The sequence below is a fragment of the Cupriavidus sp. 2KB_3 genome (genome assembly GCF_052115685.1).
GTDB classification, from domain to species: domain Bacteria; phylum Pseudomonadota; class Gammaproteobacteria; order Burkholderiales; family Burkholderiaceae; genus Cupriavidus; species Cupriavidus campinensis.
The window spans coordinates 1-57,539 of the sequence record NZ_JBFRHD010000016.1 but is presented as its reverse complement, the minus strand read 5'-3'; the positions used below and the strand labels follow the sequence as shown (position 1 = coordinate 57,539).

Annotated in this window: 48 protein-coding genes, 1 pseudogene and 2 riboswitches (1 of these 51 running past the window's edge); of the genes and pseudogenes, 13 read left to right on the top strand and 36 right to left on the bottom strand. The window is 66.0% G+C overall.

The genetic code is table 11. The features are described 5' to 3' along the window. Nucleotides 1–45: the end of an ABC transporter substrate-binding protein gene (locus tag AB4120_RS17860; RefSeq protein ID WP_149137106.1), read on the top strand. It extends 1,122 nt beyond the left edge of the window; only the last 45 of its 1,167 coding nucleotides appear in the window; its start codon lies off the left edge, out of view; its stop codon occupies nt 43–45. Nucleotides 46–63: 18 nt separating this feature from the next. On the opposite strand, the gene AB4120_RS17855 is transcribed toward AB4120_RS17860, so the two are convergent. The 3 genes from AB4120_RS17855 to AB4120_RS17845 form a co-directional block, all read right to left on the bottom strand. Then, nucleotides 64–1,317 (bottom strand): ATP-binding protein, encoded by a 1,254-nt coding sequence (locus AB4120_RS17855; protein ID WP_441642653.1) that lies wholly within the window; start codon nt 1,315–1,317, stop codon nt 64–66. A 3-nt stretch (nt 1,318–1,320) separates the two neighbouring features. Continuing rightward, nucleotides 1,321–2,052: a response regulator gene (locus AB4120_RS17850; RefSeq protein ID WP_441642652.1), complete on the bottom strand. Its 732-nt coding sequence runs from the start codon at nt 2,050–2,052 to the stop codon at nt 1,321–1,323. Nucleotides 2,053–2,437: 385 nt separating this feature from the next. Then, nucleotides 2,438–4,546, bottom strand: coding sequence for a UvrD-helicase domain-containing protein (locus AB4120_RS17845; RefSeq protein WP_441642651.1), 2,109 nt, complete (start codon nt 4,544–4,546; stop codon nt 2,438–2,440). Between the two features lie 253 nt (nt 4,547–4,799). On the opposite strand from AB4120_RS17845, the gene AB4120_RS17840 reads away from it, so the two are divergent. From AB4120_RS17840 to AB4120_RS17800, 9 genes are all read left to right on the top strand, one after another. Beyond that, nucleotides 4,800–5,021, top strand: a complete 222-nt coding sequence (locus tag AB4120_RS17840; protein ID WP_149137103.1) for a glycine zipper 2TM domain-containing protein — start codon at nt 4,800–4,802, stop codon at nt 5,019–5,021. A 143-nt stretch (nt 5,022–5,164) separates the two neighbouring features. Then, nucleotides 5,165–5,252: riboswitch (glycine riboswitch) on the top strand. A gap of 21 nt (nt 5,253–5,273) precedes the next feature. Then, nucleotides 5,274–5,396, top strand: a riboswitch (glycine riboswitch). Nucleotides 5,397–5,488: 92 nt separating this feature from the next. Continuing rightward, complete coding sequence (gene gcvT / locus AB4120_RS17835; protein WP_441642650.1) at nt 5,489–6,616, top strand: glycine cleavage system aminomethyltransferase GcvT; 1,128 nt, start codon at nt 5,489–5,491, stop codon at nt 6,614–6,616. 103 nt (nt 6,617–6,719) lie between these two features. Further along, on the top strand, nt 6,720–7,100 hold the full coding sequence (gcvH, locus tag AB4120_RS17830; protein WP_144203399.1) for a glycine cleavage system protein GcvH: 381 nt from the start codon (nt 6,720–6,722) through the stop codon (nt 7,098–7,100). 101 nt (nt 7,101–7,201) lie between these two features. Next, nucleotides 7,202–10,123 carry an aminomethyl-transferring glycine dehydrogenase gene (gcvP, locus tag AB4120_RS17825; RefSeq protein ID WP_441642649.1) on the top strand — a complete coding sequence of 974 codons (2,922 nt, stop codon included), beginning with the start codon at nt 7,202–7,204 and terminating at the stop codon, nt 10,121–10,123. 90 nt (nt 10,124–10,213) lie between these two features. Continuing rightward, complete coding sequence (locus AB4120_RS17820; protein WP_149137100.1) at nt 10,214–10,759, top strand: DUF421 domain-containing protein; 546 nt, start codon at nt 10,214–10,216, stop codon at nt 10,757–10,759. 95 nt (nt 10,760–10,854) lie between these two features. Further along, on the top strand, nt 10,855–12,231 hold the full coding sequence (locus tag AB4120_RS17815; protein ID WP_149137099.1) for an L-serine ammonia-lyase: 1,377 nt from the start codon (nt 10,855–10,857) through the stop codon (nt 12,229–12,231). A gap of 54 nt (nt 12,232–12,285) precedes the next feature. Beyond that, nucleotides 12,286–13,032 (top strand): MBL fold metallo-hydrolase, encoded by a 747-nt coding sequence (locus tag AB4120_RS17810; RefSeq protein WP_441642648.1) that lies wholly within the window; start codon nt 12,286–12,288, stop codon nt 13,030–13,032. Nucleotides 13,033–13,065: 33 nt separating this feature from the next. Beyond that, nucleotides 13,066–13,536 (top strand): OsmC family protein, encoded by a 471-nt coding sequence (locus AB4120_RS17805; RefSeq protein WP_149137098.1) that lies wholly within the window; start codon nt 13,066–13,068, stop codon nt 13,534–13,536. Nucleotides 13,537–13,661: 125 nt separating this feature from the next. Continuing rightward, on the top strand, nt 13,662–14,138 hold the full coding sequence (locus AB4120_RS17800) for a glycine zipper family protein (RefSeq protein WP_149137097.1): 477 nt from the start codon (nt 13,662–13,664) through the stop codon (nt 14,136–14,138). A 64-nt stretch (nt 14,139–14,202) separates the two neighbouring features. Here AB4120_RS17800 and AB4120_RS17795 read toward each other — a convergent pair whose 3' ends face one another. From AB4120_RS17795 to mnmG, 21 genes are all read right to left on the bottom strand, one after another. Then, nucleotides 14,203–15,318 (bottom strand): YbdK family carboxylate-amine ligase, encoded by a 1,116-nt coding sequence (locus AB4120_RS17795; RefSeq protein WP_149137096.1) that lies wholly within the window; start codon nt 15,316–15,318, stop codon nt 14,203–14,205. Further along, complete coding sequence (locus AB4120_RS17790; protein WP_187645099.1) at nt 15,318–16,541, bottom strand: cation:proton antiporter; 1,224 nt, start codon at nt 16,539–16,541, stop codon at nt 15,318–15,320. The genes AB4120_RS17795 and AB4120_RS17790 overlap by 1 nt, the downstream gene beginning before the upstream one ends. A gap of 194 nt (nt 16,542–16,735) precedes the next feature. Continuing rightward, nucleotides 16,736–18,679: a hypothetical protein gene (locus AB4120_RS17785; protein WP_149137094.1), complete on the bottom strand. Its 1,944-nt coding sequence runs from the start codon at nt 18,677–18,679 to the stop codon at nt 16,736–16,738. Nucleotides 18,680–18,872: 193 nt separating this feature from the next. Continuing rightward, a complete protein-coding gene (locus AB4120_RS17780; protein WP_149137093.1) occupies nt 18,873–20,024 on the bottom strand; it encodes a branched-chain amino acid ABC transporter substrate-binding protein in 1,152 nt (383 codons plus the stop codon). Between the two features lie 184 nt (nt 20,025–20,208). Continuing rightward, complete coding sequence (gene putA / locus AB4120_RS17775; protein ID WP_441642647.1) at nt 20,209–24,177, bottom strand: trifunctional transcriptional regulator/proline dehydrogenase/L-glutamate gamma-semialdehyde dehydrogenase; 3,969 nt, start codon at nt 24,175–24,177, stop codon at nt 20,209–20,211. A gap of 186 nt (nt 24,178–24,363) precedes the next feature. Further along, nucleotides 24,364–26,673, bottom strand: a complete 2,310-nt coding sequence (locus AB4120_RS17770; RefSeq protein ID WP_149137091.1) for a primosomal protein N' — start codon at nt 26,671–26,673, stop codon at nt 24,364–24,366. A 514-nt stretch (nt 26,674–27,187) separates the two neighbouring features. Continuing rightward, the gene (gene hemE, locus AB4120_RS17765; RefSeq protein WP_441642646.1) at nt 27,188–28,276 is read right to left on the bottom strand and encodes a uroporphyrinogen decarboxylase; all 1,089 of its coding nucleotides are present in this window, start codon (nt 28,274–28,276) and stop codon (nt 27,188–27,190) included. A gap of 64 nt (nt 28,277–28,340) precedes the next feature. Continuing rightward, nucleotides 28,341–29,297, bottom strand: coding sequence for an alpha/beta hydrolase (locus AB4120_RS17760; RefSeq protein WP_441642645.1), 957 nt, complete (start codon nt 29,295–29,297; stop codon nt 28,341–28,343). Nucleotides 29,298–30,134: 837 nt separating this feature from the next. Continuing rightward, on the bottom strand, nt 30,135–30,551 hold the full coding sequence (locus AB4120_RS17755; RefSeq protein ID WP_144203370.1) for a F0F1 ATP synthase subunit epsilon: 417 nt from the start codon (nt 30,549–30,551) through the stop codon (nt 30,135–30,137). Nucleotides 30,552–30,660: 109 nt separating this feature from the next. Then, the gene (gene atpD, locus AB4120_RS17750; protein WP_144203368.1) at nt 30,661–32,064 is read right to left on the bottom strand and encodes a F0F1 ATP synthase subunit beta; all 1,404 of its coding nucleotides are present in this window, start codon (nt 32,062–32,064) and stop codon (nt 30,661–30,663) included. Nucleotides 32,065–32,097: 33 nt separating this feature from the next. Continuing rightward, nucleotides 32,098–32,973 carry a F0F1 ATP synthase subunit gamma gene (gene atpG, locus AB4120_RS17745; protein ID WP_149137088.1) on the bottom strand — a complete coding sequence of 292 codons (876 nt, stop codon included), beginning with the start codon at nt 32,971–32,973 and terminating at the stop codon, nt 32,098–32,100. A 74-nt stretch (nt 32,974–33,047) separates the two neighbouring features. Continuing rightward, nucleotides 33,048–34,589 carry a F0F1 ATP synthase subunit alpha gene (atpA, locus tag AB4120_RS17740; RefSeq protein ID WP_144203363.1) on the bottom strand — a complete coding sequence of 514 codons (1,542 nt, stop codon included), beginning with the start codon at nt 34,587–34,589 and terminating at the stop codon, nt 33,048–33,050. 39 nt (nt 34,590–34,628) lie between these two features. Beyond that, nucleotides 34,629–35,171 (bottom strand): F0F1 ATP synthase subunit delta, encoded by a 543-nt coding sequence (locus tag AB4120_RS17735; protein WP_149137087.1) that lies wholly within the window; start codon nt 35,169–35,171, stop codon nt 34,629–34,631. Nucleotides 35,172–35,173: 2 nt separating this feature from the next. Next, nucleotides 35,174–35,644: a F0F1 ATP synthase subunit B gene (locus tag AB4120_RS17730; RefSeq protein ID WP_144203359.1), complete on the bottom strand. Its 471-nt coding sequence runs from the start codon at nt 35,642–35,644 to the stop codon at nt 35,174–35,176. Between the two features lie 105 nt (nt 35,645–35,749). Then, nucleotides 35,750–36,016: a F0F1 ATP synthase subunit C gene (gene atpE, locus AB4120_RS17725; protein WP_092138471.1), complete on the bottom strand. Its 267-nt coding sequence runs from the start codon at nt 36,014–36,016 to the stop codon at nt 35,750–35,752. Nucleotides 36,017–36,079: 63 nt separating this feature from the next. Beyond that, nucleotides 36,080–36,949, bottom strand: a complete 870-nt coding sequence (gene atpB, locus AB4120_RS17720; RefSeq protein ID WP_149137086.1) for a F0F1 ATP synthase subunit A — start codon at nt 36,947–36,949, stop codon at nt 36,080–36,082. Nucleotides 36,950–37,215: 266 nt separating this feature from the next. Continuing rightward, nucleotides 37,216–37,764 (bottom strand): ATP synthase subunit I, encoded by a 549-nt coding sequence (locus AB4120_RS17715; RefSeq protein WP_149137085.1) that lies wholly within the window; start codon nt 37,762–37,764, stop codon nt 37,216–37,218. A gap of 388 nt (nt 37,765–38,152) precedes the next feature. Continuing rightward, nucleotides 38,153–39,055, bottom strand: a complete 903-nt coding sequence (locus tag AB4120_RS17710; RefSeq protein ID WP_092300434.1) for a ParB/RepB/Spo0J family partition protein — start codon at nt 39,053–39,055, stop codon at nt 38,153–38,155. A gap of 32 nt (nt 39,056–39,087) precedes the next feature. After that, nucleotides 39,088–39,861: a ParA family protein gene (locus tag AB4120_RS17705; RefSeq protein WP_144203351.1), complete on the bottom strand. Its 774-nt coding sequence runs from the start codon at nt 39,859–39,861 to the stop codon at nt 39,088–39,090. A 71-nt stretch (nt 39,862–39,932) separates the two neighbouring features. Continuing rightward, on the bottom strand, nt 39,933–40,643 hold the full coding sequence (rsmG, locus tag AB4120_RS17700; RefSeq protein WP_144203349.1) for a 16S rRNA (guanine(527)-N(7))-methyltransferase RsmG: 711 nt from the start codon (nt 40,641–40,643) through the stop codon (nt 39,933–39,935). Next, a complete protein-coding gene (gene mnmG / locus AB4120_RS17695; RefSeq protein WP_441642644.1) occupies nt 40,644–42,599 on the bottom strand; it encodes a tRNA uridine-5-carboxymethylaminomethyl(34) synthesis enzyme MnmG in 1,956 nt (651 codons plus the stop codon). 259 nt (nt 42,600–42,858) lie between these two features. Between mnmG and AB4120_RS17690 the strand changes: the two genes are divergently transcribed. Then, nucleotides 42,859–43,314 (top strand): penicillin-insensitive murein endopeptidase, encoded by a 456-nt coding sequence (locus AB4120_RS17690; protein ID WP_149137082.1) that lies wholly within the window; start codon nt 42,859–42,861, stop codon nt 43,312–43,314. Nucleotides 43,315–43,331: 17 nt separating this feature from the next. Continuing rightward, nucleotides 43,332–43,694, top strand: coding sequence for a hypothetical protein (locus AB4120_RS17685; protein ID WP_441642643.1), 363 nt, complete (start codon nt 43,332–43,334; stop codon nt 43,692–43,694). A gap of 78 nt (nt 43,695–43,772) precedes the next feature. Here the strand turns inward: AB4120_RS17685 and AB4120_RS17680 are convergent, their stop codons facing one another. Both AB4120_RS17680 and AB4120_RS17675 read right to left on the bottom strand, forming a co-directional pair. Beyond that, nucleotides 43,773–44,651, bottom strand: a complete 879-nt coding sequence (locus tag AB4120_RS17680) for an N-formylglutamate amidohydrolase (RefSeq protein ID WP_441642642.1) — start codon at nt 44,649–44,651, stop codon at nt 43,773–43,775. Nucleotides 44,652–44,654: 3 nt separating this feature from the next. Beyond that, nucleotides 44,655–45,656: a tripartite tricarboxylate transporter substrate binding protein BugE gene (locus AB4120_RS17675; RefSeq protein WP_441642641.1), complete on the bottom strand. Its 1,002-nt coding sequence runs from the start codon at nt 45,654–45,656 to the stop codon at nt 44,655–44,657. Nucleotides 45,657–45,796: 140 nt separating this feature from the next. On the opposite strand from AB4120_RS17675, the gene AB4120_RS17670 reads away from it, so the two are divergent. Next, nucleotides 45,797–46,717 (top strand): LysR substrate-binding domain-containing protein, encoded by a 921-nt coding sequence (locus AB4120_RS17670; protein WP_149137078.1) that lies wholly within the window; start codon nt 45,797–45,799, stop codon nt 46,715–46,717. 134 nt (nt 46,718–46,851) lie between these two features. Here the strand turns inward: AB4120_RS17670 and AB4120_RS17665 are convergent, their stop codons facing one another. The 10 genes and pseudogenes from AB4120_RS17665 to AB4120_RS17620 all read right to left on the bottom strand — a co-directional run bounded on the left by AB4120_RS17665 (nt 46,852) and on the right by AB4120_RS17620 (nt 57,537). Beyond that, nucleotides 46,852–47,595: an ABC transporter ATP-binding protein gene (locus tag AB4120_RS17665; RefSeq protein ID WP_149137077.1), complete on the bottom strand. Its 744-nt coding sequence runs from the start codon at nt 47,593–47,595 to the stop codon at nt 46,852–46,854. Nucleotides 47,596–47,604: 9 nt separating this feature from the next. Continuing rightward, nucleotides 47,605–49,464: a branched-chain amino acid ABC transporter ATP-binding protein/permease gene (locus AB4120_RS17660; protein ID WP_441642640.1), complete on the bottom strand. Its 1,860-nt coding sequence runs from the start codon at nt 49,462–49,464 to the stop codon at nt 47,605–47,607. Nucleotides 49,465–49,467: 3 nt separating this feature from the next. Then, nucleotides 49,468–50,520, bottom strand: coding sequence for a branched-chain amino acid ABC transporter permease (locus tag AB4120_RS17655; RefSeq protein WP_441642639.1), 1,053 nt, complete (start codon nt 50,518–50,520; stop codon nt 49,468–49,470). A 195-nt stretch (nt 50,521–50,715) separates the two neighbouring features. Beyond that, on the bottom strand, nt 50,716–51,867 hold the full coding sequence (locus AB4120_RS17650) for an ABC transporter substrate-binding protein (protein WP_441642638.1): 1,152 nt from the start codon (nt 51,865–51,867) through the stop codon (nt 50,716–50,718). Nucleotides 51,868–52,215: 348 nt separating this feature from the next. After that, nucleotides 52,216–52,740: a hypothetical protein gene (locus AB4120_RS17645; RefSeq protein ID WP_441642637.1), complete on the bottom strand. Its 525-nt coding sequence runs from the start codon at nt 52,738–52,740 to the stop codon at nt 52,216–52,218. A 272-nt stretch (nt 52,741–53,012) separates the two neighbouring features. Continuing rightward, nucleotides 53,013–54,047: a branched-chain amino acid ABC transporter permease gene (locus tag AB4120_RS17640; protein WP_392388473.1), complete on the bottom strand. Its 1,035-nt coding sequence runs from the start codon at nt 54,045–54,047 to the stop codon at nt 53,013–53,015. Then, a complete protein-coding gene (locus tag AB4120_RS17635; RefSeq protein ID WP_149137073.1) occupies nt 54,047–54,931 on the bottom strand; it encodes a branched-chain amino acid ABC transporter permease in 885 nt (294 codons plus the stop codon). Before AB4120_RS17635 ends, AB4120_RS17640 begins: the two co-directional genes overlap by 1 nt. A 65-nt stretch (nt 54,932–54,996) precedes the next feature. After that, nucleotides 54,997–56,124 (bottom strand): annotated as a pseudogene (locus AB4120_RS17630) (ABC transporter substrate-binding protein); the annotation flags it as partial. After that, nucleotides 56,112–56,840 (bottom strand): ABC transporter ATP-binding protein, encoded by a 729-nt coding sequence (locus AB4120_RS17625; RefSeq protein WP_441642636.1) that lies wholly within the window; start codon nt 56,838–56,840, stop codon nt 56,112–56,114. The gene AB4120_RS17625 and the pseudogene AB4120_RS17630, both read right to left, overlap by 13 nt. 1 nt (nt 56,841) lies before the next feature. After that, nucleotides 56,842–57,537, bottom strand: a complete 696-nt coding sequence (locus AB4120_RS17620; protein ID WP_441642635.1) for an ABC transporter ATP-binding protein — start codon at nt 57,535–57,537, stop codon at nt 56,842–56,844. Nucleotides 57,538–57,539 lie beyond the last annotated feature (2 nt).

Sequence of the window (57,539 nt, the reverse complement as noted above, 5' to 3'; positions counted from 1 at the left end):
CAACTGGCGCCGATCGGCAAGTCGGGCGTGCCGCAGCGCGCCTGACCCAGGCGCCTATATCTATCAGTCGCGCGGCAGCGTGATGCGCACGCGCAGGCCGCCCTCGACGCGGTTGTCCAGCGTCAGCTCGCCGCCATGGCGATTGACGATATCGGCGGCAATCGACAGCCCCATCCCCACGCCCCCGGTGGCCCGGCTGCGCGACGACTCCACGCGGTAGAACGGCTCCAGCACGCGCGGCAACTCCGCCGGCGGAATGCCGGGGCCGTTGTCGCAGACGTCGATCTGCACGCGCTCGGGGCTGTCCGTCAGCACGATATGCGCGGCGCCGCCGTAGCGGTGCGCGTTCTCGACGAGGTTGACCACGGCGCGGCGCAACTCCGCCGGATAGGCCAGCAGCGGCGCGGCGGTGCCGGAGAGCCGCACGTCCTGGCCGAGTTCCTCGGCATCGTCGACGATGGCCTGGAGCAGCGCCTGCACGTCCACGCGCTGGCGCGGGCCGGTGCCGTCGTCGCGGTCACGCAGGTAATAGAGCGTGGCATCGATCAGCCCGTTCATCTCGGCCAGATCCTGCCGCAGCCGGTAGCGCACGTCGTTGTCCTCGATGCGCTCGATGCGCAGGCTCATGCGCGTGAGCGGCGTGCGCAGGTCGTGGGAGACTGCCGCCAGGAAGCGCGACTGCTGCGCCAGCTGCGTGCGGATGCGTTGCTGCATCAGGTTCAACGCCTTGGTGGCGGCGCGCGCCTCGGCCGGCCCCGTGTCATCGTCGAGCGGCGGTGCGTGCACATCCTGCGCCAGCCGGTTCGCGCCGGTGGCCAGCCGCTGCACCGGCCGGGCCAGCAGCCGCGCGCCCACCCACGACGAAATCACGATGGCGATGAACTGGAAGATCATGCCCGGATGCAGGGGCCAGAGCCCGTGCCACGGCGGGAAGCGGCGTGGCGCGCCGGGCGGCTCGCCGCGCCGGTCGGGATTGCCAGGGCGGAACATGCCGCGCTCCCCCGGCGGGCCGCCCTCGCCCCGATCCTCGTCTTCCTCGAAGCGCGGGCCGCGCTGCGGGGGCTCGGGTCGGCGGAATGGCTGGCCGGCGGCAGCGGCCTCCGAGGCCGCCTCGCGCATGCGCTCCTCCCAGCGGGGCGAGCCGGGGCGCGGGAAGAACCCCTCGATGACGGTCACGCCGAGGACGTGCACCGCCACCATGATCGCGGCCATGACCAGGAACAGCCGCAGGAACATCGAATCGAGGGGACGGCGCCGCACAGCGGTGTCCAGCCGGACGGCGGCGGAGGCGTTCGGCGGCGGGGAGGACGCGGCCATGCGTCAGGAATCCACGTTGACCGTGAAGACGTAGCCTTCGCCCCGCACCGTGCGGATCAGGGCCGAGTCGCGTGGGTCGTCGCGCAGCTTCTGGCGCAGGCGCGAGACCAGCAGGTCGATGCTGCGATCAAACACGTCGAGGTCGCGGCCACGCGCCTGGTTGATCAGCATCTCGCGGTCCAGCACGCGGTTCGGGTGCTCGATGAAGGTCAGCAACAGGCGGAACTCGGCGTTCGAGAGCGGCACGACCGTGTCTTCCTCGTCGAGCAACTGGCGCAACGTGGTGTTGAGGCGCCACGCGCCGAACTTGACCTCGTGCCCTGCGGGGGTGGGTGTCGCTCGACGCACATCCGCCCGACTGCGCCGCAGCACGGTGTGGATGCGCGCCACCAGCTCGCGCATCTCGAACGGCTTGGTCACGTAGTCGTCCGCCCCCACCTCGAGCCCGACCACACGGTCGGCCAGCTCGGCGCGGGCAGTCAGCATGATCACGGGGATGTCCGTGCGCTCGCGGATCTCGCGGCACAGCGTCAGGCCGTTCTCGCCCGGCAGCGAGAGGTCCAGGATCACCAGGTCATAGTGGTGCTGCGCCATGGCAGTGCGCATCGACGCCCCGCCTTCGGCCCCATCGGCCGCCATGCCGAACGTGGCCAGGTATTCGGCCAGCATGGCGCGGATCTGGGGATCGTCATCGACGATCAGCAGGCGGGTAGGCAAGGCGGGAGTGAGGTCCATGGCAAAACGGGAGGGATGGGAAACGCCGGCGGGCGATGCGGACAGCCGATGCGCGAAAACTGGCAGGGGCCCGCGCAACAGCCGGCGTCCAACTGTACCAGTTTGCAATATCGGCGCTGTGGCGGCTTTGTATCGGACTTGATACGTGCGCTGTGGATAACTTCGCCTGATAAAACGACGCCCCCGGCACTGCCGCGCCGGGAGCGTTCAACAGGGAAGAGCCAGGCACGCAAGCGTACCCAGCCGCACCGCTAACCGAAGGGCAGGCGCGGCACGGCGCCAGTCGCCGAGGCGTCTGACGCGTCGCCATATTAGAAAGCGCGGGGCGCGCGGTCTTGTCCGCCTTGTATCGGCGGTGATGCGTGGGCTGGGGCGAGGGTGCGGCTCAACCTGCCACGGGCTTGCCGGGCGCGCCCGGCGTACCCAGCAGCGCCTTGAGATTCGCCAACCGGTCCTTGGGGCTCATGGCCGGGGTCTCGTCGACAGGAGCTGGCGCCTCTTCGAGTTTCATTTCGGTGATGAAGCGCGAGGGTTCGCAGGAGTAGGTGTCCCGGGCGCGCTTGCGCTTCTTGCACCAGCTGATCTGGAGGCTGCGCTGGGCGCGGGTGATGCCCACGTACATCAGCCGGCGCTCTTCCTCGATTTTCTCGTCGCTCATGTCTTCGTCCTCGCGCGCGTGGGGCAGGATGCCCTCCTCCACGCCCACCAGGAACACGTGCGGATATTCGAGGCCCTTGGAGGCGTGGAGCGTGGAGAGCCGCACCGCGTCCGGGTCTTCCTCGCGGCCTTCGAGCATGCTCATCAGCGCCACGGTCTGGGTCAGTTCGAGCAGGTTCTTGCCTTCGTCGCCAAAGCCGTCGGCGTTGTCGAAGCCGGTGGCCTCGCCCTCCCCGGCTTCGGCTTCCGGGCGCGTGCCCTTGCGCTTGAGCCAGTCGAGGAATTCGAGCGTATTGGTCCAGCGCGACTGGGCCTGGCGTTCGTCGAAGGTATCGTACAAGTACGATTCATAGTGGATGCCGGCCATCATGTCGTCGAGCAGCACGGTGGCCGGATCGGTCTTGGCGCGGTCCGCCAGCCGCACCATCGACTCGCAGAACACACGCAGCGGCTCCAGCTGGCGCGGCTGGAGCTTGCCTTCGATGCCGCCCATCATCGCGGCCTCGAACAGCGACACCTTGGCCTGCCCCGCGAACGTGCCGAGGGCCTCCAGCGTGGTGTTGCCCACGCCGCGCCGGGGCGTGGTGATGGCGCGGATAAAGGCGGGGTCGTCGTCCGGGTTGGCAATCAGCCGCAGGTAGGCGCAGATATCCTTGATCTCGGCCTTGTCGAAGAAGCTCTGTCCGCCGGACAGCACGTACGGAATCCGCTCGCGCCGCAGGATCTGCTCGAACAGCCGCGCCTGATGGTTGCCGCGATACAGGATGGCGTAGTCGCGGAACTGCGCGCGGCGCTCGAACTTGTGGGCGGACAGGCGGAACACCACCGACTCGGCCTCGTGCTCCTCGTCGTTCATCGGGTGGATGGCGATCGGGTCGCCCATGCCGTGCTCCGACCACAGCTTCTTGTCGAACAGCTTGGGATTGTTGGCGATGACCGCGTTGGCCGCCTCGAGGATGCGCACCGTGGAGCGGTAGTTCTGCTCGAGCTTGATGACCTTGAGGTCCGGGAAATCGGTCTGCAGGCCGCGCAGGTTGTCCAGCGTGGCGCCGCGCCAGCCGTAGATGGCCTGGTCGTCATCGCCCACGGCCGTGAACGCCGGCGCGCGCAGGTGCGAGCCGCCGGCCAGCAGCTTGAGCAGCGCGTACTGGCAGGCGTTGGTGTCCTGGTATTCGTCGACGAGGAAGTAGCGCAGCCGGTTCTGCCATTTCAGGCGCACGGTCTCGTCACGCGCGAACAGCTCGGCGGGCAGGCGGATCAGGTCGTCGAAATCCACCGCCTGGTAGGCGTGCAGCGTGGCCACATAGTTGCGATAGACCGTGGCGGCCTGGTGCTCGTCGGCATTGGCGGCCTGGGCCAGCGCGGTCTCGGGGTCGACCATGCCGTTCTTCCACAGCGAGATCGTGCCCTGCACGCTGCGGATCAGCTTCTTGTCCGTGGTGGCGAGCTGCTCCTGCACCAGCCCGAAGCAGTCGTCCGAATCCATGATCGAGAACTGCGGCTTCAGGCCGACGTGCTCGGCCTCCATACGCAGGATCTGCACGCCGAGCGAGTGGAAGGTACAGACGGTGAGCTGCTTGAGCGGAATCCGCTTGCCCTCGCGCGTGGTCTTGCCCTCCATCAGCTTGCCGATGCGCTCCTGCATCTCCTTCGCCGCCTTGTTGGTGAAGGTGACGGCGGCGATGTGGCGCGGCTCGAAGCCCTTGTCCTCGATCAGGTGGGCAATCTTCTGCGTGATGACGCGCGTCTTGCCGGACCCGGCGCCCGCGAGGACGAGGCAGGGCCCGTCCAGATAGCGAACGGCTTCGGATTGGGCGGCGTTGAGTCCGTGGGTCATGGGTGGGCGGGTGCCGGATGGCGCACGCCTTTGGGGCGCGCGAAAGGCGTCGATGTTAACACGCAGGGTGGCCCGCGCCGGTGCCGGATGGCCGACATCCGCGGCGCGAGTGCTACCAGTGTTTCATCGCGGTAACACTTCGTAAATGTGACGCCTGAGTAAGCATCCGGGGCATGGAGATTGCCTCCTACGATCATGCGGGACCGGCGGCTGTGCGGTCCTGATGACAAATTCGGCACATTCGGAGGCGATCATGAAAACAATGCGAACCCTGGCGAAAGTCACGCTGATCGGTGTCACCCTTGCGGCCTTTGGCGGCTGCGCGGACATGAGTCCCAAGACACGCAACACGGCCATTGGCGCGGGCGTTGGCGCGCTCGGCGGCGCGGCGTTGACCAACGGCAGCGCGCTCGGCACGGTGGGTGGCGCGGCGGTGGGCGGCGTGGTGGGTAACGTCGTCACGAAGGATCGTTGATCCGGCGCGGCACGCGCCTCCGGGGCGGCGGCGGGTAGTCCTTACCCGCAGGCGGCAGGAATTACCGCCGCGCACTCCCCGGCCCTTAGCAAGGTGGCGTTGGCGCCGCGTTGACAAAGGTCAACCCGTCCCGTACATTCACGCGCATCCAACCGGGAGAGCGCGCAGCCATTGCGCCGCCGAAGGGGTATCACCCGAAAACTCTCAGGCACCACGGACCGGTCGGATCGGCATGCAACATGCACACGATGCATGCCGCACTCTGGAGAGCGACACCCGCCCGTGCCCAGGCATGGCGAGCGTGTCCACCGAAGGGGCGCGCGATGCGGCAAGCCGCATCGTAATCTCTCAGGTATCGAGGACAGAGGGGTCATCCGCCGCGGCGGATTGGTGGCATTGCCATCGATCCCCACGGCGGATGACCCTTTTTTCGTTTTCGCTGCCGTATTCGCTCCAGAGGATTTCCCATGACGCTCCAGGCCACGCCCCTTAACGCCATCCACCGCTCGCTCGGTGCCCGCATGGTCGATTTCGGCGGCTGGGACATGCCGGTCAACTACGGCTCCCAGATCGAGGAACACAACGCGGTGCGCGGCGATGCCGGCATGTTCGATGTCTCGCACATGTGCGTGGTGGACCTGTCCGGCCCCAACACGCGCGCCTTCCTGCGCGGCCTGCTGGCCAACAATGTCGACAAGCTCCAGACCCCGGGCAAGGCCCAGTATACGTGCATGCTCGACGAAAAAGGCGGGGTCATCGACGACCTGATCGTCTATTTCTTCGCCGAAGACCGTTTCCGCCTGGTGGTGAACGCCAGCACGGCGGTGGGCGACATCGAATGGATCACGGCCCGCAACGCGGCCACCGGCAGCGGCGTGACGATCACCCCGCGCCGGGGCGACGTGGCGCCGGCCGGCGTGGGCAAGCTGGCGATCATCGCCGTGCAGGGCCCGAACGCGCGCGCCAAGGTCCACCAGGCCTTCCCCTCGACCCAGCCGGCGGACGCGCTCAAGCCGTTCAACGCCGTGGTGGTGCAGGACCCGATGATGGGCGAGCTGATGGTGGCGCGCACCGGCTATACCGGCGAGGACGGCTTCGAGCTGGTGGTGGAGGCCGAGAACGTGGCCGGCATCTGGGAGAAGCTGCAGTCCGTGGGCGTGCGCCCGGCCGGACTTGGCGCGCGCGACACGCTGCGCCTGGAGGCCGGCATGAACCTGTACGGCCAGGACATGGATATCCACACCTCGCCGCTCGACGCCGGCCTGGCCTGGACCGTGGACCTGCAGAGCGAGCGCGATTTCACCGGCAAATCCGCGCTGCTGGCGGCCGGACAACATAAGACATTTGCCGGGCTGATCCTGCGCGACAAGGGCGGGGTGCTGCGTGCGCACCAGAAGGTGATCACCCCCGCCGGCGACGGCGAGATCACGAGCGGCACCTTCAGCCCGTCCCTCTCCCAATCCATTGCCTTTGCCCGGCTGCCGCAGGGCGTTGTGCCCGGCACCGAGGTCCAGGTCGAGATTCGTGACCGCAAACTGACCGCGACTGTGGTTAAACTGCCGTTTGTGCGCAATGGCAAGGCACTCGTGAGCTGAGGCATCCGCCCGGCTGACACCAACGGTCGCCATCACGCCTGCCCGGCTGGCCCCGGCAGGCGAACCGAAACAAGACAAACACTGCATTCCCGGAGAACCCGTCATGAATTTCCCTGCTGACCTGAAGTACACCGAATCGCACGAGTGGGTGCGCGTTGAAGCCGACGGCACGCTGACGATCGGCATTACCGACCATGCGCAGGACGCGCTGGGCGACATCGTCTTCCTGGAGCTGCCCGAAGTCGGCAAGTCGGTAGGCGCCGGCGACGCGCTGGCCGTGGTGGAGTCCGTGAAGGCCGCTTCCGACATCTACGCCCCGGTGGCCGGCGAAGTCATCGCCGTGAACGAGGCCGCGAGCGCCGCGCCGGAATCCGTCAACGCCAACGCCTTCGACGCGTGGCTGTTCAAACTGAAGCCGGCCAATGGCGACGATGTGAACGGCCTGATGACCGTCGACGCCTACAAGGCCAGCGTCGGCGCCTGACGCGCTGTACCAGCCGTCTCCCGAGCCAGGAGGCGGCGCCCGAGATGCCCGCGCGGCGGCCAGGCTGACCACCTGCCGCCCCGCCCCACGAGACACTTGCCATGAACGCCCCTCTTCCCATGAACGCCGCCCAAGGTAGCCGGCCCACGCTGGCCGAACTGGAGGCGCGCGACGCCTTCGCCGCCCGTCACATCGGCCCGGACACCGCCGAACAGCAACACATGCTCAAGGTGCTCGGCTACGAGACGCGCGCCGCGTTGATCGACGCCGTGGTGCCCGCCGCCATCCGCCGCCGCGACGGCATGCCGCTCGGCGAATTCACCGAGCCGCTGACCGAGGAAGCCGCGCTGGCCAGGCTGCGCGGGCTGGCGAACAAGAACCGCGTGCTCAAGAGCTTCATCGGGCAGGGTTACTACAACACGCTCACGCCGGGCGTCATCCTCCGCAATATTTTCGAAAACCCGGCCTGGTACACGGCCTACACGCCGTACCAGCCCGAGATCTCGCAGGGCCGCCTGGAGGCGATGCTGAACTTCCAGCAGATGGTCACGGACCTGACCGGGCTGGACATCGCCAATGCGTCGATGCTGGACGAAGGCACTGCCGCCGCCGAGGCGATGACGCTGCTCCAGCGCGTGAACAAGCACGCCTCGAACACGTTCTACGTGGCGGACGACGTGCTGCCGCAGACGCTGGAAGTGGTACGCACGCGCGCACTGCCGCTGGGCATCGAGGTCAAGGTCGGCCCCGCCGCCGAGGCCGCCGGCGCCCATGCCTTCGGCGTGCTGCTGCAATACCCGGGCGTGAACGGCGACGTGGCCGACTACCGTGCCATCGCCGATGCCGTGCACGCGGCTGGCGGCCTGGTGGTGGCGGCGGCGGACCTGCTGGCGCTGACGCTGATCGTCGCGCCGGGCGAATGGGGCGCCGACGTGGCCGTGGGCAACTCGCAGCGCTTTGGCGTGCCGCTCGGCTTCGGCGGCCCGCACGCCGGCTACATGGCCGTGAAGGATGAATTCAAGCGCTCGATGCCGGGCCGGCTGGTGGGCGTGACCATCGACGCGCAGGGCAACAAGGCGTACCGGCTGGCGCTGCAGACGCGCGAGCAGCACATCCGCCGCGAGAAGGCCACGTCGAACATCTGTACCGCACAGGTGCTGCTGGCCGTGATGGCGTCGATGTACGCCGTGTACCACGGGCCGCAGGGCCTCCAGCGCATTGCCCAGCGCGTGCACCGCCTGACCGCCACGCTGGCCGCCGGCCTGAAGGCGATGGGCGTGACCCCGGTCAACGCCACGTTCTTCGACACCCTGACGCTGGAAACCGGCTTCAACACCGAGGCCATCCACGCCGCCGCCACCGCGCGCGGCATCAACCTGCGCCATATCGGCGCCACCCGCGTGGGTATCTCGCTGGACGAGACCGCCTCGCGCGAGGATGTGGTCGCGCTGTGGGAGATCTTCGCGCATGGCAAGCCGGTGCCGGCATTCGATGCGACCGAGGCGGCCGTCGGCGACGGCTTCCCGGCCGCGCTGGCCCGCCAGAGCGCCTACCTGACGCATCCGGTCTTCAACACGCACCACGCCGAGCACGAGATGCTGCGCTACCTGCGCTCGCTGGCGGACAAGGACCTCGCGCTGGATCGCACGATGATCCCGCTCGGCTCCTGCACCATGAAGCTCAACGCCACCAGCGAGATGATCCCGGTGACGTGGCCCGAGTTCAGCAAGATCCACCCGTTCGCGCCGCTCGACCAGACCGTGGGCTACCGCGAGATGATCGACCAGCTCGAGGCCATGCTCTGCGCCGCCACCGGCTACGCCGCGGTGAGCCTGCAGCCGAACGCGGGCTCGCAGGGCGAGTACGCCGGCCTGCTGATCATCCAGAAGTACCACGCCAGCCGGGGTGAGGCGCACCGCGACATCTGCCTGATTCCCTCGTCCGCGCACGGCACCAACCCGGCGTCGGCCCAGATGGCCGGCATGAAGGTAGTGGTGGTGGCGTGTGACGCCGACGGCAACGTCGACCTGCAGGATCTGGCGAAGAAGGCCGAGCAGCACAGCCAGAACCTCGCCGCGATCATGATCACCTACCCGTCCACGCACGGCGTGTTCGAGCAGGGCGTGCAGCAGATCTGCGAGATCGTGCACCAGCACGGCGGCCAGGTCTACGTGGATGGCGCCAATATGAACGCGATGGTCGGCACCGCCGCGCCGGGCCAGTTCGGCGGCGATGTCTCGCACCTGAACCTGCACAAGACGTTCTGCATTCCGCACGGCGGTGGCGGCCCCGGCGTGGGTCCCGTGGCCGTGGGCGCGCACCTGGCGGACTTCCTGCCGAACCAGGACAGCGTGGGCTATCGCCGCGACGACAACGGCATCGGCGGCGTCTCGGCCGCGCCGTTCGGCTCGGCCAGCATCCTGCCGATCTCGTGGATGTACGTCGCCATGATGGGCTCGGCCGGCCTGACCGCCGCCACCGAGAACGCCATCCTGGCCGCCAACTACGTGGCGCGCCGGCTCTCGCCGCACTTTCCGGTGCTCTACGCCGGCCAGCGCGGGCTGGTGGCGCACGAGTGCATCCTGGACCTGCGCCCGCTGCAGAAGGCCACTGGCATCAGCAACGAGGACGTGGCCAAGCGCCTGATGGACTACGGCTTCCACGCGCCGACCATGAGCTTCCCGGTGCCGGGCACGCTGATGATCGAGCCGACCGAGAGCGAGGCACTGCACGAGCTGGACCGCTTCATCGACGCCATGATCGCCATCCGTGGCGAGATCGCGCGCGTGGAGGACGGCAGCTTCGACCGCGACGACAACCCGCTGCGCCACGCGCCGCACACGGCGGCCGTCATCACCGCCAACGAGTGGACCCACGCGTACACGCGCGAGGAAGCGGCCTACCCGATTGCCTCGCTGCGCACGCAGAAGTACTGGCCGCCGGTGGGCCGGGCGGACAACGTGTACGGCGACCGCAACCTGTTCTGCGCCTGCGTACCAATGAGCGAGTACGCGCAGGACTAAGGCGCCGTGCCTGGCGGTGTCCGGTCTGCCCGGACGCCGCCGGCGCGCTTTGCATCCCGCAGCACACCATCCCTAGCGGAGGTCTTGTCCATGTGGAATCTCAGCGCCCCCTGGTGGGAATTCGTGCTGCGCGGGCTGATCGTCTACGCCGCGCTGCTATTCCTGATGCGCGTGTCGGGCAAGCGCCAGATCGGCCAGTTGTCGCCGTTGGACCTGGTGCTGCTGCTGATCATCTCGAACGCGGTGCAGAACGCCATGAACGGCGGCGACAACTCCGTGACCGCCGGGCTGATCCTGGCCGCCACGCTGTTCGGCGCCGATGTGCTGGTGGGCTACGGCACCTGGCGCAGCCACCGCCTGGAGACGCTGGTGGAAGGCCGGCCCGAGATCCTCATTCACCAGGGCGAAATCTTCCGTGATGTGATGCGCCGGGAGCGCATCACACCGCGTGAGCTGCAGAAAACGCTGCGCCGCAACGGCTGCGAGCGTGTGGCAGACGTGCATTTCGCTATCCTTGAGACAGACGGCACGGTCAGCGTGATCCAGAAGGAGAAGTCCGAGGAAGGGCAGGCAAAGCCGACCATCGACCCGATGTGGCAGGACCCCGCCCGGCCCGATGCCGATATGTCGCTCTGACCCGACACCCGACTGGCGCCCCGACCGGCTCCCCGACTGCTTTCCCGCCACTGCGCCCCTGCGCCCCCGCGCGCCGCCCCCTACCGGAGTTCCCCGTGGCTGTCAGCGTTTTCGATCTGTTCAAGGTAGGTATCGGGCCGTCCAGCTCGCATACCGTGGGGCCGATGCGTGCGGCCCTGATGTTTGCGCATGGGCTTGAGCGGGACGGCCTGCTGCCCCGCGTGGGCAGCGTGCGCGTGGAGCTGTACGGCTCGCTCGGCGCCACCGGCAAGGGCCACGGCACCGACAAGGGCGTGATCCTGGGGCTGATGGGCGATGCGCCCGACACCGTCGACCCGGAAACCATCGAGGCCCGGCTGGCCACGCTGCGCACCCGGCGCACGCTGGCCCTGCTCGGCACGCACGAAGTGCCGTTCGTGGAGCGCGAGCACATCGTGTTCTACCGGCGCGAGGCCATGGCCGAGCATCCCAACGGCATGAAATTCCACGCCTTCGACGCGGATGGCACGCCGCTGCGCGAGGCACGTTATCTGTCCGTGGGCGGCGGCTTCGTGGTCACGGCCGGCGCGCCGAACACCCAGATCCTGGCAGCCGAGCGGCAGTTGCCGCACCCGTTCCGGAGCGGCCGGGCGATGCTGGAGATGGCGCACGCGAGCGGCAAGTCCATCGCCCGGCTCATGATGGAGAACGAACTGACCTGGCGGCCCGAGCAGGAAGTGACCGATGGCCTGCTTCATATCTGGGACGTGATGCAGCAATCCGTGGCGCGCGGCTGTCGCACCGACGGCGAACTGCCGGGGCCGTTCAAGGTGCGGCGGCGTGCGCCCGAGTTGTACCGGGGGCTGACGCTGCACGCCGAGCGGGCGCTCTCCGATCCGCTCTCCGTGATGGACTGGGTCAACCTCTACGCCATCGCCGTCAATGAGGAAAACGCCGCCGGCGGGCGTGTGGTCACGGCGCCGACCAACGGCGCGGCCGGCATCATCCCGTCGGTGCTGCACTACTACGACCGCTTCATCCCCGGCGCCAACCGCGCCGGCGTGGTCGATTTCCTGCTCACCGCGGGCGCCATCGGCCTGCTCTACAAACTCAACGCCTCGATCTCGGGCGCCGAAGTCGGCTGCCAGGGCGAAGTCGGCGTGGCCTGCTCGATGGCCGCCGGCGCGCTGGCGGCGGTGCTCGGCGGCACGCCGGAGCAGGTCGAGAACGCGGCCGAGATCGGCATGGAGCACAACCTCGGCCTGACCTGCGACCCGGTCGGCGGCCTGGTCCAGATCCCCTGCATCGAACGCAACGCCATGGCGTCCGTCAAGGCGGTCAACGCCGCCCGCATGGCCCTGCGCGGCGACGGCACGCACTATGTCTCGCTGGATTCGGTCATCAAGACCATGCGCGAAACCGGCGCCGACATGAAGACCAAATACAAGGAGACGGCGCGCGGCGGGCTGGCGGTGAATATCGTGGAGTGTTGAGCATGCGCCGGCGTATCATGGCGACACCCCCGGTTTGCCAAGAAGAAAACGGCCATGCAGACCTTCCATCAGCTGTTCGACGAGACTTCGTCCACCTTCACCTACCTGCTGATCGACGCCGAGACGCGTGAGGCGCTGTTGATCGATCCGGTGGACCGGCAGTACGCGCGTGACCTGGCGCTGCTGGGTGAGACCGGCGTGCGGCTGGTGTGGATTGTCGAGACCCACGCGCACGCCGACCACATCACCTCCGCCGGGCCACTGGCCCAGCAGACGGGTGCCAACACCGCCGCGCCGTCCGGCTGCGACATCAAGCCCGCGCTGAAACAGCTGATCGACGGTGACACCGTCACCTTCGGCAAGCAGGTGCTGCGTGCGATCCATACCCCCGGGCACACCGCCGGCAGCATGAGCTACCTCTGGGAGGAAGCCACGCCATCCGGCATGGTGCGCCGCATCTTCACCGGCGACGCGCTGCTGATCGACGGCTGCGGCCGCACCGATTTCCAGTCCGGCGACGCCGGCACGCTGTTCGACAGCCTCACCGAGAAGCTCTTCCGCCTGCCCGACGACACGCTGGTCTACCCCGCCCACGACTACAAGGGCCGCACCCAGTCGACCATCGGCCATGAGCGCGCGCACAACAGCCGCGTGGCGGGACGCACGCGCGACGAGTTCATCGTCATGATGCGCAACCTCAACCTGCCCCGCCCCAAGTTGATCGATATCGCCGTGCCGGCGAACCAGCGCCTGGGGCTCGTGACCGGCCGCGATGGGGAAAGCGTGCCCCACGGCATCTGATTTTTCGTTCTTCTACTACCCGGAGTAACAAGCATGGCCGAACACAGTGCCGAGATCACGTGGGAGCGCGGCGACCAGGATTTCGTGGGCAACCGCTACAGCCGCAAGCATGTGCTGCGCTTCGACGGCGGCGCCGAGGTGCCGGGCTCGTCGTCGCCGCACGTGGTGCCGCTGCCGATGTCCGATGCCAGTGCGGTAGACCCCGAGGAAATGCTGATCGCGTCGATTTCGGCCTGCCACATGCTGTGGTTCCTGGCGCTGGCCGCCAAGCAGCGCTTTGTGGTCGATCGCTATGTGGACAAGGCGGTGGGCGAGATGGCCAAGACCGCCGAAGGCCGCATGGCGGTGACCGTGGTGACGCTGCGTCCCGATGTCACATTCTCGGGCGAGCGCCTGCCGACCCGCGCGGACATCGATCACCTGCACCACGCCGCGCACGACGCCTGCTTCATCGCAAATTCGGTGAAATCCGAGATTCGATGTGAGCCGGTGTATCCGCAATGAAGTCCGCCCCTTGATCTTGCAAACGCCTAATACGCGGCACGAAGGAATTCATTTGACTTCGCACCCTGCGCTGCAATACTGAGACCGCACAAGCGGGCACTTGGCCCCGCCGGAGGAGGTACATCATGCATCACAGCAAGCGATGGGGGATGGTGCTCGGCGCCGCAATCGCAGTGGTTGCGGCCGGCGTGCAGGCGCAGTCGAAACCGGTGGCCTATCCGGCCAAGGGCCAGTCCGCGCAGCAGCAGTCCAAGGACGACGGGGAGTGCTATAGCTGGGCCAAACAACAGACCGGGATAGATCCCGCGGTGGTAGCCCAGGCACCGCCGCAACAGCAGGCCCAGGGCGGCCAGCGCGTGCAAGGCGCGGCGCGCGGGGCAGCCGGTGGCGCCGTGGTGGGCGCGATTGCGGGCGATGCCGGCAAGGGTGCGGCGGCCGGTGCCGCGGTCGGGACCATGGCGGGCGGCTCGCGGAATCGCCAGGAACGCCGCAACGTGCAGGCGGCGAACGAACAGAACGCTGCGAGCCAGCAACAGGCGATGGGCAGCTACTGGCAGGCGTGGAAGGCTTGCATGGGTGGCAAGGGGTACACGGTGCAATAAGCGGTTCAGTAAGCAGTTCAGTAAGCGGTGCAGTAACCCCGCCGCCCTGCCATCGGCTTCAGGCTTAGGCTTCCCAACGCTCGCAGGTACGCCGCACGGTTTCGCGCAGGCTGTGCGCATCGGCATCGACGGTGCGCACCCAGTGCGCATCGTTGTCGCGGCTCGAGGCCAGCGCGCGGATATTCTCGAGCGCCTGCAGCGAGCCGAGCGCCTCCGCGTGCGGCACCAGCGCGTCGCAAATCGACAAAATATGATCCGAGATCGGCATCCGCGTCAGTTCGTTCGGATGCACGTACTCGCCCTCCAGCCCGAAGCGGCACGCCTGGAAGCGGTTGAAGGTGTACACCAGGTAATCGTCTTCCTGCGGCATGAACGGCCGTGACAGCAGCAGGTAGCGCGCCAGCGCCTGGATGTACGCCGCGATGTCGCAGGCACGCTCCACGGTCAGCGGGGTGTCCATCACGCGCACCTCGATCGTGCCGAACTCCGGCTTGGGACGGATATCCCAATAGAAGTCCTTCATGCTCTCGATCACGCCCGTGTTGCGCATCTTGTTGAAGTACGCCGTGAAGGCGTCCCACGTCAGCACGTGCGGCGCGCGGCCGCTCATCGGGAACGCCGCCACCGAGTTCAGCCGCGCCGAGGCAAAGCCGGTATCCACCCCCTGCACGTACGGCGACGACGCGGCCAGCGCAATGAAGTGCGGCACGTAGCGGCCGATGGCGTGGAGCAGGAACAGCGACTCGTCCGCGCTCGGGCAGCCGATGTGGACGTGCTGGCCGAACACCGTGAACTGCTTGGCGAGGTAGCCGTACAGCTCGGAAATGTACTGGTAGCGCGGCGAATCGGAGATGGTCCGGTCCGACCATTGCTGGAACGGATGGGTGCCGCCGCCGCAGATGCCCAGGTTCAGCGAGCGGGAGGCACGCGTCATCAGGTCGCGCATGACCGTCAGTTCCTCCAGCGCCTGCGCATAGTCGCGGCAGATGCCGGTACTGATCTCGATCATCGACGGACTGATCTCGGGCTTGATGTCGCCCGCGTGCTGGGCGCCCTTGAGCGCACGCAGCAGGTCCGGCGCAAACGGCGCCAGGTCATAGTCATGACGGTTCACGAGCTGGAGTTCCAGCTCCACGCCAAACGTCAGCGCCTCGGAATGCTTGAACGGTTCGAGCGACATCAGCGCCCTCCTCCATTGTCACGCGCCTCGCCGGCATAGCGCAGCGCCCAGGACGCGATGACCGGCCCCAGCAACTGTTCGATGGCCAGCGCGCACAGGATGATCGATGCCAGCGGCCCGCCGGTGCTCGGGTACAGGCGCGCCACGTCGTTCATCAGCAGGTAGGCCAGCCCCGACATCGGCGCCAGCGCCAGCCCCAGCGCCATGCACTGGCGCAGGCTCAAGCCCGAGAACGATCCGAGCGACACCACGCCGGCCAGCTTCGCCACATGGCGCATCACGACCAGGGCCACCGCCAGCGTGCCACCGACCACCCAGTCATGCGCCGTCAGCGGCAGGCCCAGCGACACCACCATCACGATGATGAGCAGGCTCCCGGCGCTGCCGAAGTGCGCCGGCCACACGTGCGGCTGGCGGTCCTGGTGCTTGAAGACCACGCCGGCCAGCATCAACGTCAGCGGCATGGACAATTTTAGGACGCGCGTCAGCGCCAGCGTGAACAACACCAGCCCCACCAGCACCAGGAAGCTGTAGTGATCGTCCGCAGACATGCGCGCGTACAGCGCGTGCCCGAGCTTGCCGACCACCCACGCCAGCAGGCACGAGCCCACCAGCAGGTAGAGCGGATGCAGCAGCGCCGCGCCGATATTGCCGTATTCGGAATGGAGCCAGCCCGTGGCTACCTGGACGATGGCCGCCGCGTAGATGCTGTTCAGCGCCGCCATGGCCATCAGCCGTTCCGTGACCTGCCCCTCGGCGCGCAGTTCGTTCTTGAGCTGGAGCACGATGGTGGGCGAGGTACTGACCGCGATGCCGCCAGCCAGGATCGCCACGCCCGGCGACGCCCCGAGCCACTGGAGCACCGTGGCGACCAGCCCCCAGGTCAGCAGGCTCTCGGCCGCGCTGGTAAACAATAGCCAGCGGTTGGCGCGCAGCCATGACAGCGACAGCCGGTGGCCGAGTTCGAACAGGGCCAGGGCCAGCGCCATGTCGATCAGCACCCGCGTCTGCAGGATCATGTTGTCGTCGACGATGCTGCGGCCGAGCATGCCGGCGAACAGCCCCACCACCGCGTAGCCGACGATGCGCGGCAGGCCCAGCCAGCGGCGGCAGACCTCTCCGGCCAGGCCCGCGCCAACCAGCGCGAGGCCCACCCAGAACAGGCCGCCCGGCGCCAGCGGCAGGGTCGGGAAAAGTTGGCTCAATCCGTTCATGGCCGACATGGTAACGGAAGCACTTGGGTTGCAGTGTCGGGCTTTGTCCGACCCCCCATGGAAGATGCCGTTAACTCACGGCAACTTCCAAGAAAAAACGCCATCGTCGGCGATGGCGTTTTGTAGGACTTTCAAGAATCAGAATCGGGGACGGTTTTCCGGGACGTTTTCAGCGCCCGGAGCTCCCTCGCACCGCCCCGAAGTTACACACCCCACACCTTCCACTTCGGGCGGGTGGCCTTCAGACTGGCCTCCGCCTTGGCGTACAGCGGGCGGGTGCGGCCCTTGTCCGCGCCGAGGTTACGGGCGCGTTCGAACCAGCCCAGCGCCGTCTCGCGCTGGCCCATGCCCAGCGCCGCCAGCACCGCGTGCAGCCAGGTTTCGGCGTCCCAGTCGGCGCGGGCGGCGAAGGCCAGCTGGAAGTCGGTCAGCGCTTCCGGAAACTGCTCCATCTCCGTCAGCAGCCGGGCCCGCTGGGCGCGCGGCGCGGCCTGGTCGGCCGGATCGCCCTCGGTCAGCGACACCGCCCGCTCGAACAGCGGCAGCGCGCGGGCCGGCTCGGCCAGTTCGTGCCAGATCTGGCCGAAGCGGTTGAACAGCCACGCGTCCTCCACCAGCAGCGAGCGGCGTTGCAGGGCTTCGAGCTCACCCAGGGCGTCGATCTTGTCGTGCTCGTCCATCGCCGCCATGCCCGCCTGCAGCAACGCCGCATAGTGGGCACGGGCGTGCGCCATGGCGTGTGCGCCGGCGGTGCGGGCCTCCACCGGCAGCGCGTCCAGCCGCGCATCCATATGGGTGATGGCGGCGCGTGCGGACTCGGTGGCATCGCGCCCGCCCAGCGCGCGCCAGGCGGCTACCAGCCGGCTGAACGCCCACGTCACATCGGCCGGATTGCGCTCCACCGGATAGCGGTTCAGCACCTCGCCGGCCAGTTCCACCACCTGCTTGTGCTGGCCCGCCGACGCATGGGCATCGAGCAGGTCGATCCAATGGTCGATGAAATCGCTCGCGGCCATGCCCTTGTGATGCAGCGCCACTTTTTCCTCGACATGGGCGGCATCGGCCGGCAGCAGGCGCGCCGTGAGCCGGCACAGCAGCGAGTACAGGTGCGGGTCGGCGTTGCCGCCGTGGCCGTCGGCATCGCCCTCGCCTGTGGAAAAGTAGGCTTCGAAGCGCTCCAGCCCCTTGCGGCAGGTAGCCTCCAGCATCGGCTTCAGGGCCGACTCGGACGCCGGCACCTCGTCGATGAACGCGCCCAGCGCCGTGGCGGCGTGAAAGTAGGCGGCGCCGTCGTCGGCATCGGCAGTCATGGCGAAACCTTGCCAGGCCGGCGGCGTACCCGGCGCTGCGTCGGCAGACTGATGGCGCCAGGTCAGGTCGCGCACCTGCGCCTGCGGGTCGGGCCGCTGACGCAGGTAGGTGGCCAGGTCGTCCAGCGCGCCGGCGCGGTCGCTGCCCAGTCGCAGCGGCGCGCGCAGCCGGCGCGCCTCGGGGTGATCGGGGTGCTCGGCCAGGACGCGCTCGGCCTCCATGCCCGCCATGGCATCGCCGGCTTCCGGCGTCAGGTCGAGCAATTCGGGGGAATCGAGGGCGATGCGGGCCAGGCAGATGCGCATCAGCGGCTCGCCAAGCTGGCTGGCGGCGTCGGCACGGTCCACGTAGTCCTGCACCAGCGGCAGGATATCGGCGGCGCCGAGATCCGGCGCGCGATACAGCAGGTCATGCCAATAGCGGCCCGCGCGGGCGAAATCGTTGAGCCGGAAGGCGACGAAGCCGGCGTAGAAATGGGCGGCCCACTCGCCCGACGCCAGCCCGTTGCGGCGCGCGGCCTCGTGGAGCCACGGCAACGCCTCGGCGTCCTGCCCCTGGCGCATCAGCAGCGTGCCGTAAAGATGGGCGAGCGCACCGCGCGACGCCCAGCGGTGCACCGGCGCCAGCGGCAGCTCGGGCAGACGGGCCATGGCGGCCTCCAGCGCGGCCAGCGCGCCAGGCACATCGCCCTGATCCGCATGCAGTTGCGCCTGCAGCGCGGCGTAGTCGACCACTTCGGGGTGGGCCTCGCAAAGCTGGTCGGCGATCTGTAGCGCCTCGGCGTGGCGCCCGGCATTGGCTAGCGCAATCGCGTGCTCATAACTGACTTCCTGCACGGACGGCTCCTATGGAAAAAGTATGCAAAAGCGCGATTATGCGCCAACGCCGGGAAAGACCATGGGAAGAACAGCGGGGGAAACCCATCCGCATTGGCATAAAAAACGCCACCCCGGGGGGTGGCGTGAGTCCCGCGGGCGCGCCGGCCGGAGGAAAGCCAGCCGGCGGCCCTGTGTCTTGCGCAGTCAGGGCTTACTTGCCGCCCACCGTTTCCAGCACGGTCCACTTGCCGTCCACGACCTTGTAAACGGTAATGCCGCCGTCCTTCAGGTCACCGCGGGCGTCATAGGCCAGCGTCTTGGTGGTCACGCCCTGCATGTTGGTCGCGGCCAGTACCGGCAGGTAACGCGCCGGGTCAGCCGAGCCGGCCTTGATCATCGCCGTCATCATGGCGGTGGCGCCGTCATAGGCGTACGGCGAGTAGGTCTGCACCTTGCCGCCGAAGCGCTTTTCGTACTTCTTCTCGTACGCGGCGCCGCCCGGCATCTGGTCCAGCGGCAGGCCGGCCAGCGACACCACCGTGCCATCGGCCGCCGAGCCGGCCAGCTTCAGGAAGTTGTCGGTCTTCGACATTTCGCCCGACACCAGCGGCGCCTTCAGGCCCAGTTCCTTGACCTGCTTGGCCATCGGGGCCGATTGGGTCTCGGCGCCGCCGTAGAAGATCACGTCCGGGTTGCTGCGCTTCAGGTTGGTCAGCACGGCCTTGAAGTCCACCGCCTTGTCGTTGGTGAACTCGCGGCGCACGATCTTGCCGCCGGCGGCCTTGGCGGCCTTCTCGAACTCGTCAGCCAGACCCTGGCCGTAGGCGGTGCGGTCATCGACGATGGCGATGTTCTTGGCACCCAGCTTCTTCACCACGAAGGCGCCGATCACCGAACCCTGCTGGGTATCGGACGTCATCATGCGGAACGTGGTCTTGAAGCCCTGGCGCGTGTACTCGGGGGCCGTGGCCATGGCGATCTGGGGAATGCCGGCGCGGTTGTAGACCATCGACGCCGGGATGCTGGTGCCCGAATTGAAGTGGCCGAGCATGCCCTGGATGCCCGAGTCCACCAGCTTCTGGGCCACCACGGAACCCGTCTTCGGATCTGCCTGGTCATCTTCCGAGACCAGCACGAACTTGACATCCTTGCCGCCGATCTTCGGCTTGGTGGCGTTCATGTCCTCGATGGCGAGGACCACGCCGTTCTGCATGTCCTTGCCGTACTGCGCCTGGCCGCCGGTCATCGGGGCGGCGAAGCCCAGCTTGATTTCCTGCGCCTGCGCGAAGGCAGCCTGCGCGGCGGTCAGGCCTGCAACGGCCATGGCAACGGTCATGGCCGTTTTTTGGAATGTCGAGCTCATCAGTTCTCCTTGGGTCCCATAGGGTGCTTAGGGTGCCGTGTTGTGGCTGCGCGGCCGGCCTCCGGCGCGCATCGCGGACCGGCGTTGGCAGCACCGCTCCGTTCCTCGGTTGCGCGGCGGGGTCGGGATCACCGGCCCCCACCGCACGCATCGACAACCGATCAACTAAGGACTTGCTTAATACTTAGCCGATCGTCATCAGACTTGCATTGCCGCCCGCTGCCGCCGTGTTGACGGACAGCGAACGCTCGATCAACAAACGCTCCAGCGCGACATTCGGTTCACCGTGAGCCAACCCCTGCACGCCGACGATGGGACCGGGCCGCTGGGCCACCTGTTCGCAGACGGTACGCAGCTGGTCGGAATCGCCGTGGTGCAGCACCGCGTCGAAAGCGGCGTCCGCGGCCTGCGCATCTTGCCAGTTGGCGGCCAGGCGGACGCGCGATTGTACTGCCTGGGGCAGGCGCGACAGCAAGCCCTTGTTTGCAGTGGTGTCTGGCCACAACGCCTGGGCGCCCACGGCCAGTACGGCGGCCAGTTGGGTGAGCAGGTCCGCCTCGTGCTGGGCCAGGCACAGCACCCGCTCGCGCGGCAGCAGCGAGTAGGTGTTGCGCTCGCCGGTGGGGCCGGGCAGCGTCACGGCCAGCCCGGACGGGCTCGCCTCGGCAAAGCGGTCGCAGGCGGCGGCCAGTTCGGGCTGCTGGCCCTGCGCCCACGCCTTCAGCGCGGCCAGGCCGGACGAAACCGGCGCAACCTGCGCCCCGCCGTTGGTATCGGCGCTACGCACGGTGCGGGCCACGGCGTCCTGCGGGCACACCGACAGCAGGCGGTGCAGGTAGAGCGGGCCGCCCGCCTTGGGGCCGGTGCCGGACAGGCCCTCGCCACCAAACGGCTGCACGCCGACCACTGCACCAACAATGTTGCGATTCACATACAGGTTACCCACATGGGCACGATCCACGATGCGGGCGATGGTTTCGTCGATCCGCGTATGGATGCCCAGCGTCAGGCCATAGCCGGTGCCGTTGATCTGGTCGATCATCGTGTCGAGCGCGGCACGCGGGTAGCGCACCACGTGCAGCACCGGGCCGAAGACCTCGCGTTGCAACTCATCAAGGCTCTCCAGCTCGATCAGCGTGGGCGGCACGAAGGTGCCGTGGCGGCAGGCGGCAGACTGCGCGGCACCCGGATCGGCCTGATGCACGCGGCGGCCCTTGGCGCGCATCGCCTCGATATGGCGGACGATGCCGGTACGCGCTTCGTCGTCGATCACGGGGCCGACGTCGGTCGAGAGGCGGTCCGGGTTGGCCAGCGTCAGCTCGCCCATGGCGCCCTTGAGCATTTCCAGGATGCGGTCGGCCACGTCTTCCTGCAGGCACAGCACGCGCAGCGCGGAGCAGCGCTGGCCGGCCGAGTCGAAGGCGGAGGACACCACGTCCGCCACCACCTGCTCGGCCAGCGCGGACGAATCCACGATCATCGCGTTCTGGCCGCCGGTTTCGGCGATCAGCGGGATCGGACGGCCGGCGGCGTCCAGACGGCCAGCCACGTTGCGTTGCAGCAGGCGCGCCACCTCGGTGGAGCCGGTGAACATCACGCCCTTGACGCGGGCATCGCCCACCAGCATGGCGCCGACGGTCTCGCCGCGGCCCGGCAGCAGTTGCACGGCACCAGCCGGCACGCCGGCCTCGCGCAGCAGGCGCACGGCCTGGGCGGCGATCAGCGGGGTCTGCTCGGCCGGCTTGGCCAGCACCGGGTTGCCAGCGGCCAGCGCGGCAGCCACCTGGCCGGCGAAGATCGCCAGCGGGAAGTTCCACGGGCTGATGCAGACCACCGGGCCCAGCGGGCGATGGGTATCGTTCGAGAAGCCCTCCCGCACCTGCACCGCGTAGTAGCGCAGGAAGTCCACGGCCTCGCGCACTTCGGCAATCGCGTTCGAGAAGGTCTTGCCGGCCTCGCGCATGATGGTGCCCATCAGCGACTGCATCTGGGCTTCCATCAGGTCTGCGGCGCGCTCCAGGGCGGCGGCGCGCACCTCGGGCGGCGTGGCCTGCCAGATCGGCGCCACGTTGACGGCGGCGGCCAGCGCGGCCTCGATCTCGTCCGGCGTGGCTTCGCTGACGTGGCCCACCACGTCGCGGTGGTCGGCCGGGTTCAGCACCGGGGCGAACACGGCGTCGGCGCGGGGTACATCGCCGCCCAGCAGCGGCTCGGCGCGCACGGTCTCGCTGGTGCCGGCCAGCAGTGCCGACGACAGCGACGCCAGCCGGTGCTCGTTCGACAGATCGATACCGATCGAATTGGCGCGCGACTTGCCATACAGCGCACGCGGATGCGGGATGCGCGGGTGCGGCAGGCCGAGCGTGCCTTCGGTCTTGTGCATCTGCTCGACCACGGCCACCGGGTCGCCCACCAGCTCGTCGAGGGCGATGGTGTCGTCGGCAATCCGGTTCACGAACGACGTATTTGCGCCATTTTCGAGCAGACGGCGGACCAGATAGGCCAGCAGCGTTTCATGCGTGCCCACCGGCGCGTAGATCCGGCAAGGCCGGTTGAACTTGCCCTCGGCAAGGGGGCCCACCACCTGGTCGTACAGCGGCTCGCCCATGCCGTGCAGGCACTGGAACTCGTACTGGCCGGGGTAGTAGTTCTGGCCGGCGATCTGGTAGATCGCCGAAAGCGTGTGCGCGTTGTGCGTGGCGAACTGGGGATAAATCGCATCGGGCACGGACAGCAGCTTGCGCGCGCAGGCGATGTACGACACATCGGTGTACACCTTGCGCGTGTAGACCGGATAGCCCTCCAGGCCATCCACCTGCCCGCGCTTGATCTCGCTATCCCAATAGGCGCCCTTGACCAGGCGGATCATCAGGCGGTGCCGGCTGCGGCGCGCGAGGTCGATCACATAGTCGATCACGAACGGGCAGCGCTTCTGGTAACCCTGCACCACGAAGCCGATGCCGTTCCAGCCGGCGAGGTCGGGTTCGAAGCAGAGGCGTTCGAGGAGGTCGAGCGAGATTTCGAGGCGGTCGGCCTCTTCCGCATCGATATTGATGCCGATGTCGTACTGGCGCGCCAGCATCGTCAGGGACTTCAGGCGGCCGTAGAGCTCCGAGATCACGCGCTCGTGCTGGGCGCGGCTGTAGCGCGGATGCAGCGCGGACAGCTTGATCGAGATGCCCGGGCCCTCGTAGATGCCCCGGCCGCGCGAAGCCTGGCCGATGGCGTGGATTGCCTGCTCGTAGGAGGCCAGGTAGCGCTGGGCGTCGGCCTCGGTCATGGCGGCTTCGCCGAGCATGTCGTACGAGTAGCGGAAGCCTTCGGCCTCGTATTTCCGGGCGTTGGCGAGCGCCTCGGAGATGGTCTCGCCGGTGACGAACTGCTCGCCCATCAGGCGCATGGCCATGTCCACGCCCTTGCGGATCAGCGGCTCGCCGCCCTTGCCGATGATGCGCGTCAGCGCCTTCGACAGCCCGGACTCGGTATGCGTGGCCACCAGCTTGCCGGTCAGCAGCAGGCCCCAGGTGGCGGCGTTGACGAACAGCGACGGGCTCTGGCCCAGGTGCGACTGCCAGTTGGCGCCGCTGATCTTGTCGCGGATCAGTGCGTCGCGCGTGGCCTTGTCGGGAATGCGCAGCAGCGCTTCGGCCAGACACATCAGCGCCACGCCTTCCTGCGACGACAGCGAAAACTCCTGGATCAGGCCCTGCACCAGCCCTTCGCGGCCGGTGCCGACCTTCTGCTCGCGCAGGCGCTGGGCCAGCGTCTTGGCCATCTTGATCGCGGCATCGGCCTGTTGCTGCGGCAGGCGGGCCTGCTCCAGCAGCACGGGTACGCAATCGGTTTCCGGGCGACGATAGGCCGAAGTAATCGCAGCGCGCAGCACGGACTGCGGCTGGATGCTCTGGGCGAATTCGAGGAAGGGCTGTGGGGCGGCATCGCCCGGTTGCACCTCGGTATCACCGCCGTCGGCGTCCGCGCCGGCGCTGAACCCGCCTTCGTGCGGCAGATGGCCGCACTCGACCTGCTCCAGATACGTGAAGATCGCCTGCTTGATCAGCCAGTGCGGGGTGCGGTCGATCGATTGGGCAACGCGTTTGAGGCGGTCGCGCGAGGCGTCGTCCAGCTTGACGCCGAGGGTGGTGGTGGCCATGCGAGCAGTTCTCCGAAAAGCGGGGGGAAGCGGCCACGCGGTCCGCGCGCGGTGCGCACGCGAGCCCCGGCCGCTTCAGGGCTGCCGCGATATTACTCTCGGAAAAACTGTAGGTGCAACCTAGTGCAACCCCTTAGCCTGCCAAGCGATGCGCCGGTTGCACCACTACAACGCTTCGCATCCTGTTCAGATCCGCAGCGGGTCGATCTCCAACTGCCAGCGCACCCCCTTCACGGCGCTGCCGACCTCGCCAAATGTTTGTACCCACTCGCTCACAAACCGTTGCAGCACCGGGCGTGCGCTCGCTTCTACCAGCATCTGCGCACGCTCCTTGTTGAAGATACGCACCATCGACATCGGCACCGGGTCGTGGAGTTGCACCTCCGGCGCCAGGGCGCAGGCATCGGCCCGCTCACGCGCGGCCTGGAGGAAGGCCAGCGCTCGTTCGAGCTGGCCATGCTCGGCCGTGACCAGCACTTGATAGGCGAACGGCGGCAGGCTGGCCTGACGGCGCTCGCGCAACTGGCTGGCGGCAAATCCATCATAGTCATGCCGGACCAGCGCCTGCAACGCCGGGGCGTCCGGGTAGCGGGTCTGGATGAGAACTTCGCCCGGCAACCCGGCGCGCCCCGCGCGGCCGGACACCTGCATCAGCGACGCGAACAGGTGCTCGGCGGCGCGGAAGTCGTGGCTGAACATCGCGGCGTCCGGGTGGACGATGCCGACCAGCGTCACGCGCTGGAAGTCATGGCCCTTGGCTACCATCTGCGTGCCCACCAGGATGTCGACCTCGCCCGCGTGGACTTCATCGAACATGGCCTGCGCGGTGCCCTTGCGGCGCGTGGAGTCGGCGTCGATCCGGGCGATGCGGGCGTCCGGAAAACGCGTGGCGAGGGCCTCCTCGATGCGCTGCGTCCCGCGCCCAAGTGGCGCGATATCGACATTTCCGCAGTCGGGGCAGTGATGCGGCACCGGCGATTCCAGGCCGCAGTGATGGCAACGCAGCCGGCGCTCCGGCCGATGCAGCACCAGGTACGCCGAGCAGCGCGGGCATCCGGAGAGCCAGCCGCAGCTGTCGCAGGCCAGCACCGGCGCATAGCCACGCCGGTTCAGGAACAGCAGGCTTTGCTGGCCGCGCTCCAGCCGTTGCTGGATGGCGTCCAGCAACGGCACGGAGAGCCCTTCGAACAGATGGCGCTGGCGCTGCCGCTCGTGATTCAGGTCGATCAGCCGCACAGTGGGCAGCGCGGCGTCCGCCTGGGCGCGCTCGCGCAGCACGATCTTGCGGTAGGCGCCCTGCTCCGCGCGGTGCCAGGTCTCCATGGAGGGCGTGGCGGAGCCCAGCACGATGCCGATCTTCAACTGGTTGGCGCGCCAGACGGCCAGGTCGCGCGCCGAGTAGCGCAGCCCTTCCTGCTGCTTGTATGACGTATCGTGCTCTTCATCGACGACGATCAGCCGCAAGTGCGGCATCGACGCCAGCACGGCCATCCGCGTACCCAGCACGATGCGCGCCTCACCGCGATGGGCGGCGAGCCATTGCAGACTGCGCTCCTGATCGGCCAGCCCGCTGTGGAGCACGGCCAGCGGCTCATGCGGGAAGCGGGCGGCAATGCGGGCCTGGAGCTGCGGCGTGAGATTGATCTCAGGCACGAGCATCAGGATCTGCGCGGCGGGGTCGGCGGCCAGCAGGCTCGCCATGGCGTGCAGGTAGACCTCGGTCTTGCCGCTGCCGGTGACGCCATGCAGCAGGAACGGCGCGAAGCCTTCGGCGCCGGCGATGGCGTCCACGGCCTGCCGCTGTTCGTCGTGGAGGGGCGGCGCGACAGAGGGTGACTGGTCCGGCGCAATATCGAGCAGCCTGCGGGCAGCAATCGACGATTCGATCCAGCCGGCCGCCTCCCATTCGGCCAGCCGGGCGGGAGCGGCGGTGCAGAGCGCGCGGGCGTCGGCCAGCCCGATCCATTCCGGCGTTCCAGCCAGTGCGGCGGCCAGCGCGTGGGCGGTGCGGGCGCGCGAGGGTACAGCGGCTAACAAGGCGTCGCCCTGCCCGTCGCGTACCCGGTACTGCGTGCTTTGAGCGCGTTGGCCGAGGCGGTCCCACGTCTCGGCCTCGCGCAGCGAGGGCGGCAGCGCGGGCAGCATGACCTCGCCCAGCCGGCGGTGGTAGTAGCGCGCCGCAAAACGGGCCAGCGCCATCCATTCGGCGTTCAGTGGGGGCATCCAGCCGATATGGCGCTCCACCGGGCGCAGGCGGTCAGCGGGGACATCGCTGCCGTCGGCCATCTCCACGGCCACGCCGACCATGCTGCGTCGGCCAAATGGCACGACTACGAGGTCACCGGGGGCCACGCCGTGTGCGGCCACGTAGTCGAAGCAATCGTCAGCCGGGGTATCGAGCGCCACGCGCACGATTGGCGCCGGCGTCGGGGTGGGCTCCGGGGCGGCTTTCAATGTCTGTGATGTTTGCACGACGTCCAGTGCCGAGGGGGTCATCGACGAACCCCCGACTGGTGCAGTCCAAATGCGCAACCGTTGTGCATGCGACGCATGGTCGACACCATGAGAAAAGTCTGTGTGCGGCGCAACATCAACTTAAAGTAAAACTTCAAATGTGACCCTAAGTCGATGATCCATGGATGGTTTTCCACCTCCCCCGGAGTGCCTGTGGATAACTTTGTTGAAAAGTCGCGCCAACTTCCCCGGAAGGCGCTTAAATCCACGGTTCCATCGCTGCCGGCGGCTCGCTTGAAGAAGATTCAAAGCCTTATGAATCAAGGACTTGCGAAGATCCCCCAACTGAGTTAAGGGGTAACCCGCTCGTGCACTGCCGCAAACCTATCAGTGTGCATAAGTCAAGCCTTGACAACGACCCATCGGCACCTTTTTGGAGACAAATCAAAAAATAGTTTACTTGACAGCCCTTGGCGTGAGCCTCCCCGTGCACAAGGCCGGCGCACGGACCCGCGTCGCTGCGACGCGGGGTATTTCAAACGGCCGACAGACTGTGTTACCGCGCGCCGCGCAGGGCGCGACTGTAACGATGCACTTCGTCCACCAGCACGGAAACGCTCTCGGGCGGCGTGAACTGCGAGATGCCATGGCCGAGGTTGAACACGTGCCCGTCACTGCCGCCACCGGCGGCGTAGGCGTCGAGAACGCCACGCACCTGTTCACGGATAGCCGCTTCGGGCGCGAACAGCACGGTCGGATCGATATTCCCCTGCAAGGCCACCTGCCCGCCCGCGCGGCGACGGGCCTGGGCGAGGTTCACGGTCCAGTCGAGGCCGATGGCATCGGGACCGATCTCGGCGATCTGCTCGAGCCAGTGGCCGCCGCCCTTCGTAAAGACAATCGCCGGAATCTGCTGGCCCTCGTGCTCGCGCTTGAGGCCGGCCAGCACGCGCCGCATGTACTCGAGCGAGAAACGCTGGTACATGCCATCGGCCAGCGCGCCGCCCCAGGTATCGAACACCATGACGGCCTGCGCGCCCGCCTCGATCTGGGCGTTCAGGTAGGCGGACACGGCCTGCGCGTTGATGTCGAGGATGCGATGCATCAGGTCCGGGCGGCCGTACATCATCGCCTTGACCGTGCGGAAGTCGTCCGAACCGCCGCCTTCGACCATGTAGCAGGCCAGCGTCCACGGGCTGCCCGAGAAGCCGATCAGCGGCACGCGCTGGCGGCCGTCCTGGATCAGCGCGCGGCGGATCTCGCTTACGGCGTCGAAAACGTATTGCAGGGACGCCATGTCCGGCACGGCGAGCCTGGCCACATCGCCTTCGGTGCGCAGCGGGTGTGCGAAGCGCGGGCCTTCGCCTTGGGCGAACGACAGGCCGAGGCCCATCGCGTCGGGCACGGTGAGGATGTCCGAGAACAGGATTGCGGCGTCGAGCGGATAGCGGTCGAGCGGCTGAAGCGTCACTTCCGTTGCGTAGGCCGGATTCTTCGCCAGCCCGAGGAAGCTGCCCGCGCGAGCGCGCGTGGCATTGTATTCGGGCAGGTAGCGGCCCGCCTGGCGCATCAGCCACAGCGGCGTGTACTCAGTGGGTTGCCGGCGCAGCGCGCGCAGGAAGGTATCGTTCTGCAATGCGGTCATGGTCATCCTCTCAAGACCGCCATTCTAAGGGATGGCCGCCGCCGCACGCTGTTCGGGAAAGATGTCACGCATCGTCGAAGATGCCGACGAAGGCCTGCGCGGCACGGCGCATCCACTCGCGGGCGCGCGGCGCGTCCGGTTGCAGGCGGGCGAAGCCGTGGGTCATGCCGCTGGCCTCGATCGTGACGACCATGGCGTCGTGGCGCACGAGGAAATCCGCGTAGGCAAGGCCGTCATCGCGCAATACGTCGTTGGCGGCCACCAGCACCACGCTGGCCGGCGGCAGCCGCGACGGCGCGGTGGCCATCAAATGGATGCGTGGGTCAGTGGTCTCGGGGCCACGGGTCAGGGCGTCGGCGCCGATGAACTGGGTCCAGAACCAGGCCATCTCGTCACGCGTCAGGCCAGGGCCATCGGCGAAGGCGCGGTAGCTCTCCGTGGTCAGCAGCGGCGCGGTAACCGGATAGATCAGCAGCTGCGCGTTGACGACTGGCGCGCCAGCGGTGGCATTGACCTCGCGGGCGGCCAAGGCGGCGAGGTGTCCACCCGCGCTGTCGCCGGCCACGGCGAGGAAGTCGGGGTCGACGTCGAGCGCTTCGCGCATCGTCGCCAGCGCGCGGACGGCGTTGATGGCGTCATCGCACGGTGCGGGAAAAGCGTGTTCTGGCGCGAGCCGATAGTCGACACTGGCCACCGCGCAGCCCGTGTCTTCGGCCAGCAAGGCGGCCACTGTGTTGTGAGTGCGCGGCGAGCCGACCACCCAGCCACCGCCGTGAAAATAGACGATCAGGCGCGGGCGGGGCACATCGACAGGACGGAACAGGCGCACGGGCAGCGGTGCCGCACCTGTCTCGAGCGCGATGTCGGTGACGCCCATCCCCGCTGGGTCATCGATCAATGACTGCGCGGCCACCTCGTCGAAGCGGGCGCGGCGTGCGGACGCATCAACGGGTACGGGCTGGCCGGCGTACTGCTCGGCCATGCGTTGGTAATAGGCGAGAATCTGGGGATCGATGGCCATGGCGCGTCGTGGAAAATCTAAACTGGCGCCAGTGTAATCGCCCGTCGGGCGGGCGGCGAAGGAAACAAAGCGGCGAAGGGTGCGCTTGAACCGTATCGAATCGTAACGCTAGAGGCGCTAGCGAACACAGTTTTAAAGCGGGAGTTTTCTTTATCCCCAAAAAGTGGGGCATACGGATTATGTATTCGCAGAAAACCTAATGCATTCAGTAGCCTAGCACTTAAATGTCTTAACATTGGCTTGCCGGAGCCACATCGATCTGTGTGCAGATTGCGCCTCGAACGGCGCATAAAAGCGGCTAAAACGCCGGATTTTTACTCGCCGGGCTTTCAACTACTTGCAAAACGATACATTTTGTTACTGCCATCCCCAGAAGTTTCCCCCACAATGCATTGACACACCGAACGCTGGTGTGAAGTGTCCCCACCCGTAAAGCATTGAAAAATAAGGGGATGCGGAAGAAAGCCTGAAAGAGTTTGCTTGGCAGTATCCCGATTTTCCGGACCAGCAAGTCAGAACTTGCCGATCCGGAGCACCAGGAAAGACCGATCGGCGCGTGGCTTGAGTTTCCCCGGATGTGATGTCGGGGGCTCGCCAAGAGATGCGGAGAGAAGACTCCGATGCGCTCGTGAGTAAATCCTGGACCGAACCCGTTCCTTCGAATTGACCCCTCGAAGGGATTTTCCCGTCCGCGCGGAGCCTCCCCGGCCCGCGCGCTTTTTTTTGTGGTCCAGGCAAGAAAATATAGCGCCCGCCGAACAAAAAAGGCAGCCACATGGCTGCCTTTTTCCATGGCGCACCGAAAAAACAACAGGTGCGCCAGTCCTACTTAACTGCTTACTTCTTACGACGCAGACGGGCGATGGCTGCCAGCTGCGCAGCGGCCACGGCCAGCTCGCTCTGCGCGCGCGCCAGATCCAGGTCGCTGCCCTGGTTCTGCATCAGTTCCTCGGCCGCACGCTTGGCGTCCCGCGCCTTGGCCTCGTCCAGGTCGCTACCGCGGATGGCGGTATCGGCCAGCACGGTCACGTGCTTCGGCTGGACTTCGAGAATGCCGCCGGCAACGAACACGAACTCTTCGCTACCGTCTTCCTTCTCGATGCGCACCGCACCCGGCTGGATGCGGGTGATCAGCGGCGTGTGGCCCGGCAGGATACCCAGTTCACCCGTCTCGCCCGGCAACGCCACGAACTTCGCCTGACCGGAGAAGATCGACGCTTCCGCGCTGACGACGTCTACAAGAATGGTTGCCATATCAGATCCTTTCTCCTGAAAGCGTTAGCTTCCCGATACCAGGAAGCAAGTTTTCGCCTCCACGCGGGCCGCGGCAGTCGCCACGGTGCATGAAGGCGAAACACACCGCTTACTGGAGCTTCTTGGCCTTCTCGAAGGCTTCGTCGATCGAACCGACCATGTAGAACGCCTGCTCGGGCAGGTGATCGCACTCGCCATCCACCAGCATCTTGAAACCACGGATGGTTTCCTTCAGCGGCACGTACTTGCCCGGCGAACCCGTGAACACTTCGGCCACGTGGAACGGCTGCGACAGGAAACGCTGGATCTTACGGGCGCGGGACACGGCCAGCTTGTCTTCCGGCGACAGTTCGTCCATGCCCAGAATCGCGATGATGTCGCGCAGTTCCTTGTAGCGCTGCAGGGTCTGCTGCACGCGGCGGGCCACTTCGTAGTGTTCCGTACCGACGACTTGCGGATCCAGCTGGCGCGACGTGGAGTCGAGCGGGTCAACGGCCGGGTAGATACCCAGCGCGGCGATGTCACGCGACAGCACCACGGTCGAGTCCAAGTGCAGGAAGGTCGTGGCGGGCGACGGGTCGGTCAAGTCATCCGCAGGCACGTACACGGCCTGGATCGACGTGATCGAGCCAGTCTTGGTCGACGTGATGCGCTCCTGCAGCTTGCCCATTTCCTCGGCCAGCGTCGGCTGGTAGCCCACGGCGGAAGGCATACGGCCCAGCAGTGCGGACACTTCGGTACCGGCCAGCGTGTAGCGGTAGATGTTGTCCACGAAGAACAGGATGTCGCGGCCTTCGTCACGGAAGCGCTCGGCCATGGTCAGGCCGGTCAGCGCCACGCGCAGACGGTTGCCCGGCGGCTCGTTCATCTGGCCGAACACCATGGCCACCTTGTCGAGCACGTTCGAGTCCTTCATTTCGTGGTAGAAGTCGTTCCCTTCACGGGTACGCTCGCCCACGCCGGCGAACACCGACAAACCGCTGTGCTGCTTGGCGATGTTGTTGATGAGCTCCATCATGTTCACGGTCTTGCCCACGCCGGCGCCACCGAACAGGCCCACCTTGCCGCCCTTTGCGAACGGGCAGACCAGGTCGATCACCTTGATGCCGGTTTCCAGCAGGTCCACCGACGGCGACAGTTCGTCGAACCTCGGGGCCTTCTGGTGGATGCCGCGCAGCTCGTCAGCCTGGATCGGGCCGGCTTCGTCGATGGGACGACCCAGCACGTCCATGATGCGGCCCAGCGTACCGTGGCCAACCGGCACGGAGATGGGGGCGCCGGTGCTCTTGACCGGCATGCCGCGGCGCAGGCCGTCGGACGAACCCAGGGCAATGGTACGCACCACGCCGTCGCCCAGCTGCTGCTGCACTTCGAAGGTCAGGCCCTTCTCGGCAAACGACGAGTCGCCGGATTCTTCCAGCACGAGCGCGTCGTACACCTTCGGCATTGCGTCGCGCGGGAACTCGATGTCCACCACGGCGCCAATGCACTGCACAATATTTCCGATACTCATTTCGTATCTCCGATAGCTTGAATACTTGACGCCTTAGACCGCAGCGGCACCGCTGACGATTTCCGACAGTTCCTTGGTGATCGCTGCCTGACGGGTCTTGTTGTAGACCAGTTGCAGTTCGCCGATCACGTTCTTGGCGTTGTCGGAAGCAGCCTTCATGGCCACCATGCGCGCCGATTGCTCGGACGCCATGTTCTCGGCCACGGCCTGGTACACCAGCGCTTCGACATAGCGGACGAGCAGCTCTTCCACTACGGTCTGGGCGTCAGGCTCGTAGATGTAATCCCACGAGTAGGCACGCTTTTCGTCTTCGGTCTGGCTGAGCTTGTCGGCTGCCAGCGGCAGCAGTTGCTCGACCATCGGCTCCTGCTTCATCGTATTGATGAACTTGGTGTACGCCAGGTACACCACGTCGACCTCGCCATTGGCGAATGCGTCGAGCTGGACCTTGATCGCGCCGATGAGCTTTTCCAGATGCGGGGTGTCACCGAGGTGCACCACATGCGAGACCACCTTGGCGCCAATGCGGCCCAGGAACTGCATGCCCTTGGTACCGATCGCGGTCGCTTGCACGTCCACGTTGCGGCCCTGCAGGGTCTTCAGTTCGTTGGTCACCGCGCGCAGCACGTTCGTGTTCATGCCGCCGCACAGGCCCTTGTCCGTCGTCACCACGATCAAGCCGGCGCGCTTCACATCGCGGGCCTGCATGAACGGATGCTTGAACTCGGGGTTGGCCGTAGCCAGGTGCGCCGCGATATTCCGCACTTTCTCGGCGTAGGGGCGGGCATTCCGCATCCGTTCCTGCGCCTTGCGCATCTTGGACGCGGCGACCATCTCCATCGCCTTGGTGATCTTGCGCGTGTTCTGCACGCTCTTGATCTTGGTTCGAATCTCTTTCGTTCCGGCCATATCTTCCTCTCCATTCGATTCGCGCCGCGCTGCCGTTGCTCCCGGCGCGCGGCGCGATCCGTGGAATTACGCGGTTAGAACGCGGCGGACTTCCTGAAATCCTCGATCGCGGCACGCAGAGCGGCCTCGTCGTCCTTCGACAGATCCTTGGTATCTTCGATGCGGTTGACGAGATCGGCGAACTTGGTCTTCAGGTGGTCGTGGAGGCCCTTCTCGAACGGCAGGATGTCCTTCACGTCCACGTTGTCCAGGAAGCCGTTGTTCGCGGCGTACAGCGACGCGGCCAGTTGCCACACCTGCAGCGGCTGGTACTGCGGCTGCTTCAGCAGTTCCGTCACGCGGCGACCGCGCTCCAGCTGCTTGCGGGTGGCATCGTCCAGGTCCGAGGCGAACTGCGCGAACGCAGCCAGTTCACGGTACTGGGCCAGGTCGGTACGGATACCGCCGGACAGCTTCTTGATGACCTTGGTCTGGGCAGCACCACCCACGCGCGACACCGAGATACCGGCGTTGATAGCGGGGCGGATACCGGCGTTGAACAGGTCGGTTTCCAGGAAGATCTGGCCGTCGGTGATCGAGATCACGTTGGTCGGCACGAATGCGGACACGTCACCCGCCTGCGTTTCGATCACGGGCAGCGCGGTCAGCGAACCGGTCTTGCCGGTCACGGCGCCCTTGGTGAACTTCGACACGTAGTCTTCGTTCACGCGGGCAGCACGCTCGAGCAGACGCGAGTGCAGGTAGAACACGTCGCCGGGGTAGGCTTCGCGGCCCGGCGGGCGGCGCAGCAGCAGCGACACCTGGCGGTAGGCCCAGGCTTGCTTGGTCAGGTCGTCATAGACGATCAGCGCGTCTTCGCCGCGGTCGCGGAAGTACTCGCCCATCGTGCAGCCGGCGTAGGCGGCCAGGTACTGCATGGCGGCCGAGTCCGAAGCGGCAGCGGCCACGACGACGGTGTATTCCATCGCGCCGTGCTCTTCCAGCTTGCGCACCACGTTGGCGATCGTCGAAGCCTTCTGGCCGATTGCCACGTACACGCAGAAGACGCCCTTGCCCTTCTGGTTGATGATGGCGTCGACAGCCACGGCGGTCTTGCCGGTCTGGCGGTCGCCAATGATCAGCTCACGCTGGCCACGGCCGATCGGCACCATCGCGTCGATCGACTTCAGGCCGGTCTGCACCGGCTGGCTCACCGACTGACGCGCGATCACGCCCGGGGCCACCTTCTCGATCACGTCCGATTCCTTGGCGTTGATCGGGCCCTTGCCGTCGATCGGCTGGCCCAGCGTGTTCACCACGCGGCCCAGCAGTTCGCGACCCACCGGCACTTCCAGAATGCGGCCGGTGCACTTCACCGTGTCGCCTTCGGAAATGTGTTCGTAGTCACCCAGCACCACGGCGCCCACGGAGTCACGCTCCAGGTTCAGCGCCAGGCCAAAGGTGTTGCCGGGGAATTCCAGCATCTCGCCCTGCATCACGCCGGACAGGCCGTGCACGCGGCAGATACCATCGGTCACGGAGATCACCGTGCCGGTGTTGCGCACTTCAGCGTCGGCGCCAAGACCCGAGATGCGGGACTTGATCAGCTCGCTGATTTCTGAGGGGTTCAGTTGCATCACAATGCTCCTAATTCTTCAATCCGTCGGCCGTTGCGGTCAGGCGGTCAGCGCGGCTTGCATGGCAGCCAGGCGCGCGCGCACGGAGGTGTCGAGCACTTCGTCGCCGACCTTGACGCTCACGCCGCCGATCAGGGACGGGTCCACCGCCACCTGTGCGTACAGCTTGCGGCCGAACTTGCGTTCGAGTGCGGCGACCAGTTCGTTGACTTGCGAGGCCTCCAGCGGGAAAGCGCTGGTGATCTCGACGTCGGACGACCCCTCGCGGGCGTTCTTGAGCGCATGGAACTGTTCGGCGATTTCCGGCAGCACCGTCAGGCGGTTGTTCTCCGCCAGCAGGTTCACGAAGCGGCGTGCCTCGTCGTTGACCGGGCTCTTCAGCACCGACAGGAACACTTCCGCCAGCTTCTGGGCGGAAACGTTCGGATCGTCGGCAAGCGCCTTCATGTCGGGATTGGCGGCAACCTGCCCCATCTCCGACACCAGTTCGGACCATGCACCCAGGTTGCCTGCACCGGCTTCGCTCGCGACGCGGAACAGCGCCTCGGCGTAGGGACGGGCAATGGTTGCGGTTTCAGCCATGATTAGAGCTCAGCCTTGAGTTGATTGAGCAGGTCGGCGTGCACCTGCGCGTTCACTTCACGCTTGAGGATCTGCTCGGCGCCCTTCACGGCCAGCGTAGCAACCTGGTCGCGCAGCTGTTCGCGGGCGCGGGTCACTTGCTGGTCCGCCTCGGCCTTGGCCTGGGCGATGATGCGTGCGGCTTCTGCCTGGGCGTTCTGCTTGATCTCGTCGGCCGTCAGTTGGGCGCGCTTCTCGGCGTCAGCGACGCGTTGGGCACCCTCGGTGCGGGCTTCGGCCAGGGCCTGGTCCACACGCTTGTTGGCGAGTTCGAGCTCGGCCTTGCCTTTTTCGGCAGCGGCGAGGCCATCGGCGATCTTCTTTGCGCGTTCGTCGAGCGCCTTCACCAGCGGCGGCCAAATGAATTTGGCAACAACCCACCACAGGATGAAGAACACGACCATCTGCGCAAAAAACGTTGCGTTCAGATTCATGGTGTGTTCCTTTCGGTAATCAAACTACAGATAAATGCACAAGGGCGGCCAGGCCATCGGACTGAGGCCTGCGCCGCCCGTCAGCATCATGCAGACCGAAAAGACTTACTGAATGACAGCCAGCAGCGGGTTGGCGAAGGCGAACAGCATTGCAACACCCACGCCGATCAGGAATGCCGCGTCGATCAGGCCAGCCAGCAGGAACATCTTGGTTTGCAGCGGGTTCATCAGCTCAGGCTGACGTGCGCATGCCTCGATGTACTTACCGCCCATCAGGGCGATACCCAGGCAGGCACCGATGGCGCCCAGACCGATGATGATGCCGATGCCGATAGCGGTCAGACCCTGGATGTTGGCGAGATATGCTTGCATGATGACTCCTTTAAATTGAGAGAGACTTAGAACCAAAAAACCAAAAAACCAAAAACCGTGAAATCAGTGGTGATCGTGAGCCTGGCCGATGTACACCAGCGTCAGCATCATGAAAATGAATGCCTGCAGCAGCACGATCAGGATGTGGAAGATGGCCCAGACGGCGCCAGCAATCACGTGACCGACAAAGCCCAGTGCGGACAGATCGCCGCTGAACGTCCAGATCGAACCCAGCAGCGCGATCAGCAGGAACACGAGTTCGCCGGCGTACATGTTGCCGAACAACCGCATGCCGAGCGAAACGGCCTTGGCCAGGTATTCGATGACGTTCAGGATCAGGTTGAACGGGGCCAGGTACCACTTGGCGCCGAACGGGGCCGAGAACAGCTCGTGCATGAAGCCGCCCACGCCCTTGATCTTGAAGCTGTAGTAGATCATCAGCACCAGCACGGCGCACGACATGCCCAGCGTGCCGTTCAGATCGGCGGTGGCCACGGCGCGGTGATGCGGCAGGTGGAGATGGAAGATGCCCAGCAGGTGGTTCAGGCCGGTGACCCAGTCCACGGGGATCAAGTCGATCGCGTTCATCATGGTGATCCAGCAGAACACCATCAGCGCCAGCGGGGCGATCCACGAGCGGTCGCCGTGGATGATGCCCTTGGCCTGGTCGTCCACCATCTCGACGATCATTTCCACGAAAGCCTGGAAGCGGCCCGGCACGCCGGCTGTCACGCGGCGCGCGGCTGCGTACAGGAACAGCAGTGCGAGCACGCCGCACAGGACGGACCAGAACACCGTGTCATAGTTGATGACACTGAAATCGACCACGGAATGCTGCTTGCCGCCGATCGAATTCAAGTTCTGCAAATGTTCGGCGATATAGCCTGAGGGTGTGAGCGTATGCCCTGCGCCTTGCGTAGCTTCTGCTGACATGTCGTTGCGAACCGTATATTGCGAAATGGATAGGTACTGGCCCCCGCTCTGGCGGAAGCCCGGTACGCGTCTTGCATGGCCTTCGGTCACGTGACCGGTCACCGCCAGGCAAGCCGCCTTGTTGTTCTGGGCAAACCTTGCTCACGCGGCACGGGCCCTTTCGAGGCGCGCCGCGCGTGAAACTGAAACCTCTTGATATTCCGGAGGGGTGCCTCATTTCAATCGGCAGCCGACCCTTGCATCCGGCCACCGCTTCATGAATCCGCTCAGCGAATCGCGAGTGCCACCCAATATGTCTTCAGCGCCAACAGGAACGTGACCAGCATCGGTACCCAGCGCAGATCGCGGTACAGCACCACCACCAGCACGAACAGTGCGACGGTGCCGAAGACCTTGATCGCCTCGCCGGCCACCAGGCCGCCGACCGACGGCTGCCCGCGCGACATCCACAGGCGCAGCGCGAAGAAACCGCTCGGCACGAAACACACCGTGCCGCCAAAGAACGCCGACCAGCCAGACGCCGCCTGCTCCTGCGCGAACACCGCCCAGGCCAAGGCCGACAGCAGCGTCACAACGACCTGCGCCATTACCACCCTGGCCGGCGTCATCCGCGACGGGCGCAGCGCTCGCTCGCCCAGCAGTGTCACCGCCTCGGCACGCGAGATCGGATCGACAGCCGGTTCTTCATTCGCGCCATCATCGTCCCAGTCATCATCACGATCGCTCCAGTCGTCGTAACGACGAGCGGTTTTCGGATGCTCCGGAGACGCTGCACGGTCCAGCGAAGGGTCTTGCTGACGGTCTCGCACCACCACCTGCCTAGCCTCGTTCCAGGCCGGAACTTTTCGGGTCCGGCCAGAATTCAAACCGCACGATTCTACGGGGAATCCACGAGTCGAGTCAATCTGCTTTCAGTTAGCTTGCAGCATGTTGCGCACAACGGTTGCTATCACGCCTCCATGATGGCTGGCGGGATATTGCGCGGCAATGACGCAAGACGTAATTGGATTGCGCGCGCAAGGGGGCGCATGATGGCGATTTGACCTGTGCCCGAGCGGTGCACCCTGCCCTTCGACGGTGCAGGCTGTTCGGTTATCGCGCAGATTGTGGGACGCGCCGCAACGGCATCGCGGCATTGTCGCAACAGGCCGACAACCGCGTGCCGCCGGGACACAAAGCGGTTGCCGTAATGCGTGGTTGGCGTTAGGCCACGCGCTGGCCGTCTGCCGGTTCGCGCAGGCGGGTGAGTACGCCGTCCAGGGCGTCATTGCTGGTGAAGTGGATCGTCAGCTGCCCCTTGCCACGCGCGCCGAGCTTGATCTGCACGGCCAGACCCAGCGTATCGGACAATTCTTCTTCCAGGCGCGCTACGTCACGCGTGCCGTTGCCGGTCTTCTGCTTGAGCGACTTGAGGTCGAACGGCTTGAGCGTCGAGGTGACCAGCTTCTCGGTCTCGCGCACCGACAGCCGCTTGTTGACGATCTGGTTGGCCAGCGTGATCTGGTTGGCGCCATCCACGGCCAGCAACGCGCGCGCGTGGCCCATGTCGAGGTCGCCCGCCATCAGCATCGTCTGCACGGGATTGGCCAGGTTCAGCAGGCGCAGCAGGTTCGACACCGCGCTGCGCGAACGGCCGACCGACTCGGCGGCCTGCTCGTGCGTGAACTGGAACTCGCGGATCAGCCGCATGATGCCCTGCGCTTCCTCGAGCGGGTTCAGGTCCTCACGCTGGATGTTCTCGATCAGCGCCATCGCAGCGGCAGCCTCGTCGGCCACGTCCTTCACGAGCACCGGTACCTTGTCCAGGCCCGCGATCTTCGATGCGCGGAAGCGGCGTTCGCCGGCGATGATCTCGTAGCGGTCCGGCTCAGCCACGCGGCGCACGAGGATCGGCTGCATCAGCCCCTGTGCGCGGATGCTGGCGGCCAGCTCCTGCAGCGCGCCCTCGTCCATGCGCGTGCGCGGCTGGTACTTGCCCGGCTGCAGCTGCTCCAGGCGGAGCACGGTGGGCGCGCCCTCCTGCTTCGCGGTCTCGACGATCTCGGCGGGGCCGCCCAGCAGTGCCTCCAGTCCACGGCCGAGGCCCTTCTTCTTCGCGGTACTCATGGTCGCCATCCTTCTATGCAAATCCGCGACGCTCAACCGAGCTGCCGCACGCGCGCGATCATCTCCGCGCCGAAATCGAGATACGCCTTGGCGCCCTTCGACGCTGCGTCGAACGCCACCCCCGGCATGCCATAGGACGGTGCCTCGGCGAGCCGCACGTTGCGCGGAATCACGGTCTTGAACACCTTGTCGCCGAAGTGGGCCTCCAGCTGCGCCGACACCTGCTGCTGCAGCGTCACGCGCGGGTCGAACATCACGCGCAACAGGCCGATCACCTTCAGATCGCGGTTCAGGTTCGCGTGAACCTGCTTGATCGTATTGACGAGGTCCGAGAGCCCCTCCAGCGCGAAGTACTCGCACTGCATCGGCACGATCACGCCATGCGCGGCGCAGAGGCCGTTCAGCGTCAGCAGCGACAGTGATGGCGGGCAGTCGATCAGCACGAAGTCGTACTCGGCATCCACCTCGGCCAGCGCCTGCTTGAGGCGGCGCTCGCGCTGGTCCAGCTCGACCAGTTCCACCTCGGCACCGGCCAGTTCGCGGTTGGCGGGTACCACGTCGTAGCGCCCCGACTCCGAACGCTGCCGCGCCTGCTGCACCGTCGACAGCCCCACCAGTACCTGATACACGCTGTGTTCGAGCGACTGCTTGTCGATGCCGGAGCCCATCGAGGCATTGCCCTGCGGGTCGAGGTCCACCAGCAACACGCGCTGCCCCTGCGCGGCCAACCCGGCGGCCAGATTCACCGTGGTGGTGGTCTTGCCCACACCGCCCTTCTGATTGGCGATCACGAATACCTTGGCCATAGGCGCTAGCTGCTCCTCAGTGCTTGCCGCCGGCGGGAGGCCGGCTTGTGCTGAATTGTTCACATTGTCGTTCATGACCGGCGCGACAGCACCACGAGGTGCCGTTCCGCGTCCAGTTCCGGCACCGTCAGCTTCGGTACCGCCTCCACCTGCCACGTCGCCATCAGTCCGGCAGCTTCCATGCGATCGATCTCCGCCTGTGGATAAATCCCCTTCATCGCGATCAGCTTCCCGCCCGGCGCCAGCAACTGGCCAGACAGATTCACGAAATCGGTCAACTCGGCGAACGCCCGCGACGTGATCACGGCATAGCCGCTGGCGTCCTCGAGCTTCTCCACCGGGCCCCAATGCGCAGCAGCATTGGACAGCCCAAGCTGCGCGCGGCACTGCGTGAGGAACGCGGTCTTCTTCTGGACGATGTCGACCATCAGCACGGACACGTCCGGGCAGGCAATCGCCAAGGGCAGCCCGGGCATGCCGCCGCCGGAGCCGACGTCGAGCACCCTGCCCCGCGCTGGCTCGGCCACGTCCAGGGCGCGCGCGGCTTCCGCCAGCGCCGGCACCGCAGTCAGCGAATCGAGCAGGTGATGCGTGAGCATCTCGTCAGGATGACGGATCGCGGTCAGGTTGTAGACGCCGTTCCACTTGCGCAGCAGCGCCAGGTAGGCGAGCAGCGTGTCGATCTGGGCCGGCGCCAGCGTCAGGCCGATGACCGCGAGGCCGGCTTCCAGGCGGCGGCGTTGCGCGGCGTCGTCGATCGCGGGGTGTCGGGGGCCGCCCACTCAGGCAGCCTCCTGGCCGTTGCCGGCCGGCGTGGCAGCGGGCGCGCCGCGTCCCATGCCCTTCTTCTTGAGGTGTACCAGCAGCAGCGAGATCGCAGCCGGCGTGACGCCCGAGATCCGCGATGCCTGCCCGAGCGTTTCCGGGCGATGCTGGTTCAGCTTCTGGCTCACCTCGAAGCCCAGCCCGCGCACCTCGGTGTAGTCGAAATTAGGCGGCAGCTTCGTCGCCTCGTTGGCCTCCAGCTTGTCCACCTCGGCGGCCTGGCGGGCGATGTACCCGTGGTACTTCACGCCGATCTCGATCTGCTCGCGAATCTGCTCGGCCAGCATTGGATCGGCGTCGAGCACGCACTCGGGCGCATGACGGCCGTCCTGCAGCGTCATCAGTGCCTCATAGGTGACCTCGGGGCGGCGCAGCAGGTCGGCCAGCGAATACTCGCGCTCGATGGCCTTGCCAAGCAGCGGCACGGCGTCGGCTTCCGGCAGCAGCGTCGGGTTGACCCACGTGCTCTTCAAGCGCTCTGTTTCACGTGAAACAGCGTCGCGCTTGCGATTGAAAGCGTCCCAGCGAGCGTCATCGACCACGCCCAGTTCGCGCCCCATCTCGGTCAGACGCATGTCCGCGTTGTCTTCACGCAGGCTCAGACGGAATTCGGCGCGGCTCGTGAACATCCGGTACGGTTCGGTCACGCCACGCGTGATCAGGTCGTCGACCAGCACGCCGAGATAGGCCTGGTCGCGACGCGGCGTCCAGGCATCCCGCTCGCGCACAAAGCAGCCTGCGTTAATACCGGCCAGTAAGCCCTGCGCGGCAGCTTCCTCGTACCCAGTCGTACCGTTGATCTGGCCGGCGAAGAACAGCCCCTGGATGGCCTTGCTCTCCAGCGACGCCTTCAGCGCACGCGGATCGAAGTAGTCATATTCGATCGCGTAGCCGGGACGCAGGATGTGCGCGTTCTCCATGCCGCGGATCGAATGAACCAGATCGAGTTGCACGTCGAACGGCAGGCTGGTGGAGATGCCATTCGGATAGAACTCGTTGGTCGTCAGCCCCTCCGGCTCGAGGAAGATCTGATGGCTTTCCTTGCTCGAAAAGCGATGGATCTTGTCCTCGATACTCGGGCAGTAACGCGGCCCTACCCCTTCGATTACGCCGGTGTACATCGGCGAGCGGTCCAGGCCGCCGCGAATGATGTCGTGGGTACGGCTATTCGTATGGGTGATCCAGCAAGGCAACTGCTGCGGATGCTGGTCCGGACGGCCCAGGAAGGAGAACACCGGTACCGGATCCAGGTCGCCCGGCTGCTCTTCCATCACCGAAAAGTCGATGGTGCGTCCGTCGATACGGGGCGGCGTGCCGGTCTTGAGCCGGCCCTGCGGCAGCTTCAGTTCCTTCAGGCGCGCCGACAAGGACACTGCCGCCGGATCGCCAGCGCGGCCACCGGTGTAGTTGTCCAGCCCGACGTGAATCTTGCCGTCGAGGAACGTTCCCGCCGTCAGCACCACGGCTCGGGCTCGAAAAGCGATGCCCACCTGGGTCATGGCGCCCACCACGCGATCGCCCTCTACCATCAGGTCATCGACCGCCTGCTGGAACAGCATCAGGTTCGGCTGGTTCTCCAGCCGGGTCCGAATCGCCTTGCGATACAGCACACGGTCCGCTTGGGCGCGCGTGGCGCGGACGGCCGGCCCCTTGCTGGAGTTCAGGATACGGAACTGGATACCGGCCTCGTCCGTGGCGGCCGCCATCGCACCGCCCATGGCGTCCACTTCCTTGACCAGATGCCCCTTGCCAATGCCGCCAATCGACGGATTGCAGCTCATCTGACCCAACGTCTCGATGTTATGGCTCAACAGCAGCGTCTGGCAGCCCATGCGGGCGGCGGCAAGCGCGGCTTCGGTGCCGGCGTGACCACCGCCGACGACAATGACATCGAACTCTTTCGGGTAAAGCATGGGACACCTCCTCCGGGAGGCTGGGCGGGAAAAATTCAGGATCCCGAATTATAGCGGCAATCGGATGAGGGACTTTGGTCGGACACCATGTTTCACGTGAAACATGGCGAGGGCGGTACATGGGACGGGGGAGTGTTTCACGTGGAACACACCCTGCGATCTTGGGTGCATACGGTATTTGTGACGCATTTGATGCATTTTTTGCATCGCAACATGACTCGGAGCATGATCGTGGACTCATCCAGAAGGGGGATCAGTCATGAGTTTCCAGGATTCACGGGGCCTCCACATGCTGCCTCAGGCGCCAGAGGAAGCGTCGTACTACACCTATGGAACGCCTAGCGCGGGCCTGGGGCAATATGCGCATCCGAATATGCTGTCGTTCTTGTTCAACCTAGAGTTCAAATGGGGCCGGCACGATGCTCGGAAGCTGGGATTTGGGAACATCAGTCTCGCCGACAGCACCCATTTCAAAGGCCACAAATCGCATAAGGATGGGCTGGATATAGACATTCGGCCCGTCCGCAAGGACGGGAAACACATTCCAGTCGAATATCAGCAGGCGGCCTATGATCGCGCCGCTACACGCCGACTCGTCGAGCTCATTTGGCAATGCGGACACGTTGACTATGTGTACTTTAACGACCTCACAATCGCACGGGTCGTCCGGAAGCCATTCCACGATAACCATCTGCACGTTCGTATCCGAGGATAAGGACAATGAGATCTCAAATGGCTATGGTCCTGTTCGCCACTTTGCTGGGCGTGGTGGCAGTGAGCGCTGCAGCTTCGGCCTGGGAATACGAGTTTCGTCCAGCAAAAGTGGAGTACGTTGTATACGGCGGCTTTCTTGGCGACACGATTCCGCCCAGCAAAAGCGACAGCAAAATTTCCCTTTTGATCTCGGGTAGCGCCGCCCGAGAAATGTTTAACGCCCTTGGACCGGACCGGCCTGCCGCATGCGGCGCTGACGCCTCGACTCGCGTGAGGGAAAAAAGAGAAATTTCTTGTCTGCGATACTCTGCCAAGGAATACGCGTGCTACGTTGGCTTCGACCTAAAAACAGGCAAGAGCATCGGCGGCGTCATCTGCTGAGCCCCCAAAAGAAAAACCCCGCTTCCGCGGGGCCCCTCCCTCTCCGATGTTTCACGTGAAACATCGCACCGCCAGCCTTCAAACCTTCCCGCGGATATACGTAGCGATGCTAGCCGACAGCAATCCCAAGTCCCGCTGGAGGGTCACGAAACCCGCGTTGGGTACCTTGGTCGCCTCGTCCATATAAAGCGGGCGGCGGATCTCGATCTGTAGGCTGTTACGGCGCTCGGCGGGGCGGCCGATCTGGGCGATCAGTTGCACGCCCTTGTACGGGTCGTTGCGGGCGACGGTGTAGCCCATCTCACGCAGTTCCCGCTCCACAAGGTCGACCAGGCCCGGCTCGCACGTGGTGCCGTCCCGGTCGCCCAGTACGAAGTCCGCCAGCGGGCGCGGGCTCTGGATCTTGAGCCGCTCGTAGGCGTTGTTCGGCATCGAGTGCAGGTTCAGGTGCCATACCGCGCCGAAGCGCCCGTAGGCCGCCTCCACCGCCGACGACAGCACCGCGTGGTACGGCCGGTAATAGCGGTCGATCCGCCCCTGCACCTCCGCCACGGACAGCTTGCGGTCATAGATCGGGGTGTTCGCATCCAGCTTGCGCCAGACCAGCCCGTAGCCAAGGCGGGTCTTCTCGCCCGGGGCCAGCGCGGTCGGCCAGGGGCCGTCGAGCAGGTCCGGGTCGAGGTCCTCGAGCATCCGGTTCGGGTCGATATAGACGCGCGGGAAGGTGGCCGCGACCAGCGTCCCGCCGACCTTGGGTACGGCCTCCCACAGCGTATCGATGTGGGTGTCCTCCCCGCCTCGCAGCCGCGCCAGCGGCACCGTCGCGAGGAAGTCCTCCGGATAGAAGACGCCGCTATGCGGCGAATCGCAAATCAGCGGCAGTGGGTCGCCATGGGGGCCCGCCAGTGAGAACGGGCCAATCGGGGCGTCGCCCTGTACAGCTTCGAAAGTCGTCATCGCTCAGTCCAGCTTGATGTTGGCGGCCTTGGCCACGCGCGCATAGCGGGCCATGGCCTGCTGGATCTGCGCCTTGAACTGGTCTGGCGTAGTCGGCACCAGCGTGCCGCCGGACTCCTCAACCTTGCGCTTGAACTCGGGGTTCTGCATGGCCTTGTGGATAGCGGCGTTGAGCTTGTCGACGATGGCGGGCGGCGTGCCGGCCGGTGCGACGATGCTGAACCAGCCCCCGTCGCCCATATCCTTGAAGCCGAGTTCGCTATAGGTCGGTACGTTAGGCAGCTGCGAAGAGCGCGTGGCACCCAGCACCGCCAGCGCGCGCAGGCGGCCCGATTTCACGTGGGGCAGCGTGGACGACAGGTTGTCGGTAATCGCATTGACCTGCCCTGCCACGGCATCGTTGAGTGCCAGCCCGGCACCCTTGTAGGGCACGTGCAGCAGGTCGATCTTGGCCAGCATCATGAAGTTCTCGATGTTGACGTGCCCCAGCGAGCCCGCGCCCGGCGACGCGAACGTGTACTTGCCCGGGTTCGCCTTGGCCAGCGCGATAAACTCCTGCATCGTCTTGGCCGGCACGCTCGGGTGCACGGCGAACACGCTCGGGATGGCAACCACATTGGTCACCGGCGCGAAGTCCTTGATCGGGTCATAGCCGAGCTTCGGGTAGACGGCCGGGTTCGAGCCGTGCGTGCTCACGGTGGCCATGCCGATGGTGTAGCCGTCCGGCGCCGAACGCGCCACCTGCTCCATGCCGATGGAGCCGCCCGCCCCACCCTTGTTGTCCACGACGATGGTCTGGCCCAGTTCGCGGCCGGCGAATTCGGCCACCAGGCGGGCCGACAGATCGGTGGATCCGCCCGCCGCGAACGGCACCACGAGCCGGATCGGCTTGTTCGGATAGCTGCCTTGCGCAATGGCGTGGCCGCTGGCGGTGGCGCCCAGCGTGGCGGCCAGGGCGATGCCGCTCAGCAGGAACTGGCGTCGCGGGGAACGGGCTCGGGTCATCTGATCAAACTCCTCTTTATCGTTCTCGATGGGGGATACCGAGCGTCGAGTGTCGGGAGTTTACCGGTCGCGCACAAACGACTATATTGCACGGTTGCATTACCAAAGATCATCCTAACCGCGCCCCCGCGCCCTGCCCCATGCGGCTCCGTTCCCCGTCGATGTCCGAGTTGCACGCGTTCGCCACGGCGGCGCGCCTCGGCAGCTTCACGCGCGCGGCAGAGACGCTCTGCGTGACGCAGGGCGCCATCAGCCGTGCCATCGCACGCCTGGAAGAGCACTTCGGCCAGCCGCTGGTCCATCGCAACGCGCACCGGCTGACGCTGACCGAGGCGGGACGAACCTATCTGGAAGCGGTGGCCGGCCCGCTGACCGCCATCGAAGCCGCCAGCGCGGCAATGCTGCAACGGGATCAGGACCGGCAGCACCGCCTCACACTGTCGGCCGTGCCCACGCTGGCGAGCGTCTGGCTCGTACCGCGCCTGCCCGACTTCCATCGCCGCCACCCCGAGATCCGGCTCGACTTCGTGCCCTATCGTCGCAACGAGGATCTTTCCGGGCCGACGCCCGATGCGGCGCTGCTCGCCGGCGTGGCGGACAAGTGGCCGGGACTGCAGGCCGACTATGTGATTGGCCGCGAGATGGTGCCGGTCTGCCACCCCGCACGGGCCCACGCCCGGCGTGCGGCGGGAAGATGGCAGCACCCCGCCGACCTGCTCCAGGAACCACTGCTGTTCCACACCACGGCGCCCGCCAACTGGCAGCACTGGCTCGAAGCGGCGGGCGTACCCAGTGCTGCGCCCCGGCTGGCCACCGGCTTCGACCAGGTGTCGATCCTCGTCCAGGCAGTGAAGGCGGACATGGGACTGGCAGTGCTCCAGCGCTGCCTGGTGCGCGACGAAATCGCCGCCGGCGCGGTGGTCGCTCCGTTCGATCTGCCGATCCGGCTACAGCGTGGGTACTTCCTTTGCGCACCCAAGGAGCGACGCGACCACGTAGCGCTGAATTGCTTCCGCGCATGGCTGTTGGAGGTGGCGCGGGAGGATGAGCTGCATAGCTGATACCTCTGCATTGATGCTGGAAAGCATCCATCCTGAACATCTATCTCAATACTTTATTCTTTCCACAAATAATAAAGCCGGCTTATGGCCGGCGTTCATTCCTCTAACTTAAGCAACCGTACCGACTTCGTACACTAAGCCGCCTTCTTCGCCAGCCCGAGGTACGTTTCGATCACCTTCGGATTGCTCGCCAACTCCGCCGCCGGCCCTTCCATCGCCATGTCGCCGGTCTCGATCACATAGGCGTAGTCGGCCACCTGCAACGCGGCGCGCGCGTTCTGCTCGATCAGCAGCGTTGCCACGCCGGTCTCGCGCAGGTTGTGGATGATGTGGAAGATCTCCTTGACGATCAGCGGCGCCAGCCCGAGGCTAGGCTCGTCGAGCATCAGCAACTGCGGCTTGGCCATCAGCGCACGACCCACCGCCAGCATCTGGCGCTCGCCACCTGACAGCGTGCCGGCGTCCTGCTTCGCGCGCTCCTTCAGCCGGGGAAACAGTGCGTAGACCACCTCCATCTGATCGAGGTAATTGCGCTCGCCGGCCCTCTTGCGCCGAAACGCGCCAAGCTGGAGGTTGTCCTCCACCGTCATCGACGCGAACAACTCGCGCTTCTCCGGCACCAGGCACATGCCGCGCGCGACGCGCCCCTCCACCGGAATGCCCGCCATGTCATGGCCGAGGTAGCGCACCGCGCCGTTCGACGATCCACTGACCGGCAGCGCGCCCATGATCGCGTTGAGCATCGTGGACTTGCCCGCGCCATTCGGGCCGATCACGGTGACGATCTTGCCGGCGGCCACCTTCAGGCTGGCGCCATGCACCGCCTCGACCTTGCCGTAGCGGACATGCAGGTCATCGACTTCCAGAATCAGATTCATCTCATATCCTCACTCGACGCCGCCCAGATAGGCTTCCAACACAGCCGGATTCTTCTGGACCTCCTCCGGCACGCCCTCGGCGATGCGCGTCCCGAACTCCATCACCACGAGGCGATCGGTCAGGTTCATCACGAAATCCATGTCATGCTCCACCAACAGCACGCTCATGCCCTCGCCCTTCAGCTTCTTCAGCAGCTCGGCCAGCGCCTGCTTCTCCTTGTAGCGCAGGCCGGCCGCTGGTTCGTCCAGCAGCAGCAGCGCCGGGTCGCAGCACAGCGCGCGCGCAATTTCGAGAATGCGTTGCTGGCCCAGCGCCAGACTGCCTGCTTCCATGTACATGCAGTCGGCCAGGCCCACGCGCTCGAGCTGCCGGCGCGCCTCGAACAGCAGCTTCTGCTCCTCGGCCTGATTCATGCGGAGAATCGCCGCAGCCACACCGCCCTGGGGGCGGAAGTCGCCGCGCAGATGCGCGCCGATGGCCACGTTCTCGAGGACCGTCATCGTCGGCAGCAGGTGCACGTGCTGGAAGGTCCGGCCCACGCCGCGCTTGACGATCTCGCGCGACGGCAAGCCCGAGATCACCTCGCCGCGATAGCGCACCTCGCCGCGCGTCAGCGGCAGCACACCCGTGACAAGGTTGAAGGTGGTGGACTTGCCGGCACCGTTCGGCCCGATCAGCCCGATGATCTCGCCCGCGTGCACCTGGAAGCTCACGTCGTTCACCGCCACCAGCCCGCCGAACTGCTTGCGCGCCGCGCGCACGTCGAGGATCAGCTCGCCGGCCTCGGGCTTATGGCGCACCGGCAGCGGCTGCGCGTCGTCCGGCGCCGTCACCGGCGGCCCAGACGGGAACAGCCGGCGCAGGAACGGCCAGATGCCGTCGCTCGCATACTGCAGCAGCAGCACCATCAGCACGCCGAAGACAATGATCTCGAAGTTGCCCGTGGAGCCGAGCAGCTTCGGCAGCAGCCCCTGCAGCACGTCCTTGAGGATGGTGAGGATGCCCGCGCCGAGCACCGCGCCCCAGACGTGGCCCACGCCGCCCACCACCGCCATGAACAGGTACTCGATGCCGTAGTTGAGCCCGAACGGCGTCGGGTTCACGGCGCGCTGGAGGTGCGCGTAGAGGAAGCCCGACACGCAGGCCAGCACCGCCGCCACCACGAAGATCACCACCTTCATCCAGGCGGTGTTCACGCCCATCGCCTCGGCCATCGTGCCGCCGCCCTTGAGCGCGCGGATGGCACGGCCCGGCCGCGAGTTCAGCAGGTTCTGCATGGCCAGCACCGCCAGCAGCACCACCACCCAGATCAGATAGAACATCGAGCGCCCGGACTGCAGCGACACGCCGAAGAGCGACAGCACCGGCACGCCGTTCAGGCCATCGTACTTGCCCAGGAACTCAAGGTTGCCGAACAGGAAGAACAGCGAAAGCCCCCAGGCGATCGTCGCCAGCGGCAGGTAGTGGCCCGACATCCTCATCGTGATCAGCCCGATCACGTAGGCGCACGCCATCGTGATGCCCAATCCCACCACCAGCCCAAACCACGGCGACAGGCCGAACTGCGTGGTCAGGTAGGCCGTGCTGTACGCGCCCAGGCCGACGAACGCCGCCTGGCCGAACGAGGTCATGCCGCCCACGCCAGTCAGCAGCACGAGCCCGATCGCCACAATGCTATAGAGGCCGATGTAGTTGCCGAGGGTGATCCAGAACTCGGGCGTCGGCAGCACGGGCAGCAAGGCCAGCACGACGACGAACAACATCGTGAGAATACGATTGCGCGTAGCGGCTGGGGTGCGCGCCTGCGTGCGAGGGCGGGCGATGTCTGCCGGCTTGTCGGCCACAGTCTTGTCGGTCAGCAATGTCATGGCTTACTCCTCTTCCTCGACATGCTTGCTGGTCAGCGAGCGCCACAACAGCACCGGGATAATCAAGGTGAATACGATGACCTCCTTGAACGCGCTGGCCCAGAAGGACGAATAGGATTCGAGCAAGCCGACCAGGATCGCGCCCAGCGCCGCCACCGGATAGCTGACCAGCCCGCCGACGATGGCCCCCACGAAGCCCTTCAGGCCCACGAGGAAGCCGGACTCGTAGTACACCGTGGTCAGCGGGGCGATCAGGATGCCGCACAGCGCGCCCATCGCCGCCGCCAACGTGAACGACAAGCGCCCCGCCTGCGTGGTGCCGATGCCGACCAGCCGCGCGCCGAGCCGGTTCACGGCCGTGGCGCGCAGCGCCTTGCCCTGGAGCGTGCGCTCGAAATAGAAGTACAGCGCGCCGATCAGCAGCGCCGACACGCCCACCACCCACAGGCTCTGGCCGGAGACGCTCAGGGTGCCGATGTCGAAGCGCGCATCGGAGAACGCGCTGGTGCGCGAGCCCTCGGCGCCGAACATCACCAGACCCAGCCCTACCAGCGCGAAGTGGACGCCCACCGAGACGATCAGCAGCACCAGCGTGCTGGCCTCGGCCAGCGGCTGGTACGCCAGCCGGTACAGCATTGGCCCGAGCGGAATCACGATCAGCAGCGTCAGGGCGATCTGCGCGAGCATCGGCAGGGGCTGCCCGCCGTACTGCTGCACGACCAGGTGGACGGCCAGCGGAAACACCACGTACTTGCCGGCCAGCACGGCCAGCCGGCGCGGGGCGGTACGGCGCAGCTCGGCACTGCGCAGCACGGTCACGCACTCGTAAAGGAACGTCAGCAGGCCCATGGCCAGCAGCAGCCACGTGATCTGTGGCGCGTGGCCGGCCTGCATCGCAGCGAGCGTCAGGGCGCCATACGCCACGAACTCGCCCTGGGGAATGAAGATGACGCGCGTCACCGAGAATACCAGCACCAGTGCCAGTGCCAGCAGCGCGTAGATCGCGCCGGAGGTGATGCCGTCCTGCGCCAGGATGGCCGCAATCGAGAGGTCCATTGTCTCCCCGTGTCTGGAAACGTGTCGTGGAAGAAGGCATGGCGTCACCGGCTCGGCGCCGCCGCCCTCCTGAACAGGGTCATCCGGGCATCATCACAGGATCCGGCGGACAAAAAAAGGGCGCATGGATCGCCATGCGCCCTTTTTTGCCTCGTGACTCCGCAACTTGCTCCGTACCGCCGGTCGATTGCCGGCTTACTTCGTTTGCAGCTTCCACTTGCCATCCACGATCTGCACCATCACGCGCGCGCGCTGGTCCATGCCGAGGTGGTCGGTGGGGCTCATGGTGATGATGCCGTGCGAGACGGGCAGGTTCTTCGTCTGCTCGAGGGCGTCGCGCAGTGCCTTGCGGAATTCCTTGGTGCCGGGCTGGCCCTTCTTGAGCGCCTCCGGGATCGCGTTCTGCAGCAGCAGGCCGGCGTCCCAGGCGTGGCCGCCGAAGGTCGACACCTGCCCGCCGAAGGCCTTCTCGTAGGCAGTCTTGTAGGTCACCGCCGGCTTCTTCACCGGATTGCTGTCGGGCAGCTGCTCGGCCACCAGCAGCGGACCAGCCGGCAGGTACGTGCCCTCGCAGTCCTTGCCGCAGACGCGCAGGAAGTCGGGGTTGGCCACGCCGTGGGTCTGGTAGATCTTGCCCTTGTAGCCGCGCTCCTTGAGCGTCTTGGCCGGCAGCGCCGCCGGCGTACCCGAACCAGCGATCAGCACCGCGTCGGCGTTGGCGCCCATCATCTTGAGGACCTGGCCGGTCACCGAGTTGTCGGTGCGCGCAAAGCGCTCGTTGGCCACTACCTTGATCTTGCGCATCTCCGCCACCTTGGCGAATTCCTGCGCCCAGCTCTCGCCGTAGGCATCCGCGAAGCCGATGAATGCCACCGTCTTCACGTTGTTGTTCGTCATGTGCTCGGCAATGGCGGTGGCCATGTGCGAGTCATTTTGCGGCGTCTTGAACACCCAGGCGCGCTTGGCGTCCATCGGCTCGATGATGCGGGCCGAGGCGGCCATCGAGATCATTGGCGTCTCGCTCTCGGCGGCGATGTCGACCATCGCGAGCGAGTTCGGCGTGACCGTGGAGCCCACCACCACGTCGACCTTGTCCTCGCTGATGAGCTTGCGGGTGTTCTTGACGGCGGTGGTGGTGTCGGTGGCGTCGTCGAGCACGAAGTACTCGATCTTCTTGCCCGCGATCTCCTTGGGCAGCAGCGTGAACGTGTTCTTCTCGGGAATGCCGAGCGAAGCGGCAGGCCCGGTGGCCGATACGGTAACCCCCACCTTGACCTGGGCACTCGCCGTCCCGGCAAACAGGCTGGCGGCGGCAAGGGCCATCACGCTGGCGCGCTTGAATGTCATCTCGTCTCCTTCAGTTCCAAAAAGGAAAAAGGCATCCGCCGGCTTCCGGCCGGCGGATGCCCTCAGTTCTTGGTTTGGCCCGTTTTTCGGGCTCTATGGCCGGCGCAGCGCTGGCGCCGGCGTCAATGTCGGGAACTTCGAAGACCGTCCCGTTTGCTTTTCCCGTCCTGCGCGGCTTACCCCCGGATTGCGCAGTTGCATTCCCCGACCGTGCGGTCGGGAATGCGAATCGAGTCTAACACAGCGATTTCGTACGAAAAGGCGGGATTAACCCGCAGCGGCGCGGGCGCAACAGTCAGGGTCGGCTGGGAAAGCCGGCCAGTGGCGGGATTGGGGTCGATGCCGAGGTCAGCCGAGCTGCTTGGGCGTCGGCACGAGGCTGCGGTGCAGGAGCCCATCGGCCCCGGGGGCAAAGCCACGCGGCGCGACTGTGGGATCGGCCAGCAGTCCGGGCACCAGCCACACCTGCCGGATACCGTGCGCACGGCACCAGTCGGCCAGCACGTCACAGCAGGCGGCGAGCGACGTCGCCGAAGCCGCCAGATCGGCCGGCCCCCACCATTCCGCTGCCAGCGCAACCCGGCCGCCTGTGGACAAGCTGTGGATAAATGTCACCGGCAGCAGTCCGTGCACCGAGTTGGGGCTCGCTGCCTCGGGCCAGTTTCCGGCCTCGGCGCCAGCGCCATCGATAAGACAAAGCCCCTGCCCGCCCTGCGCCAGGAGTGCTTCCAGCGACAGCCGGCGGGCGCGGGCCTCGGGTACGGCAAGCGGTGCGCGGGCCATCAGCCAGGCGTCGACCAGGGCGGCGTCGGCAGGGGTGCCGACCCGCACGAGCCCTTGTGGGCACGAGGAAAGCGGGGATGGGTGATCCATGGACAGGAAGGACGGCAGAACGATAAGCCTCGTGCGCCAGCCGGCGCAGCAAATGAAAAAGGCGCTGCCAGGGATCACCCGGCAACGCCTTTTTATTGTATTGGCTGCTGCTACCCGACACCGGGTGCGCGCCTGTCGTCTCCTCGCTTCCGCCTCCATTTAACCTGCGAAAACCGTATATGCAATGTAACGAAGCGGTGCGTATGAAACAAGCTAGCAGAAACCCTAGCCCCAAAAGCGGGCATGTCGACCTGTCATCACTCGCACTTTAGCTACTTCTTGCGACTCGTCAGCGCGATCAGTTCGCCCATGATGCCCCGGCGGAACGTCAGCACGCAGATCACGAAGATGATGCCGGTGACCATCGTCACCGACTCGCCCAGCGCGTTGAACCAGGAGATGCCGGTCAGATTCGCCAGGAACGAACCAATGTCGCCAAGCTTGTTCTCGAGCGCCACCACCACGAAGGCGCCGACGATCGGGCCAGACAGCGTGCCCAGGCCGCCCACCAGCGTCATCAGGATCACCGAGCCGGACATCGACCAGTGCACGTCGGTCAGCGTGCCGAAGCCCAGCACCAGCGCCTTGATCGAACCGGCCAGCCCCGACAGCGCAGCCGAGATCACGAAGGCGAGCAGCTTGAAGCGGTCGACATCGTAACCAAGCGAAATCGCACGCGGCTCGTTCTCCTTGATGGCCTTGAGGATCTGGCCGAACGGCGAGTGCACGGTACGCACGATCAGCGCGAATGCAGCCACGATGATGGCCAGCGCCACGTAGTACAGCGTGATGTCCTCGGAGAGCGAGAGCACGCCGAACAGCTTGCCGCGCGGAATGCCCTGCAGGCCGTCCTCGCCGCCCGTGAACGGCGCCTGCAGGCAGATGAAGAACAGCATCTGCGCCAGCGCCAGCGTAATCATCGAGAAATAGATGCCCTGGCGCCGGATGGCCAGCGAGCCGACCACGTAGCCGATGCCGGCCCCGGTCAGCGTGCCGAGGATCAGGCCCACTTCCGGCGTCACACCCCAGACCTTCATCGCGTGACCGGCTGCGTAGCCGGCGCCACCGAAGAAGGCCGCGTGGCCGAACGAGAGCAGCCCGGTAAAGCCGATCAGCAGGTTGAATGCGCACGCGAACAGCGCGAAGCACATCACCTTCAGTACGAACACCGGGTAGGCACCCGCCATCGGGGCCACGATCAGCCCCAGCAGCAGCAAGCCGTAAAGCACCTTCTTCTGCACACCCGCTCCGTTCCTGATGGTTCTGGTGCTCACAGGCACCGCAGTTTGTCCGGTTTGTCCGCTCATCACTTCTCCCTCCCGAACAGGCCAGCCGGGCGCAGCAGCAGCACGATCACCATGATGAAGAACACCACCGTGGCCGATGCCTCAGGATAGAACACCTTGGTCAGGCCCTCGACCACGCCGAGGCCCAGGCCGGTAAGGATGGAACCCATGATCGAACCCATGCCGCCGATCACCACCACGGCGAACACGACGATGATCAGGTTCTGGCCCATCAGCGGCGACACCTGGATCACCGGCGCCGCCAGCACGCCCGCGAAGGCCGCCAGCGCCACACCGAAGCCGTAGGTCAGCGTCACCATCAGCGGCACGTTGACGCCGAAGGCCTCCACCATCTTGGGGTTCTCGGTGCCGGCGCGCAGGTAGGCGCCAAGCTTGGTCTTCTCGATCACGAACCACGTGGCGAAGCAGACCACCAGCGATGCCACCACGACCCAGGCGCGATAGTTCGGCAGGATCATGAAGCCGAGGTCGGTGGCGCCCTGGAGCGCGTCAGGCGGCGAGTACGGCAGGCCCGAGACGCCGTAGATCGAGCGGAACACGCCTTCGATCACCAGCGTGATGCCCAGCGTCAGCAGCAGCCCGTAGATATGGTCGAGCTTGTAGATCCAGCGCAGCATCGACTTCTCGATGATCACGCCGAGCGCGCCGACGATGAGCGGCGAGAGCGCCAGCATGACCCAGTAGTTGAGCCCGGCGTACTCCATGCCCGCCCAGGCCAGCAGCGCGCCGAGCATGAACAGCGCGCCGTGTGCGAAGTTGATGACGTTGAGCAGGCCGAAGATCACGGCCAGCCCGAGGCTCAGCATCGCGTAGAAAGCGCCATTGACCAGCCCCAGCAGCAACTGGGACAGCATGGCGGGTAGAGGAATTCCGAATATGTCCATTGGCGTCGAGTGCCTGAGTGTCTATCCCCTCCCCCGCCAGCGGGAGAGGGGCGCAAAACCAATGCTTACTTCTTCAACATTGCGCACTTCGACTCGGCAACCGTCGTGAAGGCCTGGTCGCCCGGGATCGTTGCCACGACCTTCAGGTAGTCCCAAGGCTTCTTCGAATCCGCCGGCGCCTTCACCTGCATCAGGTACATGTCGTGGATGTTGCGGCCGTCGGCGCGGATCTGACCCTTGTTGTAGAAGTCGTTGATCTTCATCTTCTTCAGCTCGGCCATCACCTTGTCCGGATCGTCGGTCTTGGCCGTCTCCACCGCCTTCAGGTACGTGCTGACCGCCGAGTAGTCGGCCGCCTGCAAGCTGCTCGGCATCTTCTTCATCTTGCCGAAGAAGCGATTGGCCCACTTGCGGGTGTCGTCGTTCATGTCCCAGTACCAGCTGTCGGTCATCAGCAGGCCTTCGGTGTTCTTCAGGCCCAGACTATGCACGTCATTGATGAACATGAGCAGACCAGCGATCTTCATATTCTTCGTGATACCGAATTCCTTGGCCGCCTTGATCGCGTTGATCGTGTCGCCGCCGGCGTTGGCCAGACCCAGGATCTGCGCCTTGGACGACTGCGCCTGGAGCAGGAACGAAGAGAAGTCCGATGCCGACAGCGGATGGCGCACCGCGCCAACCACCGTGCCGCCATTGGCCTTGACCACAGCCGCGGTGTCGGTCTCGAGCGAGTGGCCGAAGGCGTAGTCGGCGGTCAGGAAGAACCACGACTTGCCGCCCTGCTTCACCACCGCGCTGCCAGTGCCCTTGGCCAGCGCCACCGTGTCATACGCGTAGTGCACCGTGTACGGCGAGCACTCCTCGTTGGTCAGGCGGGCCGTGCCGGCGCCGATGTTGATGTAGACGCGCTTCTTCTCGGACGCCACCTTGTTCATGGCCAACGCGGTGCCGGAGTTGGTGCCGCCCACCAGCAGGTCCAGGCCCTGCTGGTCCATCCATTCGCGTGCCTTCGAGGCAGCGATGTCGGCCTTGTTCTGGTGGTCGGCGGACATCAGCTCGATCGGCTTGCCCAGCACCTTGCCACCATGGTCCTCGATGGCCATCTTGATGGCTTCCAGGCCGCCCGGGCCGTCGATGTCGGCATACAGGCCCGACAGGTCGGTGATATAGCCAATCTTCACGGTGTCGCCCCAAGCAGTTCGTTCAGCACCGGCATCTTGGCCTGCAGCTCGGCGGCGGCGAAGCGCTCGACGATCTGCCCGTGCTCCATCACGTAGAAGCGGTCGGCCAGCGGCGCGGCGAAGCGGAAGTTCTGCTCCACCATCACCACCGTGTAGCCCTTCTTCTTCAGCATCAGGATCATGCGCGCGAGGGCCTGCACGATCACCGGCGCCAGGCCCTCCGAGATCTCGTCGAGCAGCAGCAGGCTCGCGCCGGTACGCAGGATGCGCCCCACCGCCAGCATCTGCTGTTCGCCGCCGGACAGCCGTGTGCCCTGGCTCTGGCGCCGTTCGGCCAGGTTCGGGAACATCTCGTAGATCTCGGCCTCGCTCATGCCCCGGCTGGCGTCGGCACCCTTGAGCACCGGGGGCAGCATCAGGTTTTCTTCGCAAGACAGGCTCGAGAAGATCGCCCGCTCTTCCGGGCAGTAGCCGATGCCGTAATGCGCGATCTTGTGCGTGGGCAGGCCAATGGTCTCGTGCCCGTTGACCTTGATCGAGCCCTTGCGGGCGCCGGTCAGGCCCATGATGGCGCGCATGGTGGTAGTGCGGCCCGCGCCGTTGCGGCCGAGCAGCGTGACCACTTCGCCGTGGTTCACGGTCAGGTCCACGCCGTGCAGGATGTGCGACTCGCCGTACCAGGCGTTCAGGTCCTTGATTTCAAGGGCGGGAGTGTTGGTGTTCATCTCAGTGCGCCCCCTGCAGTTCCGCGTCGACCGTGCCCATATAGGCTTCCATCACGCGCGGGTCCTTGGACACCTCCGCGTAGGGCCCTTCGGCCAGGATCGCGCCGCGCTGGAGCACGGTGATCTTGTCGGCGATGGAGGACACCACGTTCATGTTGTGCTCCACCATCAGGATGGTGCGGCCAGCGGAGACCTTCTTGATCAGCTGCGTCACGCGGTCCACGTCCTCGTGGCCCATGCCCTGCGTGGGCTCGTCCAGCAGCATCARCTCGGGCTCCATCGCCAGCGTGGTGGCGATCTCCAGCGCGCGCTTGCGGCCGTACGGCAGGTTGACGGTGACGGTCTCGGCGAACTCGGTCAGACCCACTTGCTCGAGCAGGTCCATCGCCCGGTCGTTGAGCACATCGAGCGAACGCTCGCTGCGCCAGAACTGGAACGAGGTGCCAAGCTGGCGCTGCAGGCCAATGCGCACGTTCTCGCGCACGGTCAGGTGCGGGAACACGGCGGAAATCTGGAACGAACGGATCACGCCGCGCCGCGCAATCTGCGCCGGCCTCTCGCGGGTGATGTCGATGCCGTTGAAAAGGATGGTGCCGGTGGTCGGCTCCAGGAACTTGGTAAGCAGGTTGAAGCAGGTCGTCTTGCCTGCGCCGTTGGGGCCGATCAATGCGTGGATCGAGCCGCGCCGCACCTGCAGGT

What these genes read in the sequence shown, in the direction of transcription:
- AB4120_RS17805 (WP_149137098.1), top strand. Translation starts at nt 13,066, where the DNA reads ATGGCCGAACACAGTGCCGAGATCACGTGGGAGCGCGGCGACCAGGAT.
- gcvT (WP_441642650.1), top strand. Translation starts at nt 5,489, where the DNA reads ATGACGCTCCAGGCCACGCCCCTTAACGCCATCCACCGCTCGCTCGGT.
- hemE (WP_441642646.1), bottom strand. Translation starts at nt 28,276, where the DNA reads ATGACCGCATTGCAGAACGATACCTTCCTGCGCGCGCTGCGCCGGCAA.
- AB4120_RS17645 (WP_441642637.1), bottom strand. Translation starts at nt 52,740, where the DNA reads ATGGATCACCCATCCCCGCTTTCCTCGTGCCCACAAGGGCTCGTGCGG.
- AB4120_RS17850 (WP_441642652.1), bottom strand. Translation starts at nt 2,052, where the DNA reads ATGGACCTCACTCCCGCCTTGCCTACCCGCCTGCTGATCGTCGATGAC.
- gcvP (WP_441642649.1), top strand. Translation starts at nt 7,202, where the DNA reads ATGAACGCCCCTCTTCCCATGAACGCCGCCCAAGGTAGCCGGCCCACG.
- AB4120_RS17735 (WP_149137087.1), bottom strand. Translation starts at nt 35,171, where the DNA reads ATGGCTGAAACCGCAACCATTGCCCGTCCCTACGCCGAGGCGCTGTTC.
- atpD (WP_144203368.1), bottom strand. Translation starts at nt 32,064, where the DNA reads ATGAGTATCGGAAATATTGTGCAGTGCATTGGCGCCGTGGTGGACATC.
- AB4120_RS17780 (WP_149137093.1), bottom strand. Translation starts at nt 20,024, where the DNA reads ATGAGCTCGACATTCCAAAAAACGGCCATGACCGTTGCCATGGCCGTT.
- AB4120_RS17635 (WP_149137073.1), bottom strand. Translation starts at nt 54,931, where the DNA reads ATGGACATATTCGGAATTCCTCTACCCGCCATGCTGTCCCAGTTGCTG.
- atpA (WP_144203363.1), bottom strand. Translation starts at nt 34,589, where the DNA reads ATGCAACTGAACCCCTCAGAAATCAGCGAGCTGATCAAGTCCCGCATC.
- AB4120_RS17680 (WP_441642642.1), bottom strand. Translation starts at nt 44,651, where the DNA reads ATGACGACTTTCGAAGCTGTACAGGGCGACGCCCCGATTGGCCCGTTC.
- AB4120_RS17770 (WP_149137091.1), bottom strand. Translation starts at nt 26,673, where the DNA reads ATGACCCCCTCGGCACTGGACGTCGTGCAAACATCACAGACATTGAAA.
- atpB (WP_149137086.1), bottom strand. Translation starts at nt 36,949, where the DNA reads ATGTCAGCAGAAGCTACGCAAGGCGCAGGGCATACGCTCACACCCTCA.
- AB4120_RS17800 (WP_149137097.1), top strand. Translation starts at nt 13,662, where the DNA reads ATGCATCACAGCAAGCGATGGGGGATGGTGCTCGGCGCCGCAATCGCA.
- AB4120_RS17795 (WP_149137096.1), bottom strand. Translation starts at nt 15,318, where the DNA reads ATGTCGCTCGAACCGTTCAAGCATTCCGAGGCGCTGACGTTTGGCGTG.
- AB4120_RS17760 (WP_441642645.1), bottom strand. Translation starts at nt 29,297, where the DNA reads ATGGCCATCGATCCCCAGATTCTCGCCTATTACCAACGCATGGCCGAG.
- AB4120_RS17665 (WP_149137077.1), bottom strand. Translation starts at nt 47,595, where the DNA reads ATGAATCTGATTCTGGAAGTCGATGACCTGCATGTCCGCTACGGCAAG.
- AB4120_RS17685 (WP_441642643.1), top strand. Translation starts at nt 43,332, where the DNA reads ATGGCTATGGTCCTGTTCGCCACTTTGCTGGGCGTGGTGGCAGTGAGC.
- AB4120_RS17730 (WP_144203359.1), bottom strand. Translation starts at nt 35,644, where the DNA reads ATGAATCTGAACGCAACGTTTTTTGCGCAGATGGTCGTGTTCTTCATC.
- AB4120_RS17840 (WP_149137103.1), top strand. Translation starts at nt 4,800, where the DNA reads ATGAAAACAATGCGAACCCTGGCGAAAGTCACGCTGATCGGTGTCACC.
- AB4120_RS17655 (WP_441642639.1), bottom strand. Translation starts at nt 50,520, where the DNA reads ATGGACCTCTCGATTGCGGCCATCCTGGCGCAGGACGGCATCACCTCC.
- mnmG (WP_441642644.1), bottom strand. Translation starts at nt 42,599, where the DNA reads ATGCTTTACCCGAAAGAGTTCGATGTCATTGTCGTCGGCGGTGGTCAC.
- AB4120_RS17755 (WP_144203370.1), bottom strand. Translation starts at nt 30,551, where the DNA reads ATGGCAACCATTCTTGTAGACGTCGTCAGCGCGGAAGCGTCGATCTTC.
- AB4120_RS17820 (WP_149137100.1), top strand. Translation starts at nt 10,214, where the DNA reads ATGTGGAATCTCAGCGCCCCCTGGTGGGAATTCGTGCTGCGCGGGCTG.
- AB4120_RS17670 (WP_149137078.1), top strand. Translation starts at nt 45,797, where the DNA reads ATGCGGCTCCGTTCCCCGTCGATGTCCGAGTTGCACGCGTTCGCCACG.
- AB4120_RS17625 (WP_441642636.1), bottom strand. Translation starts at nt 56,840, where the DNA reads ATGAACACCAACACTCCCGCCCTTGAAATCAAGGACCTGAACGCCTGG.
- AB4120_RS17690 (WP_149137082.1), top strand. Translation starts at nt 42,859, where the DNA reads ATGAGTTTCCAGGATTCACGGGGCCTCCACATGCTGCCTCAGGCGCCA.
- AB4120_RS17855 (WP_441642653.1), bottom strand. Translation starts at nt 1,317, where the DNA reads ATGGCCGCGTCCTCCCCGCCGCCGAACGCCTCCGCCGCCGTCCGGCTG.
- AB4120_RS17640 (WP_392388473.1), bottom strand. Translation starts at nt 54,047, where the DNA reads ATGAGCGGACAAACCGGACAAACTGCGGTGCCTGTGAGCACCAGAACC.
- AB4120_RS17845 (WP_441642651.1), bottom strand. Translation starts at nt 4,546, where the DNA reads ATGACCCACGGACTCAACGCCGCCCAATCCGAAGCCGTTCGCTATCTG.
- AB4120_RS17710 (WP_092300434.1), bottom strand. Translation starts at nt 39,055, where the DNA reads ATGAGTACCGCGAAGAAGAAGGGCCTCGGCCGTGGACTGGAGGCACTG.
- AB4120_RS17675 (WP_441642641.1), bottom strand. Translation starts at nt 45,656, where the DNA reads ATGACCCGAGCCCGTTCCCCGCGACGCCAGTTCCTGCTGAGCGGCATC.
- AB4120_RS17660 (WP_441642640.1), bottom strand. Translation starts at nt 49,464, where the DNA reads ATGACATTGCTGACCGACAAGACTGTGGCCGACAAGCCGGCAGACATC.
- atpG (WP_149137088.1), bottom strand. Translation starts at nt 32,973, where the DNA reads ATGGCCGGAACGAAAGAGATTCGAACCAAGATCAAGAGCGTGCAGAAC.
- AB4120_RS17650 (WP_441642638.1), bottom strand. Translation starts at nt 51,867, where the DNA reads ATGACATTCAAGCGCGCCAGCGTGATGGCCCTTGCCGCCGCCAGCCTG.
- gcvH (WP_144203399.1), top strand. Translation starts at nt 6,720, where the DNA reads ATGAATTTCCCTGCTGACCTGAAGTACACCGAATCGCACGAGTGGGTG.
- AB4120_RS17790 (WP_187645099.1), bottom strand. Translation starts at nt 16,541, where the DNA reads ATGTCGGCCATGAACGGATTGAGCCAACTTTTCCCGACCCTGCCGCTG.
- AB4120_RS17810 (WP_441642648.1), top strand. Translation starts at nt 12,286, where the DNA reads ATGCAGACCTTCCATCAGCTGTTCGACGAGACTTCGTCCACCTTCACC.
- putA (WP_441642647.1), bottom strand. Translation starts at nt 24,177, where the DNA reads ATGGCCACCACCACCCTCGGCGTCAAGCTGGACGACGCCTCGCGCGAC.
- AB4120_RS17705 (WP_144203351.1), bottom strand. Translation starts at nt 39,861, where the DNA reads ATGGCCAAGGTATTCGTGATCGCCAATCAGAAGGGCGGTGTGGGCAAG.
- atpE (WP_092138471.1), bottom strand. Translation starts at nt 36,016, where the DNA reads ATGCAAGCATATCTCGCCAACATCCAGGGTCTGACCGCTATCGGCATC.